This window comes from Phytobacter sp. SCO41 (assembly GCF_003073275.1).
GTDB lineage: Bacteria > Pseudomonadota > Gammaproteobacteria > Enterobacterales > Enterobacteriaceae > Phytobacter > Phytobacter diazotrophicus.
The window spans coordinates 4,887,868-4,945,538 of sequence record NZ_CP027225.1 but is presented as its reverse complement, the minus strand read 5'-3'; the positions used below and the strand labels follow the sequence as shown (position 1 = coordinate 4,945,538).

51 protein-coding genes and 2 pseudogenes (2 of these 53 only partly in view) are annotated in these 57,671 nt (G+C 55.3%); 31 read left to right on the top strand and 22 right to left on the bottom strand.

The features are described from left to right. The 3 genes from C5523_RS24035 to C5523_RS24025 form a co-directional block, all read left to right on the top strand. A protein-coding gene (locus C5523_RS24035) for a YjhG/YagF family D-xylonate dehydratase (protein ID WP_108702103.1) crosses the window boundary here: on the top strand, window positions 1-937 show its end. The gene continues 1,031 nt to the left of window position 1, outside the view; 937 of the gene's 1,968 nt are visible here — the last part of the coding sequence; its start codon lies beyond the left edge, outside the window; it ends in the stop codon at window positions 935-937. A gap of 321 nt (window positions 938-1,258) precedes the next feature. Beyond that, window positions 1,259-2,638 carry a glycoside-pentoside-hexuronide (GPH):cation symporter gene (locus C5523_RS24030; protein WP_039076889.1) on the top strand — a complete coding sequence of 460 codons (1,380 nt, stop codon included), beginning with the start codon at window positions 1,259-1,261 and terminating at the stop codon, window positions 2,636-2,638. 10 nt (window positions 2,639-2,648) lie between these two features. Further along, entirely contained in the window at window positions 2,649-4,265 is a 1,617-nt protein-coding gene (locus tag C5523_RS24025) for a glycoside hydrolase family 43 protein (RefSeq protein WP_108702102.1), read from the top strand. A 12-nt stretch (window positions 4,266-4,277) separates the two neighbouring features. Here C5523_RS24025 and C5523_RS24020 read toward each other — a convergent pair whose 3' ends face one another. Together C5523_RS24020 and C5523_RS24015 are read right to left on the bottom strand one after the other, a co-directional pair. Further along, window positions 4,278-5,039, bottom strand: a complete 762-nt coding sequence (locus C5523_RS24020) for an IclR family transcriptional regulator (protein ID WP_071193690.1) — start codon at window positions 5,037-5,039, stop codon at window positions 4,278-4,280. Window positions 5,040-5,266: 227 nt separating this feature from the next. Beyond that, on the bottom strand, window positions 5,267-5,524 hold the full coding sequence (locus C5523_RS24015; RefSeq protein ID WP_039076906.1) for a YjhX family toxin: 258 nt from the start codon (window positions 5,522-5,524) through the stop codon (window positions 5,267-5,269). 398 nt (window positions 5,525-5,922) lie between these two features. On the opposite strand from C5523_RS24015, the gene glgS reads away from it, so the two are divergent. Then, a complete protein-coding gene (glgS, locus tag C5523_RS24010) occupies window positions 5,923-6,129 on the top strand; it encodes a cell surface composition regulator GlgS (protein ID WP_369943835.1) in 207 nt (68 codons plus the stop codon). A 119-nt stretch (window positions 6,130-6,248) separates the two neighbouring features. Here glgS and C5523_RS24005 read toward each other — a convergent pair whose 3' ends face one another. After that, entirely contained in the window at window positions 6,249-6,821 is a 573-nt protein-coding gene (locus C5523_RS24005) for a DUF1349 domain-containing protein (protein ID WP_039076886.1), read from the bottom strand. Window positions 6,822-6,847: 26 nt separating this feature from the next. After that, window positions 6,848-7,105: a zinc ribbon domain-containing protein gene (locus tag C5523_RS24000; RefSeq protein WP_039076885.1), complete on the bottom strand. Its 258-nt coding sequence runs from the start codon at window positions 7,103-7,105 to the stop codon at window positions 6,848-6,850. Between the two features lie 211 nt (window positions 7,106-7,316). Between C5523_RS24000 and C5523_RS23995 the strand changes: the two genes are divergently transcribed. Beyond that, window positions 7,317-8,438: a cupin domain-containing protein gene (locus tag C5523_RS23995; RefSeq protein ID WP_108702101.1), complete on the top strand. Its 1,122-nt coding sequence runs from the start codon at window positions 7,317-7,319 to the stop codon at window positions 8,436-8,438. 82 nt (window positions 8,439-8,520) lie between these two features. Here C5523_RS23995 and mtr read toward each other — a convergent pair whose 3' ends face one another. From mtr to tnaC, 3 genes are all read right to left on the bottom strand, one after another. After that, window positions 8,521-9,765 (bottom strand): tryptophan permease, encoded by a 1,245-nt coding sequence (mtr, locus tag C5523_RS23990; protein WP_071193542.1) that lies wholly within the window; start codon window positions 9,763-9,765, stop codon window positions 8,521-8,523. A 220-nt stretch (window positions 9,766-9,985) separates the two neighbouring features. After that, window positions 9,986-11,374 carry a tryptophanase gene (tnaA, locus tag C5523_RS23985; RefSeq protein ID WP_039076882.1) on the bottom strand — a complete coding sequence of 463 codons (1,389 nt, stop codon included), beginning with the start codon at window positions 11,372-11,374 and terminating at the stop codon, window positions 9,986-9,988. Window positions 11,375-11,498: 124 nt separating this feature from the next. Beyond that, complete coding sequence (tnaC, locus tag C5523_RS23980; RefSeq protein WP_072039686.1) at window positions 11,499-11,594, bottom strand: tryptophanase leader peptide; 96 nt, start codon at window positions 11,592-11,594, stop codon at window positions 11,499-11,501. A 271-nt stretch (window positions 11,595-11,865) separates the two neighbouring features. On the opposite strand from tnaC, the gene C5523_RS23975 reads away from it, so the two are divergent. Further along, entirely contained in the window at window positions 11,866-13,491 is a 1,626-nt protein-coding gene (locus C5523_RS23975; RefSeq protein ID WP_108702100.1) for an N-6 DNA methylase, read from the top strand. 686 nt (window positions 13,492-14,177) lie between these two features. Here C5523_RS23975 and C5523_RS23970 read toward each other — a convergent pair. Next, window positions 14,178-17,174, bottom strand: coding sequence for an N-6 DNA methylase (locus tag C5523_RS23970; protein ID WP_108702099.1), 2,997 nt, complete (start codon window positions 17,172-17,174; stop codon window positions 14,178-14,180). Window positions 17,175-17,338: 164 nt separating this feature from the next. Beyond that, complete coding sequence (locus tag C5523_RS23965; protein ID WP_108702376.1) at window positions 17,339-19,498, bottom strand: TonB-dependent siderophore receptor; 2,160 nt, start codon at window positions 19,496-19,498, stop codon at window positions 17,339-17,341. Window positions 19,499-19,934: 436 nt separating this feature from the next. Here C5523_RS23965 and C5523_RS23960 point away from each other — a divergent pair, with 436 nt between their 5' ends. The 5 genes from C5523_RS23960 to C5523_RS23940 are packed head-to-tail and all read left to right on the top strand — an operon-like array spanning window position 19,935 to window position 24,678. Continuing rightward, complete coding sequence (locus tag C5523_RS23960) at window positions 19,935-20,762, top strand: ABC transporter ATP-binding protein (RefSeq protein ID WP_108702098.1); 828 nt, start codon at window positions 19,935-19,937, stop codon at window positions 20,760-20,762. Next, a complete protein-coding gene (locus C5523_RS23955) occupies window positions 20,759-21,775 on the top strand; it encodes an iron ABC transporter permease (protein ID WP_108702097.1) in 1,017 nt (338 codons plus the stop codon). The genes C5523_RS23960 and C5523_RS23955 overlap by 4 nt, the downstream gene beginning before the upstream one ends. Continuing rightward, a complete protein-coding gene (locus tag C5523_RS23950) occupies window positions 21,772-22,824 on the top strand; it encodes an iron ABC transporter permease (RefSeq protein WP_108702096.1) in 1,053 nt (350 codons plus the stop codon). Before C5523_RS23955 ends, C5523_RS23950 begins: the two co-directional genes overlap by 4 nt. A 13-nt stretch (window positions 22,825-22,837) precedes the next feature. Continuing rightward, a complete protein-coding gene (locus tag C5523_RS23945) occupies window positions 22,838-23,788 on the top strand; it encodes an ABC transporter substrate-binding protein (RefSeq protein WP_108702095.1) in 951 nt (316 codons plus the stop codon). Continuing rightward, window positions 23,785-24,678, top strand: coding sequence for a MurR/RpiR family transcriptional regulator (locus C5523_RS23940; protein ID WP_108702094.1), 894 nt, complete (start codon window positions 23,785-23,787; stop codon window positions 24,676-24,678). Before C5523_RS23945 ends, C5523_RS23940 begins: the two co-directional genes overlap by 4 nt. A gap of 91 nt (window positions 24,679-24,769) precedes the next feature. On the opposite strand, the gene C5523_RS23935 is transcribed toward C5523_RS23940, so the two are convergent. The 4 genes from C5523_RS23935 to C5523_RS23920 form a co-directional block, all read right to left on the bottom strand. Further along, complete coding sequence (locus C5523_RS23935; protein WP_108702093.1) at window positions 24,770-26,134, bottom strand: efflux transporter outer membrane subunit; 1,365 nt, start codon at window positions 26,132-26,134, stop codon at window positions 24,770-24,772. A gap of 2 nt (window positions 26,135-26,136) precedes the next feature. Further along, window positions 26,137-29,244, bottom strand: a complete 3,108-nt coding sequence (locus tag C5523_RS23930) for an efflux RND transporter permease subunit (protein ID WP_108702092.1) — start codon at window positions 29,242-29,244, stop codon at window positions 26,137-26,139. Beyond that, window positions 29,244-30,365, bottom strand: a complete 1,122-nt coding sequence (locus C5523_RS23925) for an efflux RND transporter periplasmic adaptor subunit (RefSeq protein ID WP_108702091.1) — start codon at window positions 30,363-30,365, stop codon at window positions 29,244-29,246. The genes C5523_RS23930 and C5523_RS23925 overlap by 1 nt, the downstream gene beginning before the upstream one ends. A gap of 155 nt (window positions 30,366-30,520) precedes the next feature. Then, window positions 30,521-31,096: a TetR/AcrR family transcriptional regulator gene (locus C5523_RS23920; protein WP_039076871.1), complete on the bottom strand. Its 576-nt coding sequence runs from the start codon at window positions 31,094-31,096 to the stop codon at window positions 30,521-30,523. 509 nt (window positions 31,097-31,605) lie between these two features. On the opposite strand from C5523_RS23920, the gene C5523_RS27525 reads away from it, so the two are divergent. The 4 genes from C5523_RS27525 (at window position 31,606) to foxA (ending at window position 36,065) form a co-directional block, all read left to right on the top strand. Beyond that, window positions 31,606-31,755, top strand: coding sequence for a hypothetical protein (locus C5523_RS27525; protein ID WP_172600686.1), 150 nt, complete (start codon window positions 31,606-31,608; stop codon window positions 31,753-31,755). A gap of 80 nt (window positions 31,756-31,835) precedes the next feature. Further along, entirely contained in the window at window positions 31,836-32,291 is a 456-nt protein-coding gene (locus C5523_RS23915) for a lysozyme inhibitor LprI family protein (RefSeq protein ID WP_223878742.1), read from the top strand. A gap of 559 nt (window positions 32,292-32,850) precedes the next feature. Continuing rightward, window positions 32,851-33,804, top strand: coding sequence for an AraC family transcriptional regulator (locus C5523_RS23910; protein ID WP_108702090.1), 954 nt, complete (start codon window positions 32,851-32,853; stop codon window positions 33,802-33,804). 164 nt (window positions 33,805-33,968) lie between these two features. Then, a complete protein-coding gene (foxA, locus tag C5523_RS23905) occupies window positions 33,969-36,065 on the top strand; it encodes a ferrioxamine B receptor FoxA (RefSeq protein ID WP_108702089.1) in 2,097 nt (698 codons plus the stop codon). Window positions 36,066-36,195: 130 nt separating this feature from the next. Here foxA and C5523_RS23900 read toward each other — a convergent pair whose 3' ends face one another. Further along, window positions 36,196-37,614 (bottom strand): PLP-dependent aminotransferase family protein, encoded by a 1,419-nt coding sequence (locus C5523_RS23900; RefSeq protein ID WP_039076868.1) that lies wholly within the window; start codon window positions 37,612-37,614, stop codon window positions 36,196-36,198. A 176-nt stretch (window positions 37,615-37,790) separates the two neighbouring features. On the opposite strand from C5523_RS23900, the gene C5523_RS23895 reads away from it, so the two are divergent. From C5523_RS23895 to C5523_RS23885, 3 genes are all read left to right on the top strand, one after another. Next, window positions 37,791-37,958: a DUF1127 domain-containing protein gene (locus C5523_RS23895; protein ID WP_064572393.1), complete on the top strand. Its 168-nt coding sequence runs from the start codon at window positions 37,791-37,793 to the stop codon at window positions 37,956-37,958. A gap of 92 nt (window positions 37,959-38,050) precedes the next feature. After that, window positions 38,051-38,656: an ATP-dependent Clp protease proteolytic subunit gene (locus tag C5523_RS23890; RefSeq protein ID WP_039076867.1), complete on the top strand. Its 606-nt coding sequence runs from the start codon at window positions 38,051-38,053 to the stop codon at window positions 38,654-38,656. Window positions 38,657-38,793: 137 nt separating this feature from the next. Continuing rightward, a complete protein-coding gene (locus C5523_RS23885; protein WP_107223759.1) occupies window positions 38,794-39,843 on the top strand; it encodes a DUF1176 domain-containing protein in 1,050 nt (349 codons plus the stop codon). Between the two features lie 107 nt (window positions 39,844-39,950). Here the strand turns inward: C5523_RS23885 and C5523_RS23880 are convergent, their stop codons facing one another. After that, on the bottom strand, window positions 39,951-40,727 hold the full coding sequence (locus C5523_RS23880; protein ID WP_079497336.1) for an NAD(P)H-dependent oxidoreductase: 777 nt from the start codon (window positions 40,725-40,727) through the stop codon (window positions 39,951-39,953). A gap of 88 nt (window positions 40,728-40,815) precedes the next feature. Here C5523_RS23880 and C5523_RS23875 point away from each other — a divergent pair, with 88 nt between their 5' ends. Both C5523_RS23875 and C5523_RS23870 read left to right on the top strand, forming a co-directional pair. Further along, entirely contained in the window at window positions 40,816-41,709 is an 894-nt protein-coding gene (locus C5523_RS23875; protein ID WP_172960911.1) for a LysR family transcriptional regulator, read from the top strand. Between the two features lie 19 nt (window positions 41,710-41,728). After that, on the top strand, window positions 41,729-42,148 hold the full coding sequence (locus C5523_RS23870) for a FosA family fosfomycin resistance glutathione transferase (RefSeq protein ID WP_108702087.1): 420 nt from the start codon (window positions 41,729-41,731) through the stop codon (window positions 42,146-42,148). Window positions 42,149-42,261: 113 nt separating this feature from the next. On the opposite strand, the gene C5523_RS23865 is transcribed toward C5523_RS23870, so the two are convergent. Beyond that, window positions 42,262-42,918: an O-methyltransferase gene (locus C5523_RS23865; protein WP_108702374.1), complete on the bottom strand. Its 657-nt coding sequence runs from the start codon at window positions 42,916-42,918 to the stop codon at window positions 42,262-42,264. Between the two features lie 105 nt (window positions 42,919-43,023). Between C5523_RS23865 and C5523_RS23860 the strand changes: the two genes are divergently transcribed. The 9 genes and pseudogenes from C5523_RS23860 (at window position 43,024) to C5523_RS23815 (ending at window position 49,455) form a co-directional block, all read left to right on the top strand. Further along, window positions 43,024-43,671: a TetR family transcriptional regulator gene (locus tag C5523_RS23860; protein ID WP_103244962.1), complete on the top strand. Its 648-nt coding sequence runs from the start codon at window positions 43,024-43,026 to the stop codon at window positions 43,669-43,671. A 53-nt stretch (window positions 43,672-43,724) separates the two neighbouring features. Next, complete coding sequence (locus C5523_RS23855) at window positions 43,725-44,249, top strand: hypothetical protein (RefSeq protein ID WP_039078200.1); 525 nt, start codon at window positions 43,725-43,727, stop codon at window positions 44,247-44,249. Continuing rightward, window positions 44,240-44,674 carry a putative T6SS immunity periplasmic lipoprotein gene (locus tag C5523_RS23850; RefSeq protein WP_064572398.1) on the top strand — a complete coding sequence of 145 codons (435 nt, stop codon included), beginning with the start codon at window positions 44,240-44,242 and terminating at the stop codon, window positions 44,672-44,674. Before C5523_RS23855 ends, C5523_RS23850 begins: the two co-directional genes overlap by 10 nt. Before the next feature lie 38 nt (window positions 44,675-44,712). Beyond that, window positions 44,713-45,672 carry an ankyrin repeat domain-containing protein gene (locus tag C5523_RS27825; RefSeq protein WP_223878741.1) on the top strand — a complete coding sequence of 320 codons (960 nt, stop codon included), beginning with the start codon at window positions 44,713-44,715 and terminating at the stop codon, window positions 45,670-45,672. Window positions 45,673-45,863: 191 nt separating this feature from the next. Then, window positions 45,864-46,174, top strand: a pseudogene (locus C5523_RS23840) (type II toxin-antitoxin system HigB family toxin). Further along, window positions 46,141-46,296: pseudogene (locus C5523_RS23835) on the top strand (type II toxin-antitoxin system HigA family antitoxin); the annotation flags it as partial. The pseudogenes C5523_RS23840 and C5523_RS23835, both read left to right, overlap by 34 nt. Before the next feature lie 563 nt (window positions 46,297-46,859). Then, window positions 46,860-47,327 (top strand): MarR family transcriptional regulator, encoded by a 468-nt coding sequence (locus C5523_RS23825; protein WP_039078208.1) that lies wholly within the window; start codon window positions 46,860-46,862, stop codon window positions 47,325-47,327. A 3-nt stretch (window positions 47,328-47,330) separates the two neighbouring features. Further along, window positions 47,331-48,398 carry an HlyD family secretion protein gene (locus C5523_RS23820; protein WP_108702086.1) on the top strand — a complete coding sequence of 356 codons (1,068 nt, stop codon included), beginning with the start codon at window positions 47,331-47,333 and terminating at the stop codon, window positions 48,396-48,398. After that, the gene (locus C5523_RS23815) at window positions 48,388-49,455 is read left to right on the top strand and encodes a DUF2955 domain-containing protein (protein ID WP_039078210.1); all 1,068 of its coding nucleotides are present in this window, start codon (window positions 48,388-48,390) and stop codon (window positions 49,453-49,455) included. Before C5523_RS23820 ends, C5523_RS23815 begins: the two co-directional genes overlap by 11 nt. Here the strand turns inward: C5523_RS23815 and C5523_RS23810 are convergent. The 5 genes from C5523_RS23810 to mdtM form a co-directional block, all read right to left on the bottom strand. Next, a complete protein-coding gene (locus C5523_RS23810; protein WP_039078211.1) occupies window positions 49,449-49,688 on the bottom strand; it encodes a DUF2164 domain-containing protein in 240 nt (79 codons plus the stop codon). The two genes, C5523_RS23815 and C5523_RS23810, sit on opposite strands and share 7 nt — an antisense overlap. A 78-nt stretch (window positions 49,689-49,766) precedes the next feature. Beyond that, window positions 49,767-50,024 carry a DUF3343 domain-containing protein gene (locus C5523_RS23805; RefSeq protein WP_108702085.1) on the bottom strand — a complete coding sequence of 86 codons (258 nt, stop codon included), beginning with the start codon at window positions 50,022-50,024 and terminating at the stop codon, window positions 49,767-49,769. Then, window positions 50,024-50,788, bottom strand: a complete 765-nt coding sequence (gene yjiL / locus C5523_RS23800) for a putative 2-hydroxyacyl-CoA dehydratase activator YjiL (RefSeq protein ID WP_108702084.1) — start codon at window positions 50,786-50,788, stop codon at window positions 50,024-50,026. Before yjiL ends, C5523_RS23805 begins: the two co-directional genes overlap by 1 nt. A 9-nt stretch (window positions 50,789-50,797) precedes the next feature. Continuing rightward, window positions 50,798-51,949: a double-cubane-cluster-containing anaerobic reductase gene (locus tag C5523_RS23795; protein WP_108702083.1), complete on the bottom strand. Its 1,152-nt coding sequence runs from the start codon at window positions 51,947-51,949 to the stop codon at window positions 50,798-50,800. Between the two features lie 112 nt (window positions 51,950-52,061). After that, the gene (gene mdtM / locus C5523_RS23790; RefSeq protein WP_108702082.1) at window positions 52,062-53,297 is read right to left on the bottom strand and encodes a multidrug efflux MFS transporter MdtM; all 1,236 of its coding nucleotides are present in this window, start codon (window positions 53,295-53,297) and stop codon (window positions 52,062-52,064) included. A gap of 338 nt (window positions 53,298-53,635) precedes the next feature. Here mdtM and C5523_RS23785 point away from each other — a divergent pair, with 338 nt between their 5' ends. Next, window positions 53,636-54,742 (top strand): glycosyltransferase family 9 protein, encoded by a 1,107-nt coding sequence (locus C5523_RS23785; RefSeq protein WP_108702081.1) that lies wholly within the window; start codon window positions 53,636-53,638, stop codon window positions 54,740-54,742. Window positions 54,743-54,795: 53 nt separating this feature from the next. On the opposite strand, the gene C5523_RS23780 is transcribed toward C5523_RS23785, so the two are convergent. Then, a complete protein-coding gene (locus tag C5523_RS23780) occupies window positions 54,796-56,076 on the bottom strand; it encodes a DUF445 domain-containing protein (RefSeq protein WP_108702080.1) in 1,281 nt (426 codons plus the stop codon). A 189-nt stretch (window positions 56,077-56,265) separates the two neighbouring features. Here C5523_RS23780 and rmuC point away from each other — a divergent pair, with 189 nt between their 5' ends. Further along, window positions 56,266-57,671: the 5' portion of a DNA recombination protein RmuC gene (gene rmuC, locus C5523_RS23775; RefSeq protein ID WP_223878740.1), read on the top strand. It continues 133 nt past the right edge of the window; only the first 1,406 of its 1,539 coding nucleotides appear in the window; the start codon lies at window positions 56,266-56,268; its stop codon lies beyond the right edge, outside the window.

Genomic DNA, 57,671 nt, shown 5'->3' with positions numbered 1-57,671 from the left:
GAGTGTGCTGCCCAACGGACCGGACTACCACCCGACGGTGCGCGCGTTCCTTGCGGGCGGCGTACCGGAAGTGATGCTCCACCTGCGTCGGCTGGGGCTGCTGCATGAAGATGTGATGACGGTAACCGGGCAGACGCTGGGCGAAAACCTCGACTGGTGGGAGCACTCCGAGCGCCGCGCGAAGTTCCGCCAGTGCCTGCGCGAACAGGATGGCGTGGAGCCGGATGAGGTGATCCTCTCGCCGGAAGGGGCGAAAGCCAAAGGGATGACCTCCACGGTGGCCTTCCCGGTGGGCAACATAGCGCCGGATGGCTCGGTCATTAAAGCCACGGCCATCGATCCGTCAGTGGTGGACGACGACGGCGTCTATCGCCATACCGGCGAGGCGCGGGTCTTTGTCTCGGAAGAGGCGGCCATCAAAGCCATCAAGCAGGGGCAGATCAAGCAGGGTGATATCATGGTCATTATCGGTGGCGGGCCATCCGGCACCGGCATGGAAGAGACCTACCAGCTTACCTCGGCGCTGAAACATATCTCGTGGGGGAAAACCGTGTCGCTGATTACCGATGCGCGTTTCTCCGGTGTCTCGACCGGGGCCTGCCTGGGGCACGTTGCGCCGGAAGCACTGGCGGGCGGGCCGATTGGCAAGCTTCGCAGCGGCGATGTGATCGAGATTATTGTCGATCGCCTGTCACTGGCAGGAAGCGTGAACTTTATCGGCACAGCGGAGGCGCGCCTGACGCCGGAAGAGGGCGCAGTGGTACTGGCACAGCGCGAACTGCACCCGGAACTGAAAGCGCATGACTTCCTGCCTGACGACACCCGCCTGTGGGCGGCGCTACAGGCGGTGAGCGGTGGCACCTGGAAAGGGTGCGTGTACGACACGGATAAAATTATTGAGGTGATCAATGCCGGTAAAAAAGCGCTGGGTCTTTAAATAATTAAACGAATTTGCCGGGCCGCCGAATAAATGTTTCGGCGGCTAAAAATATTACGAAATAAAGTATCCCTTACGGGAGAAATAACTGTTTCTGTCACCAGGTAAAATGTATCGCTATCACAGAAGCTAAAATACATAATTGCGAAAGCAAAATTGATAATTGTTGCTGCATATATTCCTTCCTAGAATCAAATCCGCACTGAACATCTAATAAGCGTACGAATAAAGGGTGTATTCCTCGCAAAATGCACGCACGCATTTTATTTTGTAGGTCCCGGCCGTTCGCAATCCATCCCTCTCATATGACTGGAGGTAGACATGCAGTTAACGATGAAAGATAAAATCGGCTACGGGCTGGGGGATACCGCTTGCGGTTTTGTCTGGCAGGCCACCATGTTTTTGCTGGCGTACTTTTATACCGACGTCTTTGGCCTGTCCGCGGGCGTCATGGGCACGCTGTTTTTGATTTCGCGCGTGCTGGATGCGGTAACCGACCCGCTGATGGGGCTGGTGGTTGACCGTACACGTACCCGCTACGGCCAGTTCCGCCCGTATCTGCTGTGGGGCGCGATCCCGTTTGGTATCGTCTGCGTATTAACGTTCTATACGCCGGATTTCTCCGCACAGGGGAAAATTATCTACGCCTCGATTACCTATATTTTACTGACGCTGGTATATACCTTCGTTAACGTTCCCTATTGCGCCATGCCTGGCGTTATTACTTCTGATCCTAAAGAGCGCCACGCGTTACAATCCTGGCGCTTTTTCCTCGCCGCCGCCGGTTCATTAGCTATCAGCGGTATTGCCCTGCCGCTGGTAAATATTATTGGCAAAGGCAATGAGCAGGTGGGCTATTTTGGCGCGATGTGCGTGCTGGGTATTTGCGGTGTTATCTTATTGTTTGTCTGCTTCTTTACCACCAAAGAACGTTATACCTTTGACGTTCAGCCGGGTGCTTCCGTTAAGAAAGACCTGAAACTCTTAATGGGTAATAGTCAGTGGCGAATTATGTGCGCCTTTAAAATGATGGCGACCGGCTCCAACGTGGTGCGCGGTGGCGCGACGCTCTATTTTGTGAAATACGTAATGGACCATCCGGAGCTGGCAACGCAGTTCCTGCTGTACGGTAGCCTGGCGACCATGTTCGGCTCCCTGTGCTCATCTCGCCTGCTCGGGCGCTTCGACCGTGTGACCTCGTTCAAGTGGATCATTGGCATTTATTCCCTGATCAGTCTGAGCATTTTCTTTATTCCCTCAGACAATATCGCGCTGATTTTCGCGCTCAATATTCTGTTCCTGTTTGTCTTTAACACCACCACGCCGCTGCAATGGCTGATGGCCTCCGATGTGGTCGATTATGAAGAGAGCCGCAGCGGGCGCCGCCTCGACGGGCTGGTCTTCTCCACCTACCTGTTCAGCCTGAAAATCGGCCTGGCGATTGGCGGCGCGCTGGTGGGCTGGATCCTCGCGTTCTCCAGCTACTCGGCAAGCAACGCCGTACAGCCGGATAACGTCCTGACCACCATTAAAATCCTCTTCTGCATTGTGCCGGTGGTGCTCTACGTCGGCATGTTTACGCTGCTGTCGTTCTACAAACTGAGCAGCAAACGGGTGGAAGAGATCAGCCAGCAACTGCAACGTCAACGCGCTGCGCACCCTGCAACGCAGCCTGCCGATGCCGCGGCGGCGGTGAACTGAGGAGAAAACCATGTACCAGATTGAAAACCCGATCCTGACCGGCTTCAACCCGGACCCGTCACTGTGCCGCGTGGGCGAGGATTACTACATCGCCACCTCCACGTTTGAGTGGTTCCCCGGCGTACGTGTTTACCACTCTCGCGACCTGAAAAACTGGTCGCTGGTGGGTACGCCGCTCGACAGCGTGGCGCTGCTGGATATGAAAGGCAACCCGGACTCCGGCGGCATCTGGGCACCCTGCCTGAGCTACGCCGACGGCAAGTTCTGGCTGCTCTACACCGATGTGAAAATTGTCGATTCGCCGTGGAAAAATGGCCGCAACTTCCTGTTGACCGCCCCCTCGGTGGAGGGGCCGTGGAGCGATCCCATTCCCATGGGCAACGGCGGGTTCGACCCGTCGCTGTTCCACGATACGGACGGGCGCAAATATTACATCTATCGGCCGTGGGGGCCGCGCCATCACAGCAACCCCCATAACACCATTGTGATGCAGGAATTTTTTGCCGACACACACACCCTCTCGCCGCAGCGATCCACGCTCTTCACTGGTACGCCGCTGGGTTATACCGAAGGGGCGCATATTTATCGCCGCGATGGCTACCACTATCTGCTGGTGGCGGAAGGGGGCACCAGCTACGAACATGCGGTGGTGGTGTTACGGGCGAAGGACATTACCGGGCCTTATGAGCTGCACCCGGATGTGACGATGATGACGAGCTGGCACCTGCCGGAAAATCCGCTACAAAAAAGTGGCCACGGCTCACTGCTGGAGACCCATACCGGCGAATGGTATATGGCGTATCTGACCAGCCGGCCGCTGCATCTGCCGGGCATTCCACGGCTGGCGGCTGGCGGGCGCGGATACTGCCCGCTCGGGCGCGAGACGGGGATAACCCGCATCGAATGGCGTGATGGCTGGCCTTACGTTGAGGGGGGCAAACATGCGGCGCTGACGGTGCCGGGGCCACGGATGACGGAGCAGCCTGGCGCAGGCACAGGCGCATGGCGCACAGACTTCGACAGCGAACGGCTCGACCCGGAGCTGCAAACGTTGCGCATTCCGTTTGATGAGCAGTTAGGTTCGCTCACTGCCCGTCCCGGCTTTTTGCGCCTCTACGGCAATGACTCGCTCAACTCCACCTTTACCCAGTCAACGGTGGCCCGCCGCTGGCAGCATTTCCGTTTTCGCGCCGAAACGCAGATGGCCTTTTCGCCGCGCCACTTCCAGCAGAGTGCCGGGCTGACCTGCTATTACAACAGCAAAAACTGGTCGTACTGCTTTATGGACTATGAAGAGGGGCGCGGGCGGACGCTGAAAATTATCCGGCTCGACCATAACGTGGCCCATTGGCACCTGTACGATAACCCGATTGAAGTGCCCCAGAGCGCGGAGTACGTCTGGCTGCGGGTGGATGTCGATCAGCTTGAGTACCGTTACAGCTACTCATTTGATGGGGAAAAATGGCAGGCCATTCCGCTGACCTTTGAGGCGTGGAAGCTGTCGGATGACTATATTGGCGGCCGGGGCTTCTTTACCGGGGCGTTTGTTGGCCTGCACTGCGAGGATATCAGCGGCGACGGTTGCCATGCTGATTTCGCCTCGTTTACCTATCAGCCCGAGGCGTAGCAGGACGGTGGGCTAGCGTTCGCGGTAGCCCAGCGTTTTTGACAGCCCCAGCCCGGCCTCCATCAGCTTCTGGCGGCAGGCGGCCAGTTGGTCGTCGTTAACCCGCGAGGTGAGGGTGGAGAGGCTGAGCGCGGCGATAACCCGCGATTCGTGGTTCCATACCGGCACCGCGATGCAGCGCACGCCCGGCTCGTTCTCTTCGTTATCGAGTGCGTAATGGTTGTGGCGAGTTTGTGCCAGCGCGGCCAGCAGCGCGTCGCGATCGGTCAGGGTGGCTGGCGTAAAGCGCGTGAACGCATACCCGTCCAGTATGGCGTTAAGCTCCTCGTCTCCCAGCCAGGCCAGCAGTACTTTGCCAATGGCCGTGGCGTGTACCGGCAGGCGGCGGCCAATGCGTGAATAGGCGATGGCCGCCTGCTTACCTTCGATTTTTTCTATGTAAACGCCTTCGTTGCCGTCCAGAATCCCCAGGTGGGTCGTCTGCCCCGTCTCCTGGGAAAGGGCGGAAAGCCAGCTTTTTGCTTTCTGGCGAATGTCCATGGTGCCCACGACAAAGTGGCCGCGCTCCACCAGTTTCATCCCCAGACAATATTTGTCGTTATCCGGGTTTTGATCGATATAGCCATGAAGTTGAAGCGTTTTGAGCAGCGAGTGAAGGGTGCTTTTGCTTAATCCCATCTGTTTGCTTATCTCGGTGATTTTGAGTTCCGTCGCCTGATCGTTAAACAGGTCGAGGATCTGCAAAGCACGTTCAACAGACTGAATTATCGGCATAATTTTTACCATTCACGAGGAATTCTCTGCGTGTGACCGTACTATTTTCACCGGGGAAAAGCAATGGCGGGGGCTAGTGTTATCAAAACGGCTACAGCGTGCTGTTCCTCCCTTGCTGCCAGTGGGCGGGCGGGTACTATCAGCGCACGGCGATAGCCCAGGGTTTTAACCTGGTCGCCGACTTGCCAGGTAATCCCCACCTGCGGGTGGGGATTGCTTAACACCAATTATTGGTTGTCCAACTGCGCGCGGACATTGCTCAGACCGGTACGGTTAATGCGATAGGGCTGGCCATTTACCGAGCGGATGAGTTTTTTGCTTCTCAGTTTCCTGAAGACGGCGAGCGTGCAGTCGCTGAGCAATAGCCCTTCACGGGTATAGCACTCAACGGCGGTGACGCGCCCGGAGGTGTCGCGGGTATGAACGATACGTCCGCCTTTGGCAAGGACGTGCAGGGTACGTTGTTCCTGACGGGAAATATTCATGCTGAAAATGCCTGTAATCATCTTGTGCAAAACCTGCCAACACCCTGGGGTGTTAGCGCGAGTGTTTAGCGCAGTGATAACCAGCCCGGCCGCACGGGTCGGAAAGCTGATTATCAGATGGTTGCATTCTCCAGCATCGAAGCCTCGGTATTCGCTAAGAAATATTTATCCAGTCAATGTTAACACGCAACATCTATAAGGGAATTATTTTGCTTAAGGAGTGTGATCTGTGTGGGTACTCAGTGGCACGCTTTTTTTCACTCTGTGCGCAAGGCGACGTTATGGACAATCGGGTCGTTGCGAAGGCACGCAATGCTTATGAAATGTTCATTTATAAGACAATACTTAAGACAGAGATGCATATGGCCTTACACAGTACATCGGCGGACTGAAGGAGTATGCGAATGAAAAGACAAGACCTGAACGCAGTGAAGAATTTTGATTTTTTGGCCCGCAGTTTTGCCCGTATGTATGCGATGGGCCAGCCAGTTGATATTGATGCCGTTACCGGCAATATGACCGAAGAGCAGAAACAGTGGTTCCAGGAACATTACGACCATTATTGCAAACAGGCGCAGCGCGCCAGAGTGAAGGAACTGCAATAGCGATATCCACAACGGGCCTGGCGGCCCGTTGCGTTTTCTGGCTTAAGGGGGTCTTGCGGTCTGTTGCCACTTCTCCTCTCTGCCTGTCACATTTCTTTGAAAACCAGATGCCGTGATTATCAACTGAGATCATGCAAGGACTTATTGAGTGGCGGTGTTAACGTCATGTCGCTGAATTTCACCGCTAATCCTTGCCGCTCCGGCGTGCAGCACATTACCCCGACCTTCACCTTTCCGGCGGGAAAAGGGCACAAACGCAGCAACGGCCAGCTCAGACCATCCGTCGAATATTGCAGACGCAGGGCGTCATCTTTACGCGTCAGACGCAGCCAGAATTCGCGCGGGTTGCCCGGAAAAATCCCCGTCGCCCAGTCGGAATAGTCCAGTGTCAGCACGCTGCCGATAGCGGGGGCGCCATCGTTGAATTCAATCCCCGCCTTCAGCCAGTGGCGGTTATCGGTCATCAACATAATGCCCGCCTGATCATAAAGGGTGGTGAATTCCGCACAGATTTTGACCTGAAAGGTAAAATCCTCAGCGACTTCTTTGGCGAACAGATGACCGGAGAAGCGTTCGAAACCGTACCAGGTTTTGTGCCAGAAATCGGTGTGATCATCGGTGACAACCGACAGAACACCCTCTTCACATTGCCATTGGGCAGGTTCGTTAACCCATTGAAACTCCTCGTGCATGACGCTTCTCCTTTGTCTTTTGCGTGTTATACCGGCCCCTGCGCTTTGTCTGCCCAGGCCGGCATGGCCGTCAGATAGCGCACCGCGCGCTTGCGTGACTCTTCCGGCCCGACGTGTTGCCATGAATCAAGATAGCCTGCAAGTCCGGCTACCGCCTCCTCCCAGGATTTAAGATTGCCTTCGCTGTCGGTGCAATACTTGCAGTATTTGTCGCTCGGCCCCTGGGCGTCGGGGGCGGAAAGCGGCATTCCGCAGGAATGGCAGCACGCTTCATGTTGGGACATAGGACACTCCTTGTTTGATGAGATGAACAATAAATGTACATGTTTCCGCCAGGGCAGAAGTGCCGCACGATCATATAACCACAAATAAAAAGTGGATTTTCAGTTGTGCTAGCGTGATCCTGCTTACGTCTAACCCTTGACCACCGACAAAGTAAATCCCGCCGATCCCTCACATAATCACGGCCGCTTATCATTCCACAGGTGTGACCCCATGGCTTACCAACTAAACCTTAACTGGCCTGAATTTTTAGAGAAATACTGGCAGAAAAAGCCGGTTGTATTGAAAAACGCATTTGCGAACTTTGTTGATCCGATCACCCCAGATGAGCTGGCAGGCCTGGCGATGGAAGTGGAAGTCGACAGCCGCCTCGTCAGCCATTTCAACGGTGAATGGCAAGCCAGTAACGGCCCGTTCGAACATTTCGATGGCCTCGGGGAAACCGGTTGGTCGCTGCTGGCGCAAGCGGTAAACCACTGGCACGCGCCGTCTGCCGAGCTGGTTAAACCGTTCCGTGCGATCCCGGAGTGGCGCTTTGACGATCTGATGATCTCTTTTTCCGTACCGGGCGGCGGCGTTGGCCCGCATATCGACTGGTACGATGTTTTCATTATCCAGGGGATGGGTAGCCGCCGCTGGCGTGTAGGGGATAAATTGCCCCTGAAAGAGTTCTGTCCGCATCCGGCGCTGCTCCACGTTGAGCCGTTTGATCCGATTATTGATGAAGACCTGGCGCCGGGCGATATTCTCTATATTCCGCCGGGATTCCCGCACGACGGTATTACCCACGAGACCGCGTTTAACTATTCCATCGGTTTTCGTGGGCCGAATGGCCGCGATCTGATCAGCAGCTTTGCTGATTATGCGGTTGATAAAGATCTGGGCGGCGATCACTACACCGATCCGGATTTAACCTGCCGTGAAAATCCGGGTCGGGTTGAAGAGTACGAGTTGGAGCGTCTGCGCGGCATGATGATCGAGATGATCAATCAGCCGGAGGATTTCAAGCAGTGGTTTGGCCGTTTTATCACTACACCGCGCCATGAGCTGGATATCGCCCCGGCTGAACCGCCGTATGAGCCGCAGGAAGTGCTGGAAGCGTTGCAGGAAGGCCAGGTGCTGACGCGTCTGGGCGGGCTGCGCGTGTTCCAGGTTAGCGACTGTTTCTTCGTGAATAGCGAGCGTTTCGATACCGTTGCGCCGAAAGCCGCAGAAGCGCTGTGCCGCCATTTGTTGATCGGTAAAGAGGAACTGGGGGAAGCGTTGAATAACCCAGCCTTTATTGCCGAGCTGACCGGGCTGGTGAACCAGGGCTACTGGTATTTCGACGAATAATCGCCATCCCGGATGCGGTCTCATATCCGGGCCTCGGTCCTGATACCCTCTCCCGGTGGGAGAGGGTCAGGGTGAGGGCAAACTAGCGGTAGACCGGCAACAGATGAAAGCTGGAAAGCACGTGAATAATGGCGTTACCTGCGCCGAAACAGAGAATCAATATAATCATCGCTTTACCGCCCCACACGCGATAATGCGGGCTGCCGAAGCGTTTACGCGATGCGCTGGCCAGCAGCGCTGGCACAATCGCCGCCCAGACAGTCGCGGCTAATCCGGCAAAGCCAATCGCATAAATAAACCCGTTCGGCCACAGCACGCCCCCAATAATTGGCGGCAGGAATGTGACCAGCGCGGTCTTAAAACGCCCCTGCGGGCTGTCGTCAAACTTAAACAGATCCGCCAGATAGTCGAACAGCCCCAGCGTCACGCCGAGGAACGAACTGGCGACGGCAAAGTTTGAGAACACCGTCAGCAGCAAATCCAGCCCGCGACTGTTCAGCACACCGCTCAGCGCCTGTACCAGCACATCGATGTTGCCGCCTTTCCCGGCGATATCAATAAATGCCGGGCGCGGAATATTACCCATCGTACCGACCAGCCAGAAAACGTAGAGAACCAGCGCCATCAGCGTACCGAGCAGCAGGCAGCGGCGGATAGTCAGCGGGTCTTTGCCGTAGTATTTCATCAGGCTGGGCACATTGCCGTGATACCCAAACGAGGCCAGGCAGAACGGCAGAGTCATCACGAGATAGGGCAGGTAGCTGGGGTTCACTTCGGCGGTGTTAAACAGTACCGCTGGCTGCACGTGCCAGATTAACCCACCAAAGCTCATAAAGAAGGTGAGGATCTTGGCGCCCAGCACAATGGTGGTCATGCGGCTGACGGCCCGTGTGCTCAGCCAGACAATAAAGGCCACGACCAGCGCGAATAACAACCCGCCCAGCCGTGCCGGGAAGTCGATATTCATTTGTGAAAAGGTATGGTGAATAACGGAGCCGCTGGCGGAAATATAAGCGTACGTCAGAATATATAAAACAAACGCGACGGTAAGGCCGTTAATAATATTCCAGCGATTACCGAGAAGGTCTTTGGTAATAGTGTCGAAGCTGGCGCCAATATGATAATTCAGGTTAGCTTCAAGAATCATTAATCCTGAATGCAACATACAAAACCAGGTGAAAACTAATGCGAGCAGTGACCAAAAAAACCATGAGCCAGACATGACAACCGGTAAAGAAAACATGCCCGCGCCAATAATGGTGCCACCAATAATCATTGCGCCACCAACGAGCGATGGCGCTTTATTTGTTACTGATAGAGTAGCCATAGTACGTTTCCATAGACGTCATATTCCGCATCGCCCGAGTGGGCGACGTATATACCCGTCATCTTTCACGTTGCATATGCGTTGGCGTGCACTCTCCCTTCTGTAAGCTCCTGGAGGTTTACGCTCTTGCTAACTTTCTGCAACTCGAATTATTTGGGGTAGAGCTATTCAGGCGTAACATCGGAAAGACGCGCCCGTTGCAGGCGCGTCCGGGTGAGTTTTATTCCACCGGTTTTAAACGGGCCACGAAGTGGCGCAATACCGGCGGTTCATAGGTGAAGGTCAGGCCTTTGATGGACGATGCGCGTTTTTTCACGGCAATCAGCGAATCAGCGATGTAGTCCATATGGTCGTTAGTGTAGACGCGGCGCGGAATAGTCAGGCGCAGCAGCTCCATCGGAGACGGTTTTTGCAGGCCGGTGGCCGGGTCGCGCCCTAACAGCAGCGAGCCAATTTCCACGCTACGAATACCCGCTTCCAGATACAGCTCGTTATTCAGTGCATGTGCCGGGAACTGTTCCGCCGGGATATGCGGCAGCAGCAGTTTGGCATCGACAAACACCGCGTGGCCGCCGGTCGGGTACTGGATCGGAATACCGCCTTCGCGCAGACGTTCGCCCAGATACTCCACCTGTGCAATACGGTAGGTGAGGTAATCTTCGTTGGTGCCTTCTTCCAGGCCGATAGCCATCGCTTCCATATCGCGTCCGGCCAGGCCGCCGTAAGTGACGAAGCCTTCCATCGGCACGCAGCGGATGCGTACTTCGTTAAACAGATCTTCGTCTTCGCGGAAGCAGCACATGCCGCCGATATTCACCAGCGGATCCTTTTTCGCGGACATGGTCAGCATGTCGCCATAGGTATACATCTCGCGGATGATCTCTTTAATCGATTTATCCGCGCAGCCCTCTTCGCGCTGCTTAATAAACCAGGCGTTTTCGCAGAAGCGCGCGGAGTCAATGACCACCGGGATCTTATGACTTTTCGCGATTTGGTAGACTTCACGCATATTGGCCAGCGAAATCGGCTGGCCGCCGGAGCTGTTACAGGTCACGGTGGTGACGATCGCCGCCACGTTTTCCGCACCCTGCTCGGCGATGGTCGCTTTCAGTTGAGCGATATCGAAGTTGCCTTTCCAGTCGTACCAGGAGGTGGTATCGAACGCTTTCGGCGTCACTACGTTGATGGCTTTCGCACCGTTCAGTTCCACATGTGCGGCGGTAGTGTCGAAGTGGAAGTTGGAAATAAAGACCGGTTTTTTCGATTTGCAGCGCGCAATCAGCGACGGGAAGAGGATTTGTTCAGCACCGCGCCCCTGGTGGGTTGGGATGGTGAAAGGATAGCCGATGATCTCTTTTACTTTTGCGCATAAATTCTGGTAGTTACGTGAGCCTGCATAGGCTTCGTCGCCCATCATCAGCCCGGCCCACTGGCGATCACTCATGGCCCCTGTGCCAGAGTCAGTCAGCAGGTCAATATACACATCCTCGCTATTAAGCAGGAAAGGGTTATATCCGGCTTCGGCCAGCGCTTTGACGCGGTCGTCGTAAGTGGTCATGCGGATATTCTCAACCATTTTAATGCGGAAAGGTTCTGGGATGCGTTTCATAATATTTCTCCAATAGCGTGCCTTGCGACGTCACGATATTTTCGGCGGTATAAAGCGCGCATAAAAATATCGCTCAACGTCGTGTTGAGTTTGATTTTTTTAATGAATAATGGGCAGCGGAGAATTAACGAGGGAAGTCGTTGGTAATGCGCGGATCGAGATTGTACCAGGCGTTCAGACCGCCCTGAGCAATGAGGCGGTAACTCAATCGGTATTTCATTACAGCGTCCTCTGACGTTACGGGAGTACTAAAAATAGATAAATATGAAAAAATATCCGCGATTAAACTCACAAATAGTTTATTGAGAGAACTATTCACTGTGAAATATGATGGCAGACACATTTTGCGTTCACTTTTTTAATCGCAATAACCCTGTGGATTTAAGGGGCTTGCTACCGTTTTCCTCATCCTTTGAGAATCGCAGCAAAGGCTGTACCCTATGTCGCGCAGAAACGGCGCACTGACCGCGCGGGCTTTTCAAAGGTAACGAATGAAATTCAAAGCAGACCAGACCAGCCAGAAACTCCGGGGTGGTTACTATACGCCGCAAAACTTAGCCGATTACGTGACCCGCTGGGTGTTGAGCATACATCCGGCCAGCGTGCTGGAACCGAGTTGCGGTGATGGTGCATTTATTCAGGCTATTCATAACAACAATGGCGATAAAGCGGTCAACCTGGAATGCTTTGAGCTTTTTGATATCGAGGCGCAAAAAGCCGTGCAGCGCTGCGAGACCCTGGGGTTTTCCAACGCGACGGTGACCGAAGGCGACTACCTGGTGTGGGCCAATAAGCAACTCGCTGAAAACCATACGCTTTATGATGGCGTGGTAGGCAACCCGCCGTTTATCCGCTACCAGTTCCTCGAAAATGAATTTCAGGTGCAGGCGGAGCTGGTGTTTAAACAGCTCAAGCAGAAATTCACCAAACATACCAATGCCTGGGTCCCGTTTTTGCTCTCTTCGCTGGCGCTGCTTAAAGAGGGCGGGCGGCTTGGCATGGTGATCCCATCGGAAATCATTCACGTGATGCATGCGCAGTCGCTGCGCAGTTATGCGGGGCAGGTGTGCTCGAAGATCGTGATTATCGATCCGAAAGAGATCTGGTTTGAAGACACCCTGCAGGGGGCGGTGATCATCCTGGCTGAGAAGAAAACCGATCCACAGCAGGAAACCGAAGGTGTGGGGATCGTCAGCGTTAACGGCTTTGATTTCCTTGCCGAAGATCCCAACGTGCTCTTTGCGCGTACGCCGGGAATCAACGGGGAAACCGTCGCCGGGAAATGGACCAAAGCGGTGCTGGAGCGCGATGAGCTGGCGTTGATTCAGTCGCTTATCAATCATGCGTCGGTGCATCAGTTTAATGATATTGCCACCGTGGACGTGGGGATCGTCACCGGGGCGAATGAGTTTTTCCTCGTGGATAATCAGACCGTTGAGCAGTATCAACTGGCCGATTATGCCCATCCGATGTTTGGCCGCAGCCAGCATTGTCCGGGGATTTTGTACGATGCAAACCAACATGCGGAAAACCAGCGTGACGGTCTGCCGACTAATTTTCTGTATATCGCCGACGAATTCGAGGCTCTGCCGTTAAAAGTGAAGGAGTACGTCCTTTTCGGCCAGTCGCAGGAGTTGCACACGCGCTATAAATGCCGCATTCGCAAGCCGTGGTACAAGGTCCCTTCGGTTTACAGCACCAGTATCGGCATGCTGAAACGCTGCCATGAAGCGCCGCGTTTAATCCTCAATCAGGCGGAAGCCTACACCACCGATACCGCCTATCGTGTGCGTTCGACCTTTACCAGCAGTGAAAATCTGGTGTGCAGCTTTTTAAATCCGCTGACGACCATTACCGCTGAGCTGGAAGGGCGCTATTACGGTGGCGGCGTGCTGGAGCTGGTGCCATCGGAGATTGAACAACTGTATATCCCGGTTATCGAGGGGATGGAACACGATCTGGCGGGTATCAACCAGCAGGTGAAAGCCGGTGAGATCGCCGCCGTGATCCGCAGCCAGGGCGAGAAGATCCTCGCGGCGTTAGGTTTTAGCAAAAGTGATAACGATAGGCTGATGGCGATCTGGGAAAAGTTAAAGGATCGCCGGTTACGGAAATAACCCTCCCCCGGTGGCGCTTCGCTAACCGGGGCTACGACTGGTTTTCTCCCTCTCCCCAAAGAGGAGAGGGGACCGTTCGTGCTCGCATTTTTGTGGGGATTCCTCACCCCACAGGGAGAGGGGACTATTTCGTGCGACCTGAACGTCTTCAACCTTTTTAGCCATGGCTGACTCGTTTTCCCGCATGACAACCACAGCGACATCTTTGTGCTCCCTGGCGCAGAGCGTGCAGCGAGGGGGTTGAGTCCCCGCTGAAATCGGTGAGACGAAGACCCGATGACAAGGTCAGGCCGCCAGGGATGGCGGACTGAGGTTTGTCGGGACAGGACAAAATCGTCTGGAACGATTTTGAACAACGCAACGCGTTGGCCCGAAGGGCGAGCCCCAGGGATGGGGCGAGTAACTCGAGTCAAACCGACCGCAGGCAGCGGGGCGGGAGGCGAACGCAGTGCGAAGCACCGATTTTTTGCGGGGCCGCGGGGATTGTAAAGGGGAACGCGGTGTTCCCCTTTACCCGTTCACGTGTTCGGGTGGTCCATTTCGCCATGAACATACGGTGAACGGAACCCTCCTCCTGAGCCGCAGATTCCCCTCACCCTAACCCTCTCCCCAAAGAGGAGAGGGGACCGATCGTGCTCGCATTTTTGTGGGGATTCCTCAGCCCTGAGGGAGAGGGAGAAAACCACTCACAGCCCCTTATACAACACCTCTACCGACGGGATTTTCTCGTCCAGCTCACCCAAATCAAACAGCGCCGCAATCAACGCATCCATCCGCGCCTGCTGGGTGTCAAATTGGCGCTGATAAACGATTTTTTCCCGTGCGGATGCCTGCGTAATCTGCGCGTACAGGTGGTTGAGCTGTCTTTGCAGAGTGGCGATATCATCATGGCGCGCCGCGTCCGCTCTGTCGGCAAAGCGGATGGTCGGAATCGGCATCCGGGTCTGGATTTTGGTGCCCCTGGCGATAAAGCCGCCGCGGAAAATCTCCCCATAAATCGATGCGAACCACTCCAGATGGCGGGAAGTCAACAGCGCCTGAATATAGTAAATGGAGTAGGGGCAGTCGTCGGGAACGTTAATAATGCTGTAGCCCGCGGTGCCGCCGGAAGAGACAAACGTCCGGTGGTTATCAATCGCGTATTTGTAGCCATTCGACAGTACGCCGACGATAATTTTTTGCGGCACATCGCAGTTCTCCAGCGCCTGACTGCGCCCATAGCGATACCACTCATGCGGCGTTGTCGGGTCTGGTTTTATCGACCGCTTGCCATTATCAAGATGCGGTTTGACCACCTGCAGAAAAGCGAACGTCTGCGGATAAAGGGCACGTAAATCGTCGTACTCAATAAACTGAATGCGGCCATCCACCTTATGATAGGGGTAAATGACGAAGGCGTTCGGCTCCACATCTTTATAGCTGTAGAAGTTATCCTGACCCGAGCGTGGCGTTTCAAAATAGGGGCGGGTTAAGGCCTCTTCAACGGAATATTCCACGCCGTCGTAAACGAACCAGACATAGCCATTTTCCGTTTTCAGGCTCTTATGGACGTAATATTCATTGGCGCTGGTCTGGATACCGTTGGCAATGGCTCCTTTGCCCAGAATCTCCCCCAGTTCGGCAGACTTGCTGAACATTCGCTGCAAAATATCGTTCGTTTCTTTCTCCAGCACCCAGGTGTCGGAGTCCAGCTTATCGGGCGAATGGAGACTTAACAGCGACGATTTATCTTCACGGGTCAGCCACTTTTTAAAGTCTTTCACTTCATAAAAAGCGAATTCATTCTGCGGCGATTTTTGCAGGCACAGCAGGCAGGTATAGGTGGTTTTATTGAGAAAGACCTGATGCGAACCAAACGAAATCAGTTTGCTCAGATAGCGGTTATCCGCCAGCAGCTTACGCAGGTTTTTCCCCGCGCCGATTTTGGTGAATTTGGACGGAAGAATATAGCCCAGATAGCCACCCTCTTTTAGCAACTGCATGGCGCGTTCAACAAACAGGAAGTATTTATCGAACTGTTTGTAAGCCGACTGGTATTTCTTTTTGTAGACAGGCAATTCGGCCGGGGTGAACTGCTTCATATGCTCCGTTGCCATATACGGAGGGTTGCCGACAATCACATCGAAGCTGTTTTCATCAATATGCAGCGGGTTCACGCTATAGCTGTCCGCCGCCGCAACCCCGTCATTTGCATCCACCAGACTATTGCCGAAAATAATGTTGCGCTGAATTTTCGGCAGGATGGGTTTGTCATCGCCAATCGTCTCTTTCGATTCCCCTTCCAGCAACTTGAGCAGCAGACCAAAAGCACAGGCTTTTACCGCGTTGTAATCTTTATCGATACCGTAAATACAGCGGCTGAGCAGCTCTTTTTTCACCGACAATTTCAGTTTGAAGCTGTGCGGCGAAAGCTGTTGAAGCTTCGTGCGATCGTGCCTGATGTAATAGTCGACCAGCGTATCCTGGAGATACTGAAAGACCTCCAGAAGAAAGGCACCCGAGCCGCAGGCGATATCGGCGAATTTAGCATTAAGGATCTGCTCATCGTTTTTGCCCCGGCAAAATTCGCTTACCGTGTTGCGGATAATCTCTTTGATGATGTGTACCGGTGTGGTCACCACATCGCGATCGAGATGTTCCTCTTTAGGGCGAATTTCGGGCGTGCCGTTGGGGCCAATTTTGATTTTTTCGCTCAGGAAGATCTCGTAAATACTGCCGAGAATATCGGAAGAAAAGACCGCAAAGGAGTAAGTGCTTTGTGGGAAATAGAGCTGATTGATGATCTCCCAAATCGCAGAATTATCATTACTGATCAGCTCCGCAATATGGTCGAGGGCGAACAGGCCGGAGTCATATTTGCGATCCGAGGCCTGCAACGTCTGCACCAGCGCCTGGTAATCCTGTTTCTGCGCTAAAGACCAGAGTGTCTCATAAGCTTCTAAGTCACGATCTTCACAGACGCGCAAAAAGACAATGCAGTTAATGTAGTTCTGCGTCAGATCGTTGATCTCTTCTTCATTCAGACCGGGCTTGAGGGAGATAAACTCCCTGGCGAGCAATAAACGCCATTGATTGATTTGCCGGAGGAACAGATCGTCGACGCTAAAGCGCAGGATCTTGCTTTCAATGGCGGACCATTCGTTATCAAATTGCCCGGAATAGACGCTATCACGGCCAATTAGCGCCATAATTTCATCGAAATGGGCCGCCAGTTCGCTGTAGTGATACAGCTTGATACGTGAGTGGCTGGTCTGGTCGCTCTGTTCTACCGGATTGGAGCAGTCATAAATGGCGGTATATTCGAAATTAGTCAGCACCGAGATTTTTAATTTGCCGGTAAAGCCGTAGCGTCGCACCTGTTTTGCCGGTTCCGGGTCGAGGGTAATATCCACGCTCGGCTTTTTGGCTTCGACAAAGAATTTACGCTCAGAGAACAGACGGAAGGTGTAATCCGGTTTCTTCGCGTTTTCCCCCATCCGCGCTTTTAATCCCTCTTCGACCAGCACTTCACGCTCGTTGGTTGGTTTACCCTGGGCGTTGATAATGTCCCAACCCAGAAGGGTAAACAGCGGATCGAGAAAATCAGTTCGTAGCTGCGTTTCGTTATATTTTCTGGAGTGGTAGTAGGCCAAATCATTCTGATATTTCGCCACCAGTTGCTCAAGCTGCTCAATTTTTGTCATCTGATTTCCCGATCCTGACGTGCGGTATTTTCCCTGTGGGCGTTATGCTAAGCGGATCATCATAGGCAATACGCGCAACGATGTCTTTCCCTGGAAAACGGAGCGGCTTGCGACAGGCAAAAAAAAGCCCCGCAAACGCGGGGCAATGCTCACAAACATTAACCTTAAAAATCCATTTTCACCGTGAACTGCACTTCACGCGGATCGCCAGGCTGGTTACCCAGGTTGTTAGTAGCGATGGACGAGGTGTAATAGGACTTGTCGAACAGGTTTTTCACGTTCAATTGCAGCGTGACCGGGTATTGCAGCTTCATCTTGTAAGCGGCGAAGGCGTCAGCCACAAAATAGCCCGGCAGGTAATAATCCGCGCCGTTGGTAGCCGAGCGACGATTCACCCCGTGACCGCCGCCGCCGAGCGTCAGCGTATTGCCGCCTGGCATATTGCGGATGTCATACGTCAGGAACACAGAACCGGTATGGCGCGGCACGTTTGGCAGCGGTTTCCCGGCATATTCCGGATCTTCGAGTACTTTGGCGTCGGTATAGCTGTAGCTGGCGATAACATTCATATTGCTGGTCAGCGCGCCGGCGATATCCATTTCCACGCCCTGCGAACGCACGCGACCTGCGGTTTTCGCCACGGTCTCGTCACCGACAATCTCGCTGTACATCACGTTGCGTTTGTGAATATCAAACAGGGAAATATTGGCGGTGACGCCGTCAAAGAGGTCGAACTTCGCCCCCACTTCCCACGCGGTGGAGGTTTCGGGCGGCAGATCGCCAATATAGCTGGCGATGGAGTACTGCGGCATAAACGACTGCGCCACGTTGCCGAACAGGGAGATGGACGGCGTCAGTTTGTAGACAAGGCCGAATTTCGGCGTCCACTGTTCGTCGGTGCTGTCGGTGTTCACATTGAACGGACGGCCTTTGCCTGCGTACTCGGTGTAGTACTGGTAACGCACACCGGCGACGGCGATCCATTTGTCCGTCAGGTACAGCGCATCCTGAACATAGGCAGAGTAGCTCTCCTGCTTGATGGTCTGGTCGCTGTCCGATGCTGACACCGACGTACATTTGCTGGCATTGCCGTAGGTCGGGTTATAGATATTGAAATCTTTGACGTTTTTACAGCGGATCATATCGGTACGCAGCAGATCGTAATTTTCATACGACACGCCGGTCAGGATCTCGTTATAAAACCCGGCGATATCCACGTTGCCCTGCAGATCGGCGCGGGTGCTGTGCATCCGCTGGGTCGATCCCTGCGTGGCATCCACTCGGCGCGTTAGATTCCCGGTGGCGGCGTCATAGGCCATCACGCGCGACTGGTTATCGGTGTATTTGTCCTGGCTAAAGCTGTAGTCAAACTTCGCCGTCCATGCGCTGTTGAGACGGTATTCGGCATTCAGTTGCGCCAGATCAGATGCACCATCGGTAATGTTGAACGGCTCATCGAAGCGGGTTTCACGGCTGACATTCACCGGCTGTTTGGTCTTGAGATCGAAAATCGTGCCGCGATCAAACGGGGTGTTGTAGTCACGGTGCGAGTACAGCACACTCACCGTGGCGTCATCGCCAAACCAGGTCAGCGACGGGGAGATAAAAGTGCTTTTCTCTTTACCGAAGTTGCGCCAGTAATCTTCATTCTGATATTCGCCAGTCAAACGATACGCCAGGCGAGTGCCTTCAATCGGCCCGGTAACATCGAGATCCCCGGTGCCGCCGCCAAAGCTTGAAGAGGTGGCAGAGACGGAGCCACCAAAAGTGGTTTGCGGGCGTTTCGTTACAACATTGATAAGCCCACCGGGATCCAGAATACCGTACAGCGTGGAGGCCGGGCCTTTCAGTACTTCGACGCGCGAGGTCGCAGCATTAAAGCTGCGCGGCAGCACCGTTCTCAGACCATTGGTCATGATTGACCCGTCGCGGTTCGCGCCAAAGCCACGGCGCACAAAGGCATCCTGCGTGCCGCCTAATGTGTTGGTCTGCACCACGTTACTGACGTTATACAGCGCTTCATCCAACGTTGTCGCATGCTGATCTTCCAGCACTTTATCGCTCACGGTGTTAACCACCTGCGGAATATCCAGCAGCGGCATGGTGGTGAGCGTTGCCGCCGAGGTGTTCAGCGGTTGATAGCCCGCCGTCGCAGCCTGATCTGCCGATGACGCGCCTGCCAGTACGGTCAGCGTGTCACTGTCTTTATCCTGCGCAGCGTTTGTTGCTGCCTGTGCCAGAGGTGAAAAGGTTGCCCCCAGGAACAACGCAGAAAACAGTGCGTGCCCTTTTTTCCCGGAGATCGAAGAAGTTAACTCAGCCATGTTGTCCGTTTTTCCAAAATGCCCTCTGCCAGTCATGCATAAGGGAAGATTTTTATTCATTGCCCGCGACTGTAAATCTATCCTTCGGCGTGAAATATTCATGCTGGATATGTAATTGAGAATCATTCAATCATGGCAAAATGTAGTAGTAAATGGAAAAGTGAGAAAAATGACTACACCGCATTTTGCGGATGAAAATGCGCCTGAAAATATCCCCTTTATCCATTTAGTTTATTGAAAATAAACAGATTAAAAATAAGGCTCAGCCAATGAAGTGGCTGTAGTCACCCTAAAATAACCGGTGAAGTTATGGGTATTTGAATCTCTTGACTACTACATTGCCTGGCGGCAAAATCTAAAAGAGAATGATATTTATTTTTATTTGTTAAGCTGGCGCGCGCGGAGTGTACCACGTGGTTGCGGCGCAGGAGTATACATGCCACAGCAGGTGGACAACGCGGCCAGTCGGCCCGGAATTGTGCTGGATAATCTCTCGGCAGGTTATCAACAAAAGGTGATTGTTGATGGCATCAGCCTTGCCATCCCCTCCGGCAAAATGACCGTGCTAGTCGGTGCGAACGGCAGCGGCAAATCCACGCTCCTCAGTACCATTGCGCGCCTGCTCAAACCGCTGGGCGGCAGCGTCCAGCTTGACGGCAAAGCCATTCACCAACAGCCGACCAAAGCGGTCTCGCGCCAGTTGGGGATCTTGCCTCAGTCACCGTTAGTCCCCGAAGGGCTCACCGTGTTTGAACTGGTCTCCCGTGGACGCTTCCCCTGGCAAACCTTTATGCGCCAATGGTCTGACGACGACCAGCAGGCGGTTGAAGAGGCGCTGGCGGTAACCGGCACCACAGCGTTCGCGCATCTTCCGGTCGACAGCCTCTCCGGTGGTCAGCGTCAACGCTGTTGGATTGCGATGGCGCTGGCCCAGCAAACCCCGGTGATTTTACTCGACGAACCCACCACTTTCCTCGACCTGCGTTATCAGGTGGAGATCCTTGAACTGCTGCACTCGCTGACCCGCCAACACGGGCGCACCGTAGTGGTGGTATTACACGATCTGAACTTCGCGGTGAATTACGGCGATACGCTGGTCTTTCTGCGTCAGGGCAAAGTGGAAGGCGTGTTGCACGAAGGCGATCCCTGCCCGGCGGAGCTTATCAAATCGGTCTTTGAGGTTGATGTGCATGTCTCCATTAACCCGATGACCGGGAAACCCTTCTTTATGCCATTCCGCCGTCAGCACGAGCCGCACGCATGACCACACAACCCCTTCTTGTACGCCGCCGTAGCGGGCGAAGCGGGCTGGCACTCCTGCTGGTGCTGGTGTTACTCGTGCTGGCCTCGGTGGCCCATCTGGGGCTGGGGGCGCGCACGATTGGCCCGCAAACCGTTGTCCGTGCGTTTCTGGCCTTCGACCCGCGTAACTTCGACCATCAGATAATTATCAGCCTGCGTCTGCTGCGCCTTGTGGCGGCGCTGGTGGTGGGGGCGGCGCTCGGCGTCGCCGGGGCGCTGTTACAGACGGTGATCCGTAATCCGCTCGGTGAGCCGCATATCCTTGGGCTGAATGCAGGGGCGGCGCTGGCGGTGGTTGCGACCACCGCGCTTGGGCTTGCTTTCGGGCCTGGGCAACCGCTGATCGCCGCCTGCGGTGCCGGGGCGCTGTTTGCGCTGGTGATGGGTATTGCCAGCGCCGGGAAAAGCGGGCTGACGCCGATGAAGGTCACCCTGTGTGGCGTGGCACTCACCGCGTTTACCTCCTCTCTCACCGCCGCCATTCTGATCCTTGATGAACAAACCCTGCTGGCAATGCGCACCTGGCTTGCCGGGGATCTGGCAGGGCTACGCTGGGAGGCGGTCCGCACTGCGGCGCTGGTGGCAGCGATGGGGCTGGTTCTGTCACTGTGGGTGGCCCCGGCGCTCAATATGCTGGCGCTGGGGGATCAGGTGGCTATCGGGCTGGGGATTTCGCTGGCGCGTACCCGTGGCCTTGGGCTTGTTGCCATTGCCTTGTTGTGCGGGGCGGCGGTATCACTGGCCGGGCCGATCGGTTTTATCGGCTTGATCGTCCCGCATCTGGTGCGCCGTTTTGCTACCGATGACCTGCGCCTGGGCGTGCCGCTTTGTGCGCTCACGGGGGCATTACTGTTGCTGCTGGCGGATATCGCCGCCCGTACGCTGGTCGCCCCTCATGAGCTGGCAACCGGGGTGATGACCGCGCTCGTGGGAGCACCGCTGTTTATCCTGCTGGCATCGAGGTTATTCAAATGAGTTCGCTGCTATCGCGCGCAGGCTTTCGTTCGTTTCGTCTGGGGCGTTTTTCCCGTTTATGGCGGCCAAAGACGGCTGTGTGGGGCGCCGTGCTGCTGGTGCTCGCGCTGGGGTTATTACTTACCGGCCTGATGCAAGGCTCGCTGCCGGTTCCCGTATCGGCGATCGGGCGTGCGCTCTTTTTCCCACAGGCGCTTAATGCCGAACAGTTGTACATCGTGTGGGATATCCGTTTGCCGCGCCTGCTGATGGCGCTGCTGTGCGGCGCCATGCTGGGTATGGCCGGGGCGGCGATGCAGTCGATCACCCGCAATGGTCTGGCGGACCCTGGGCTGCTGGGGGTGAAAGAGGGCAGTAGTGTGGCGGTGCTGGCGTTAATCCTCCTCTTCCCGGCGCTGGGGCTGGCCTGGCGGCCCGTAGCGGGCATGGCGGGCGGCCTGCTGGCGGCGTTGATCGTGCTGCTGCTGGCGCGGGATTTTTCGCGTCCGCGTTTTATTTTGCTTGGCATTGGCGTCTCCTGGACGTTTGCGGCAGGCATTGGGGTGTTTATGACCACCGCCGATGTGCGCGATGTACAGACCGCGCTGGTGTGGCTGGCGGGCAGCCTGCATACCGCCACCTGGCCGCTGCTGGTGGTGGCGACCTGCTGGGCGCTGCCTGCCGCGCTGATTTTGTTTGTTACCGCGCGGGCCTCAGATGTGGCGCTGCTCGGCCATCAGGCCGCCGCCGGGCTGGGCGTGCGGATGGCGTGGCTGATGCGCATTCGTTTTTTTGCTCCGGTGTTACTGACCGCCGCCTGTGTCTCTTGTGCGGGTAGCATCGGTTTTGTCGGGCTGATTGCGCCGCATATGGCGCGTTTTCTGCTGCGCGGCGGCCAGGTGGCGCTGTTGTCCGGCAGTGCGTTGCTCGGTGCGCTGCTGGTGCTGGTGGCCGATTCGCTGGGGCGGCTGGCATTTGCGCCGCTGCAAATCCCGGCGGGCATTGTGATTTCATTGACGGGCGGACCATTTTTCCTGCTGTTGCTCTGGCAGCGGCGGGACCGGTTATAACTCAGGGAGCCGTATGCGTTTACTTTTCGCTTTCTTATTACTGGCGGTGACGGCGGTGCATGCCGAACCCGCGACCCGCACCTTTACCGATGATCTGGGGCGGACGGTGACCGTGCCGCTGCATCCGCAGCGTATTGTCTCGTTGCACGATCTCGATATCACCATTCCGCTGATTGAGCTGGGCGTGCCGCCGGTCGCCAGCCATGGCCGCACCCGGCCCGACGGCAGCCATACGCTGCGCTCCAGTGCGATGTTGACCGGGGTGGATTTTGATAACAGCCAGATCGCGTTTATCGGCACCGCAACCATTGATATTGAAGCCGTGGCGGCGGCAAAACCGGATCTGATCATTACCGAGCCAAGTCGCAATACGCCGGTGGAGCAACTGGAAAAAATCGCCCCGACCGTCAGTATCGATCACCTTGACGGTGGCGCGCCGCGTATCTACAGCAAACTGGCGGAGTTGACCGGCAGCCAGGCGCGACTTACCATTCTTGATCGTCGCTATCAGGCGCAAATCGCGGCGCTAAAAGCGACGGTGGATACCCGCAAAATCCGCGTGTCGGTGATTCAGGCCAACCAGGGGAAAATCAACGCCCTGCATACCTATCATTCGCTGGGACGTGTGCTGCGTGATGCCGGGTTCACCTTCCCGCCGTTGATTGAGCGCATCCCGGAGGGCGGACGTATTGATGTCAGCGCGGAGCGGTTGCCGGAGCTGGATGCCGATTTTGTCTTCGCTACCTGGCGTGGGGATACCGGCGGTAAGCCGCAGGATGAGATGGCGGCGATGGATGCGGTAATGCCGGGCTGGTGTAATTTTCTGTCGGCCTGCCGTACCGGGCATTATGTGTTGATTTCACGGGAAGAGGCCATTTCCAACTCCTATGCGGCGCTGGGGCTGATGGCTGCGCAGGTGCAATCGCAGATTGCCGGGCGTCCGTTGCCGGGTGCAACGCCATGATGCGCGCAACGAAAAGCAAAGGGCGGGTGGATGTCTATGGCGAGCGCTACCGGGCGCGGGCGCATACGCTGTCGCCGCGCTTATTGTCGGTGGCGCGCTACATCCACGAAAACCGGGACGTGGTGCTGGAGCATACGGCCATTGAAATTGCGGCGGCCACGCAAACCTCGGACGCCACGGTGGTGCGCGCGATTCAGGCGCTCGGCTTTGCCGGATTACGCGACCTGAAACAGACGATGGAGCACTGGTTTGGGCCGACGGTGACCTCGGCGGAAAAGATGAGTACCACGGTCGGGGCGCTGTCGTGCGATGTCAATTCCGGCATCGATTTTGTGCTCGAAGGGCACCAGTACACCTGCGAGGTGTTGTCTGCGCCGGATAACCGTTATGCCATCGCGCAGGCCGTCGCCCTGCTGGTGGAGGCGCGTCAGGCGGCCATTTTTGGGATTGGCGCTTCGGGGATTCTGGCCGATTACACCGCCCGCCTGTTCAGCCGTGTCGGGCTGCCCGCGGTGGCGCTCAACCGTACCGGTATCGGGCTGGCAGAGCAGTTGATTAGCCTGCAACGCGGCGATGTGCTGGTGATGATGGCGCAGAAATCGGCCCATCGGGAGGGGCTGACGACCCTGAAAGAGACCAAACGGCTGGGTATTCCGACGATTTTGCTGACCAATGCGCTGGATTCGCGTTTTAGCAAAGAGGCGGACGTGGTGATCCATGTGCCGCGCGGCGGTGAGAAGGGCAAAATCCCGCTGCATGGCACGGTGTTGCTGTGTCTGGAGATGATTGTGTTGTCCGTGGCGTCGGCTACCTCTCAGCGTGCCATCAAAACGGTGAAGCGCATCAATGAGTTTCACCGTGGCCTGAAGCCCGGCGGCAAAAAGGTGTAATTCCGCCGGTGGGCAAGGGGGGCATTCCCGGATGGCGGCAGTCGAACGGTCCCCTCGCCCCTTTGGGCAGACGGTTAGGGTGCGAGGAAAATCACCCCACGCCACCCCCCAGGGATTGCCACAACGTTACCCGGTTCTCAAGATCTGTCTGCTGCAGCGAAATCAACCCCTCCTGCGCCGACCACAGCGAACGCTGTGCGGTCAGCACCGATAAATAATCCCCGGTCCCGGCCTGATATTGACGCTGAGCGATATCCAGCGTTTTTTGTTCGGCAGCCACATATTCACGCTGGGCGTCGAGCTGTTCATCCAGCGTCTGGCGGCGGGCGAGGGCATCGGCAACATCTTTAAACGCGCTCTGAATCGTTTTCTCATAGGTGGCGATCAACCCTTTCTTCTCTGCTTCCGCGTAGCGCAACTGCGCCAGGTTGCTGCCCCCGGTAAACAGCGGCAGCGAAATCGACGGGGCAAACGACCAGACCTTCATACCGTTATTAAACAACGACGACAGGGCTGAACTGCCCACCCCTGCGCTGGCGGTTAACGAAATCGACGGGAAGAAATTCGCCCGTGCCGCACCAATGTTGGCATTGGCGCTTTTCAGGTTGTGCTCCGCTTCCTGAATATCCGGACGGCGCAACAATACCGAAGACGATACCCCCGCAGGCGTCAGCTTGATGCTGTCCTGCGCCAGGCTTTCGAGCGTACCGGGCAGCAGACTTTGCGCCACGCTCGTTCCCGCCAGCAGATTGAGCGCATTGATATCCTGCGCCACCTGGGTTTTGTAACTGGCGACGCTCGCTCGTGCCTGCTGATAGACCGCCATGGCTTCGCTTACATCCGTCGCCGCCGCCGTCCCCACCTGCTGTTGACGCTTCACAATCGTGAGCGAATTTTGCGCACTCGCCATTGTCTGCTGCGCCAGCGCCAGGTTGCTGTTATCCGCCGCAAGCGTAATCCACGCGGTGGTGATTTCTCCCACCAGCGTCAGGCGGGCGTTTTGCGCGGTATATTCGCTGGCAAGCCAGGTCTCCCGCTGGGCCCGCGCGAGGCTCTGGTTACGGCCAAACAGATCCAGTTCAAAGCTCGACACCGCGCCATTGGCCTCTGCACTGGACGTCACGCCGGTGGCCGCAGTACGGCTGCGGGTGTTGCTCAACTCCGCATTGACGGTGGGGAAGAGCGCGGCCCGGTCTTCGGCATAGAGCGCGCGTGCCGCATCGATATCGGCAATCGCTTTTTGCACATCGCGGTTTTGGGTGAGCGACAGGCTCACCACCTGCTGCAGGCGGCTGTCATTGACCACCTGCTTCCAGTCGGTGGCGACCGCCTTCGCCTCGCCGCTGCTACCCGGCAAAGTGGCAGGAACCGGGGCTGCCGGGCGTTGATAGGTCGGGTCGAGCGACACACAGCCCGCGCTCAGGAGAGCCAAAACAAGCACACTAATTCGAAACATAATTACTCCTGGCGTTGACGTTTACCGGCGAACAGACGTTTCACCAGCACAAAGAACAGCGGAACAAAGAAGATGGCGAGCAGCGTGGCGGCCAGCGTACCGCCGATGATGCCGGTCCCGATGGCGACACGGCTGTTGGCTCCGGCCCCGGTCGCCACTGCCAGCGGCAGCACCCCGGCGATAAACGCCAGCGAAGTCATCATAATCGGGCGCAAGCGGGTTCGTGCCGCACGCAGCGCTGCCCGGCTCAGGGAATAGCCTTCCTGCACCGCCGCTTCGGCAAACTCGACAATCAAAATGGCGTTTTTCGACGACAGACCGATGGTGGTCAGTAGCGCGACCTGGAAGTAGACGTCATTGTTCAGACCACGCATCCAGGCCGCCAGCGCCGCCCCAAGCAGGCCGAGCGGGATAACCAGGATGACCGAAATCGGCACGGACCAACTCTCGTAGAGCGCTGCCAGACAGAGGAACACCACCATGATCGAGATGGCATAAAGGCTCATGGCCTGGCCGCTGGCGAGTTTCTCCTGCAATGACAGGCCGCTCCAGGCCCAGGTAGAACCGGCGGGCAGATTATTAGCGAGGGTCTCCATTTTGGTCATCGCGACGCCGGAACTGAACCCGCTGGCATTCTCCCCCTGAATTTCATAGGCCGCCGAGCCGTTGTAGCGCACCAGACTTTCCGGGCCATATTCCCAGTGGGTGGTGGCAAAGGCGGAGAACGGCGTCATGCTGTCATCGCTGCCGCGTACGTACCATTTTTTCAGGTCAGACGGCGCGGCGCGAAACGCGCTATCCCCCTGGATATAGACCTTCTTCACGCGTCCGCGATCGATAAAGTCATTCACATAGGTCCCGCCCCAGGCGCTGGAGAGCGTATTGCTGACATCGCTGAGCGACAGACCCAGCGCGACGGCTTTGTTGCTGTCGATATCCACCTGCAACTGCGGCATTTGTGGCAGATCGTTGGCGCGAACGGCTTGCAGCTCCTGGCTTTTGCTGGCCTCGCCAATCAACTGGTTACGCATTTTCAGCAGTTCGTCGCGATCGGTACTGCCACTGGCCAGCAGCTCAAAGGTAAAGCCGTTACTCTGCCCCAGACCGTCCACTGACGGTGGGATCATGGCGAAAATGCTGGCATCGCGGAGAGTGCTTAACTGCTGGGTGGCCCGCAGGGCGATTGCCTGGGCGGTATTTTCCGCCCCCTTACGCTCTGACCAGTTTTTCAGCGAGACGAAGGCCATCCCGGCGTTCTGGCCGTTACCGCTAAAGCTAAAGCCAGTGACCGTGAAGATGGCGTTGGTATTGGCTTTCTCTTTGGTGAGGAACCAGTCGGTCACTTTGCTGGCGACCGCATTGGTGCGCGGGGCGGTGGCCCCGGCGGGCAGGGTGAACTGCACCATGACAGAGCCCTGGTCTTCGGTCGGCAGGAAGCTGCCGGGCAGACGCCACATGACAAACGCCATCGCCGCACAGAGCACGCCATAGGTGGCGATCACGGTCACGGAGCGGCGCAAGACGCGCAGGACACGGTGCTCGTATTTATTTTCGGTGCGGGCATAGAAGCGATTGAACGCGCCGAAGAAGCCTTTCTTATGGGGCTTACTGTGCTGCATCACCGTGCCGCACAACGCCGGGGTCAGGGTGAGCGCAACAATCACCGACAGGGTCATAGCCGAGATGATGGTGACCGAGAACTGACGGTAAATCACCCCGGTAGAGCCACCAAAGAAGGCCATTGGCAGGAATACGGCGGAGAGTACCAGCGCAATCGCCACCAGTGCACCGGAGATTTCGCCCATCGATTTTTCAGTGGCTTTGCGGGCGGGCAGCCCTTCGTCGCGCATAATACGCTCGACGTTTTCCACCACCACGATGGCGTCATCCACCAGCAAGCCAATCGCCAGCACCATCGCAAACAGCGTCAGGGTGTTAATCGAGTAGCCAAAGAGCGCCAGTACCCCAAAGGTCCCCAATAGCACGACGGGCACCGCCATTGCCGGAATCAGGGTGGCGCGGACGTTTTGCAGGAACAGATACATCACGCAGACCACCAGTACGATGGCTTCGATCAGCGTCTGCACCACATCTTCAATGGAGATTTTGATAAAGTCGGTGCTGTCTTTCGGGTAGGCGACGTCATAACCCTGCGGCATGCTATGACGGAACTCGGCAATTTTATCTTTCACCAGGGTGGCGGTATCCAGGGCGTTCGCGCCAGGGGCCAGCATCACCGCCAGGCCCGCCGCCGGGTGGCCGTTTAGTTTCGCTGTCGCCGAATAGTCTTCGCTGCCCATCTCTACGCGGGCAACGTCGCCGACGCGGACCACCGCACCGTTGGTTTCACTTTTGATGATGATATTGCGGAACTGCTCCACGGTTTGCAGGCGAGACTGCGCACGCACGGTGGCCGTCAGTTGCTGACTGTTTGAGGCCGGCAGCGCACCGATCTTCCCGGCGGAAACCTGCACGTTTTGCGCTTCAATGGCGGTCTGCACATCAGACGGCATCAGCGCATAAGAGGCCAGTTTGTCCGGGTCCATCCAGATACGCATGGCATATTCCGCACCGAACACCTGCAGGCTCCCCACGCCGTTAACGCGCGCGAGCGGGTCCTGCACATTACTCACCAGCCAGTCGGCGATATCGGAGCTGGAAGCACGGTCGGTTTTGTCATACATCGCCATGATGAGCAGGAAGCTGCTCTGGGATTTCACCACCGTCACGCCAGATTGGGTGACTTCGGTTGGCAGGCGGGATTCGGCCTGTTGCACCTTGTTCTGTACCTGCACCTGAGCGGTGTCCGGGTCGGTACCCTGTTCGAACGTCACGGTGATGGTCACCTGGCCATCGGAACTGCTGGTGGAGGTGAAATAGAGCAGGTTATCGAGCCCGGTAAGCTGTTGTTCGATAACCTGAGTCACGCTGTTTTCCAGGGTTTGCGCCGATGCGCCGGTGTAGGTGGCGGTGATTTTTATCGAGGGGGGCGCCACGTCCGGGTATTGCGCGATGGGCAGCGTGCGGATAGCCAGCACCCCGGCCATCATGATCAGTATGGCGATCACCCAGGCAAAGACCGGGCGACGCACGAAGAAGCTGGAGAACATCAGGCTTTGCCTCCGTTGTTTTGCACTTCAACGGCTTTCGCCTCTGAACCGGCGGTGACTTTATCGGTACCTTCAACAATCAGCTTGTCGCCGCTTTGCAGCCCTTTCAGGACCAGCCATTTATCGCCGTAGGTGTCACCCGTTTCGACGCTGCGCTGCTCGACCTTGTTTTGAGCGTTGACTACCAGCGCCGTGGCATTGCCTTTGCTGTCGCGGGTGATGCCCTGTTGTGGGGCGAGAATGGCGTTTTCCATCACGCCTTCATTGACTCTGGCGCGGACAAACATGCCGGGCAGCAGTTGCTGATGCGGGTTAGGGAAGATAGCGCGCAGGGTGACAGAACCGGTGGCTTCATCCACCGCCACTTCGGTCAGCGCCAGTTTGCCGGTTTCGCTGTAGGTGCTGCCATCTTCCAGAATCAGCGATACATTCAGCGTGCTGTCGTTACTGGCGAGCGCCTGCTTACGTAAACGCAGCAGGTCGGCACTGGAGCGGGTGAGATCGACATACATGGTGTCCAGCCCGCGCACGGTGGCCAGTGCCGTGGTTTGTTCGGCAGTGACCAGCGCACCGGGAGTAACAGACGAGATGCCAATCCGCCCGCTAATCGGCGACGTGATGGTGGTCCAGTTCAGGTTGATACGCGCGCTTTCCAGCGCCGCCTGTTTGGCGCTGACGCTGGCGCGATCCTGCGCACAGGTAGATTTCGCGTCGTCGGCATCCTGCTGTGATACGCCGTTGTCTTTTACCAGCAGCGCATAGCGGCGCGCTTTCTGACAGTCGGATTCCACCAGCGATTGCGCCTGTTTGAGTGAGGCATCGGCTTCATTGAAGGTGGCACGATAGCTGGACGGGTCAATCTGATACAGCGGCTGGCCGGCTTTCACGGTGTCACCTTCGGTGAAGAGGCGCTTCTGAATGATGCCGCCAACTTGCGGGCGGACTTCCGCGCTTAGCGAGGCCGAGGTGCGCCCGGTCAGGGTGCTGAATACGGCAAGCGGTTGGCTCTGGAGCGTGACGACCCCGACTTCCTGGACCGCGTTGTGTTGTGCAGGTGGTGTGGCATTGTCGCAGCCAGTTAATGCGAATAATGCCACGACGGTGGTTTTTATTAACTTCATTATATTTTCCCGGCGTGTAAAAGGCCTGCCCATTGATAATCAAAGGGCGGCTGGTTGACCATATTTTGGCGATGGCAATACGCCACTTCCGCTATTAGCGGAAATGATGACGGGCGATGTCGTTATACATCGCCTGAAATTCGTTTAATCCCGGATTATTTTTCAGTAAATAACATATGTATTATGTCCTGATATATTTTCTGTAATTGCGCCGGGTCGCATTTTTGTGGCGTCAGGTTTCTAAAAATGGTGCCTTCTATCAGCGACGCCATAATCTCCACGCAGCAGCGGACACGGCTATCTTCAAGATGCGGGTGCGCCTTTTTCAGGTGGGCGCAGGCGGTTTCATACATGCGCGCATCGGCCTGCGCCATCATTGCTGCAACGCGTGGATTGCGGGTTGCCTCGGCCGCCACTTCCAGCATCAGCGCATCATCGTCGTGGCTGAGCGTTTGCCGCCAGGCCAGCACCTGCGGGATATGCTGAGTCTGGGCGTTGCTTTCCATTTCCGCGATACGGTAATCGATGATGCGGCGGATCATCTCTTCGATAATGGCGTCTTTACTGGCGAAATAGCGATAAATCTGCCCGACGCTCAACTGAGCCTCCAGCGCGATTTGCGACATGCTGGCCGCGTGAAAACCGCTGGCACGAAAGCAGCGCCGCGCCGCGACAATGATTTCGTCCTGGCGCATCTGATGGCGTTCTTGCTGCGAGACTTTTTGTGTCATGCCGGGCTCCGGGTAGTAGTTTTGAGAATGATCGTTCTCATTTGTCGTAAGAATATATGAATTTTGCGCCAGGCGTTAAGCATTTTCTGGGGAGATAATATGGATTTACAAAAGTCCATATTGTGGAGAAATAATGAAGAAGATAATGGGGGAATTAAGGAGAAAGGTGTCGATAAGCCATTGGGAATATTAATGGGGGGTAATATCCATAATATTTGTGTGTATCATTAATTAGCGTTGCGCTAATGAAGTAAGAATATGGTTCAACTTTCACCTTTGAGAGCAGACCAGGACACGGCTTACGTTCTCAGATATCGAAGGGAAACGCAGTATGTCTGTTTGACCTGGAGGTTTTTTTGTAAGCATGAAGATGAGAGTGGATAAGTGGCATCCATGCGTTATGCTTTTCACGCGTCCTGGATAGGTCATCTATACCGAGACCAGGTGATCAGTGGGGGTAATGGTGCCGAAGCCCACTGGTTGGTAGCAATCTTAAAGGGAATATCATTATGGCTGACAATACCTCACAGTTTTCTGGCGTATCAGGTTCCGTGGGGACGTCCGGAATGAACAATCCGAATGACGTGAAAGCGTTGCAAAAGATGATTATTGATGCCGGATATAATCACATCCGTGGAAATAATATCTGCTTAAGATGAAAAATAATCTCATTAATTACCGTAAAGCTGATTGAATATATGAGCAATGAGTTAACTTGCCAAAGAATAAGGTATTTGCAATGAAATATTTACGTGCAACGCTGGCGCTCCTGTTTCTGATGCCTGCAGTTTCATATGCGGCTCTTTATGAAGGGATGGAGAGAGATGTTTGCTTTAAAAATCAGAGCAATATACATATTGCTTATGATTGTCTGTCAAAAAAAACGGCGGAATCTTCGCATGCTCTGGATAATATTATTGCTGAGACGAATAAGCAAATAAAAATTAACAATCCAGGTCCGGTCTTCCGCAGCGAAGATCCGAAATTGACGATAGGGGATATCTACAGTAAATCATTTCTGGCTGCACAAGTGGACTGGAAAGCATATAGAGAAAATTTATGCCTGGCTGTCGCGTCACAAATAGGTGAGGATGCAAATGACTACCAGTCATATATTGATCAATGTGTGATTAATTTGAATAAGCGGCATGTTGAAGAAATAAAGATGATGGATATTAAATCTGGGCATAACTGAAATGGCTGGGCTGAAAAGTTACGGTAAGGTCTGTTGTTATTTTGGGATAAACGGCTCCTGAATTCTTAACATGAGGCGTGGTGATTGAGAGATCCCCCGGCGGCGCTGCACTTGCCGGGGCTACGTGGTAGATACTGTGAATGTCTGCAACCTTTTTAGCCAGGCTGACCCGTTTCCCAGCATGACAACCACAGCGACATCTTTGTGTCCCCCTGGCACGTTCACGGGTTCTGTCGCGACAGAAAAGCAAGGAACATAAGGGGAACGGAACCCTCCACCTGAGCCGCATATCCCCCTCACCCTGACCCTCTCCCCAAAGAGGAGAGGGGACCGTTCGTGCTCGCATTTTTGTGGGGAATCCTCTGCCCCTGTACGGTCCGAATAAGGCGTTTACGCCGCATCCAGGGTTGACCTAAAGGTGAGAACAATTCTCAATATTATTGCCGCCTGGCGGGGGCAATGGTAATCTGTAGGCGTTTTTCAGGGCGTCGACCCGGAAATTTTCGCGCATCCCCGGTGGAATGTTGAACATTGGACAGGATCACAATGGCTGCCCGCTATGCAAAAAAGACACTTTTCCGTTGAAGATTTTATCGGGTTTGGCGAACGCTACGGCATTGATTATCGCTTCCCGTCACTCTCTGCCTGCCGCGACGTCAGTAAAGAAAAACACATTGTGATTCAGGGCGATGTCGAAGAGATGACGTTCTCATCTGGTCTCAACCTCACCAGCTCAGATATCCGCGTCCTGCAACCCTATGAAACCACCTCCTTGCATAGCTGCCCGCTCTATATGCTGGTGGTGCTGGAAGGTAGCGTGATGCTGCGCGTCAACGGTCAGGAATTTGTGGTGCGCTCCGGTATGGCCTTTACCTCGCGCCTTGGCGAGCAGCAGGTGATGAACGCCGTACACCTTGCCGACTACCACTTACGCACGCTTTCGCTGGGCGTAGACCCGGCGCGCTGCTGGCAATCGCCGCTGCTCTCTGCGTTGCTTCAGCAGTGGGAAAACGGCGGTGCGCCAACCTTTTTATGGCAGGTGCCGGGCTTTTTGCTCTCTGGCCTGCAATACATCCAGCAGTCCAGCCAACCGGGGCTGTCGCGCCAGTTAATGCTCGAAGGCGTCATGCTACAACTGCTAGGTCACGGCCTGTCACAGCGCCTGCAAAATCACACATCCCGCCATGCCCCCAGCGGCGAACAACATCGGCTCGAAACCGTGCGTCGCTTGCTGGAGCAACAGCCGGAGAAAGAGTACACCCTCACGGAACTGGCCCAACTGGCCGCCATGAGCAGCAGCAGCCTGCGGACCAAGTTTCGCCAGGCCTATGGTCACTCGGTGTTTGATTATCTTCGCGATTGCCGTCTGGACCTGGCCCGCCGCTACCTGGCACAGGGGTACAGCGTGCAGCAGGCTGCATGGATGTCGGGCTATCAGCATGCCACCAATTTTTCTACCGCCTTTCGCCGTCGCTATGGCATTACCCCCGGAGAGGCGCGCCACGCCTGTTAATCCCCGTTATTCATCCGGTCATCCACGGGCCTGTAGACCAAAGTTCCACAGTGGTGATGCGTTTTGTCACCGCGCATACGTCTCTTGTCATTGCGCATAGCTGCCGCCGTCGGCAAAAAGGTAATAATTCTTATTTACAATAAAAACGGCTTCTGGAGATTTTCATGTTCGCAAAAACGCGACTGGCGCTGATGATTGGCTGCATGACGGGTGGATTGAGCGCGACGGCCCTGGCACAGGACACCTCGTCGACAAAAGAAGAGACGGTGGTGGTGACCTCACAAATGCAAAGTGGCGCAACCAAGCTGGAAACGCCGGATATCGAAACCCCGCAGTCGGTCTCTATTGTGACGCGCCAGCAGTATGAAGAGCAGGGGGCCACCAGCGTGCGCCAGGCGGTGGGCTACACGCCGGGTGTCTATGCCAACCAGATTGGTGCCTCCAACCGCTTTGATTACATCGTCTTGCGCGGCTTTTCCGATGGGAGTCTGGATAATATCTATCTCGACGGCCTGAAAATGATGGGTGACACCAACTCGCACAGTTCGTTGGTGGTGGACCCGTGGTTCCTCGACAGTATCGAAGTGGTGCGCGGCCCGGCCTCCGTACTGTATGGTCGCTCTTCGCCTGGCGGGATTGTGGCGCTGAATTCCCGTAAACCGTCGTTTGATCCGGGGGGCGAAATCAAAGTGTTTGCCGGGAATAACAACCAGCGCGGTGCGGCCTTTGATGTGACCGGCCCGGTGGATGATAACGACCGCGTTGCCGTACGTTTAACCGGCATGACCCGCTATGCGGATTCCCAGTTCGATCCCTTAAAAGAAGAGCGCTACGCCCTGATGCCGAGCCTCACCTGGCGCATCACCGATAGCACACGCCTGGATCTGATGGCCTATCTGCATCGCGATCCGGAAGGGGGTAGTCACTCGGGCTTACCGTATGAAGGCACCGTTGTCCCTCACGCCGGGCAGAAAATTTCTAATACCTTTTATGAAGGGGAAGACGATTACGACAAATACGACCGCCGCGAAAATATGGTCGGCTACAACTTCGAACACGCCTTTGATAGCGGCTGGTCAGTACGCCAGAAATTGCGCTATCTGCACACTAAAGTGAACCTGAATCAGGTGTATGCGGCAGGCTGGCTCAACGATACCGAACTGAACCGTGGCTATTCTGGTTCTGATGAAAAGATGAATGCCATCACGCTGGACAACCAACTGGATGGCAGCGTGGAGACCGGCCCGGTTAACCATCGCCTGTTGATGGGGGTGGATTACCAGCGCCGCAGCAATAATGTGGCCGGTTACTACGGTGCTTTCCCGGCGATCGACGCGTTTAACCCGGTATATGGCGCAGATCCGGATTACATCACGCAGTACAGCAGCGAGAAGCATAAGCTGGAGCAGACCGGGATCTACGTCCAGGATCAGATGTCACTCAATAAGTGGCGACTGACGCTGGGCGGTCGCCACGATCAGGTGAAAGTCACAAACGTTAATAAGCTCAATGACACCAGCGATACCCTGGATCAAGGCCATTACAGCAGCCGTGCGGCATTGCTGTATCTGTTCGATAACGGGATTGCGCCTTACGTTAGCTACTCAACCGCGTTCACGCCGACCAGCTTTACCGATGAAAACGGCAAGATCCTGGAGCCGATGAAGGGGAAACAGTGGGAAGCCGGGTTGAAATTCGAGCCGGAAGGGACGCAGACGATGTACAGCGCCTCGGTGTTCCGCATTAACCAGAAGAATATCGCCACCAAAGAAGAGCCGACCGATCCGTACCGCTCTATCGGCGAGATCGAATCCGAAGGGGTGGAACTGGAAGCGGTGGGGCAGTTAACGGATAGCCTGCGTCTACAGGCGGCCTATACCTACACCGATATTCGCTACAAGAAGAGCAGCCCGGAAGAGCAGGGCAAGCGCGCCGTCTACGCACCGCGTAATCAGGCCAGCACCTGGCTGAGCTACGATGTGAAGAGCGGGCCGCTGGACGGGCTGACCGTCGGTTCCGGCGTGCGCTATGTGAATGGCATTACCTCGGATCGCCAGAACACGCATACGCTACCGTCCTATACACTGGTGGATCTGGCGGTCGGCTATGACCTGTCGAAGGTGGGTTTGAAAGGGCTGAGCGCGCAGGTTAACGTCAATAACCTGACGGACAAGAGCTATATTGCCTCCTGTAACTCGCTCTCTTACTGCTACTTTGGTGCCGAGCGCAGCATTGTGGGCAGCCTGTCGTATAAGTTCTGAATGTCTTGAGAACTCCCGGGGGCGGCGCGCACGCGCCTTACCCGGGATACGATTTTACCGGGGCCGCGGTGCGGTGGTTTGGTAGCCCCGGTAAGCGAAGCGCCACCGGGGAAGGAAAACGAAGGGGAGATTAACTCTCTTCCATCGCGAAATGAATAGCTTCGCCCAGCTTCGAAATGGCCTCGCGATACCGTTCAGTCAGCGGCAGGGCGCAGTTAATGCGCAGGCAGTTGCGGTATTTCCCCGAGGCGGAAAAAAGCGAGCCTGGCGCAATCTGGATTTTCAGCCGACAAAGCTGGCGCGAGACACAGAGCATATCCACCCCTTCCGGTAGCTCCACCCACAGCATATAGCCACCTTTTGGCCGCGTAACGCAGATTCCGCAAGGGAAATACTGGCGGATCCAACAGGTATAGGTTTCCAGATGCTGCTGATAAAACTGGCGCATCCGGCGAATATGGCGATGGTAGTGGCCGTCGCGAATAAACGCCGCCATCGCCAACTGATTAGTGGGCACTGTGCTGCCGATAGCGGCATATTTCATATGCAGCACCCGATCGCGATAGCGCCCCGGTACAATCCAGCCCACACGCAGCCCCGGCGCGACCGATTTGGTAAACGAGCTGCACAGCAACACGCGGCCATCGATATCAAAAGATTTAATGGTGCGCGGGCGGGGATAATCGGTGACGAGTTCGCCATAGATATCGTCTTCGAAAATGACAATGTCATGGCGCTGCGCCAGCGCCAGTATCGCTTTTTTGCGCGCATCCGGCATGATCGAGCCCTGCGGGTTGCTGCAACTTGGTACGAGGATCACCCCTTTGATCGGCCACTGTTCCAGCGCAAGTTCCAGTGCCTCAATGCTGATCCCGGTTTCCGGATCGGTTGGGATCTCCATCGCTTTAATGCCAAAACCGCGCAGTAACTGCATGGTGCCATAGTAGGAAGGGGACTCCACGGCCACGATATCACCCGGTTTACACACCGAAAGCAGGGCGATGCTCAGCGCGCCGTGGCAGCCGTTGGTGATCACGATATCTTCCGGGTCCACCACCGTGCCGCCATCAACCATCAGGCGGGAGATCTGCTCGCGCAGTTCGCGGCGTCCTTGCAGGGCGTCGTAGCTCAGAATGTCGCACTGATTGTGCTGCACCAGACGCGCCATTTCGCGCCACAGCGGTTTGAGCGTCGGTTGCGAAATGTCCGGCGCCCCGCCGCCAAAATTGAGCATCTCTTTGTCCGAACGGGCATCGAGCAGTGTGAGCACTTCATCCCACTGCGTCACTTCTACCGGGCGCTGAACCGGGCGCGATATGGCAGGCACCGGCGGTTTAGCTTTGCGCGGGGCGACAAAATAGCCCGAGCGCGGCTGCGGGGTGATCAACTGTAGGTTTTCCAGCACCTGATACGCCTGCTGTACGGTGCTGATGCTCACGCCGTGCTCCTGGCTCAGATTCCTGACGGATGGCAGTTTCTCGCCATGGCGGTAGAGCCCTTGTTCAATGCGCTCCGCCAGTAAGGTGGCCAGGTTTTCATAACGTGTCATGCTGTATCCTTTGTTGTCACCATACAGATTGTAAAACCAGTACAGATGGCGGAGAAAAATGCCGTTCAGATACAGTTGTAGGCGATCTGTATGTTAAAGAAAAGTAATTTCTGCGTCTGTATTGCATACAGGGATTCCAGAGAAAATAGAGCTCTGTTCAGGTGAGGAGAGACGCGATGGAATTCTTTGAAAATAGACCGCAACGACCATTTTTCGGGTTAGTACAACTGTGGCATTGGGTGAAAAGAAAATGGGAACGGCGCAAGACGCGGATAATTTTGAGCAATCTTAGCGATGAGCAACTGAAAGACCTGGGATTGCGTCGTGACGATCTGGGTTATTGATCCCCCAAAAGTGCGGAGATAACATCTTGTTATTTTCCGCCTTTTATGGCGTAGACTATGCTTAATGCCATTATCACTACGGGGGATTCACCATGCATTATATGGGCAGTAAAGACGACGATAAAAAAGAGAACGAAGGCGGTAACGTCACTCAGATGATGCAGCAGAAGTTGCTGGATTCGCGCTCGATCATTATCTCCGGTGAGATTAACCAGACGCTGACCGAAAAAGTGGTGACCCAACTGCTGCTGTTGCAGGGGATCAGCGATGCGCCGATCAAAATCTACCTGAACAGCCAGGGCGGCCATGTTGAAGCTGCGGATACCATTCACGACATCATTAAATTCATCAAGCCGGAAGTGCATATCATTGGTACTGGCTGGGTGGCGAGCGCCGGGATCACCATTTTCCTGGCGGCGAAAAAAGAGCATCGCTACGCGCTGCCAAACACTCGCTTTATGATCCATCAGCCGCTGGGCGGCGTGCGTGGCCAGGCCAGCGACATTGAGATTGAAGCGAAAGAGATCATCCGCATGCTGGATCGCGTTAACCGTCTTATCGCCGATGCGACCGGGCAACCGGTTGAGAAAGTGAAACAAGACACTGACCGCAACTACTGGATGAACCCGCAAGAAGCGATTGATTACGGCATTGTCTCCCGCGTAGTAAACAGCTACGGGGACCTGAAGCTGGATTAATTTCCCCTCTCCCGATCCCCTTCCTGTGCGAGGGGGATCAAATCCACGTTATTTCCTTTCACCGTAGAAAAAATTTCACTTCTCCGAATGCACTAAATTCTTCACACTGTCGGCGATGGTGAATACGGAGAAACGGCATGAATAAAAGTTATAAAGCCGCACTGGTGATGATAGCGACGCTCAGTGCGCCGGCAATGGCAGAAAACAATAGCACCACGTTTAACCACAAAGATTGGGAAGTCGTTTGTGACAACACGCTGACCTGTCGCGCTGCGGGTTATAGCAAGGAAGAAGAAGCCAGTGGGTCGGTACTGCTGGTGCGTAAAGCCGGTGCGGATGCTCCGCTTGTTGTTGATGTTGTGCTCGCGGAAATGGAATCCGATGAGACTGCACCGCAGCCCAAATTGGTTCTGTGGATTGATGACAAAGAGATCGGTGAAGTTGAGCCGGAGGACACCGATACCTGGCGGTTGTCTCCCGCGCAAACTCAGGCGCTGATCGAGGCAGTAAAAGGCAGCGGCAAAGTCGAATTTAAAGGCGGTGCGAAGCCGTTCGAGCTGTCTGGCGATGGCGCGACAGCGGTGCTGCTGAAAATGGATGATGTGCAGGGGCGTCTGGACACCCCCGGCGCGCTGGTGAAGAAAGGCGATAAACCGGAAAGTAGCGTACCGGCGGCGAAAGAGCCCCCGGTGATTCAGGCGGCCAAAGTGAGTGATGCGCAGGAGCGCGTGCTCAATGAAACGGAAGTCGCCGCGCTTAAGCCTAAATTGATTGCTTCGTTACCGAAAGACACCAATTGCGAGCGTTTGAAATCACCGGACCCGCAGGCGGATGAGGGCGATAACGATATCAGTCTGACGCCGCTTGACGATACCCATGCGCTGATTTCCACGCTCTGCTGGCGCGCGGCGTATAACGAAGGCTATGGCTTCTGGGTTATCGACAGCAAGCTCGCGGGCGAACCCGTGCTGGTGACCGATTCCGCTTCGGATTACAGCGATGGCCTGATTTCGCTGGGTCAGCGTGGCCGCGGGATAGGCGACTGCTGGGCATCCGCGGAGTGGGTGTGGGACGGTAAAGCGTTCACCCAGAGCAGCGAATCCACCACCGGTATGTGCCGCTACATTCGCGCGGGCGGCACCTGGGATCTCCCGTCATTTGTTGCGCAGGTCAAAGAGCCGGAATAAGGCATTTATCGTTGAATGGCATCCCGGTTTACCCTTTTGGTATTTTTGGGTAAGCAGGGTGCCATTGTATTCCTATACGGGTAACGTATTTCATACCTGAATGGATGTCACTTCACATGCACACCAAACCCGCTCTCGCCTGGTGCGATATCCGGGCGCAGGGTCAGTGCGGGAATGGTGTAATCCCCGGCATTCTGCCGCCTGAAGGGCAGCGGTTCTGCCTGCCAAAGCGTGTCCAGACGCTGTGCCAGTTGCTGGCAATACGCTGCATATTTCTCATCATCTGTCTTGCTGGTGCGATAAATCACCAGCGGCGGCAACACTTCGAAGCCCGGATAAAACAGCATCCCGTGCTGGATGGGGAACAGAATATCGTCGATTGGGCCGTTGATCCCACGGGGGCTATAGTGTGATTCCCAGCCGCCTGTCGTCACCAGCAACATCGCCCGCTTGCCTGACAGACTCCCCTCGCCATAGCGATCGCCCCAGTGAGTGTCGCTGTGTTCGCCCACACCATAGGCAAATCCATAGGCGTAAACCCTGTCGAACCACCCCTTCATAATGGCAGGCATCGAAAACCACCACAGCGGAAACTGGAAAATGACCGCGTCTGCCCAGCGTAATTTCGCCTGTTCGCCAGCGATATCCGCACTTTGCAAACCCTGCTCAAAGGCCTTTTTTGAATCCAGTGACGGGTGGAAATGGTCACCAGCCAGCGGGGCCAGCGTGTCGCTGGCATCCAGTTGTGATTTCCAGTTCATGGCGTAGAGATCGGATACCTGCACGTGGTGTCCGCTATTTTCCAGATGCGAAATGGCAAAGGCATTCAGCGCACCGTTCAAAGAGTGGGCTTCGGGATGGGCGTAAACAATCAAAACATTCATTGTGTGTACCTGGTGTTGGGAAAGTCACCCCACGGTAATGAATGGGAAGGTATAGTAGAAATTAATTACTGATATTGCAGGTATAGCCATGGTTAATTTCCGTCGTATCGATTTGAATCTGCTGGCGACGCTGGATGTCCTGTTGACCGAACTTAACGTGACGCGGGCGGCGCAACGGCTCAATTTGTCGCAGCCCTCGGTCAGCGTGCAGCTTGCCCGCCTGCGGGAGATCTTTGGTGACCCGCTGTTGCTGCCGGGGCCGCGTGGCATGCATCCGACCGCCCGTGCCGATGAACTGCGTCTACCGCTGAGACAGGCGCTTGATGCGCTGGAAAGCGCCGTTTCGTCCGGTAGCCCTTTTGATCCGGCGAGTGCCGATCTCACCTGGCGGATCGTGGCGACGGATTACACCGAGTCGGCCGTGGTGTTGCCTGCGCTCAACAGCCTGCGGGCGGCCGCACCGGGTACCCGTCTGGCGCTCTTCGAGCTCAATCCCCCGCAGATTTTGCGCCAGGCGGAGCAGGGCGATGTCGATCTGATCTTTCATACCCGTGAAGGAGCGCCGCCTGCATTGCATCAGCGACTGCTGTTTACCGAACGCTATGTGCTGGCCGGGCGGCTGAATCACCCGGCCTTAAAACGTCGCCCGACGCTGGCGCAATTCTGCAGGCTGGAGCATGTGATTGTCTCGCCGGAAGGCGGGGGCTTTAGCGCGATAACCGATGAGGTGCTGGCAAAAAGTGGGCTTTCGCGGCGCGTCGTGCTCTCTGTGCCACATTTCTTGTTTATGCTGGAGGCGCTGGCCACCAGCGACCTGGTAGCCGTGCTGCCGGAACGTCTGGTGAAAAAGGCAGGAGCCTTGCAGGTGGTGGAGCCGCCCGTGCCGCTGCCGGGGTTCGATATGCTGATGCTCTGGCATGAACGTCTGCACCGTGACCCGGCACACCAGTGGCTGCGACAGCACTTACTCGACTGCCTTTAATTTCTGCTGAGATGACAACATGTTAAAAGGTCTGAATCACCTGACGCTGGCGGTCAGCGATATTGCCAGCAGCATCGGTTTTTACCATCATCTGCTGGGGTTGCCCCTGCATGCACGCTGGGATAACGGCGCGTATCTGCGCTGTGGCGATCTGTGGCTCTGCCTGTCGCTGGACGCGCAGCGGCGGTACATCGCCCCGCAGGAGAGCGACTACACCCACTATGCCTTTAGTATCGATGAAAATGATTTTGCTACGTTTGTGGCACGCCTTACGCAAGCGGGGGTAACGTCGTGGAAAGAGAACAGAAGCGAAGGGGAGTCGTTTTATTTTCTCGACCCGGACGGGCACAAGCTGGAAGCCCACGTGGGTAGCCTCGCGCAACGGCTGGCCGCCTGCCGCGCGAAGCCATACAAGGGGATGGTGTTTTTTGACGAGTAGCCCCGGTAAGCGCAGCGCCACCGGGGAAATCCCGGATGGCGGCGTAAACGCCTTATCCGGGCTACGAGTTGTAGCCCCGGTAAGCGCAGCGCCACCGGGGGATTAGTGGCCTTTCACCCCAGCCAAACCGACAGCTCCACATCCTCGCTAAACGGCGTCGACAAATAACCATTTTCTGGCGAGCGGACTTTTTCCAGATACGGCGGGTAATAATCGGCGTTATCGGCGACGATCAGCGCGCCTTTTCTCAGGTGTGGCTCCAGTAACGCCAGAATTTCTGGGTAGAGCGATTTCGCGCCGTCGAGCAGCACCAGATCAATCGATTCAGGCAGATCCTGACGCAGGGTTTCCAGCGCATCGCCTTCGCGGATCTCAATCAGATCGCTCACGCCACCCAGGTTAAAATGCTGCCGGGCGCGCGCCGCTTTGGAGGGCTCGAACTCGCAGGTAATCAACCTGCCGCCACCGTTATCACGCAGTGCCGCCGCCAGATGGAGCGCGGAGATCCCAAACGAGGTGCCGTACTCGACAATAGTGCTCGCATTACTGCTGCGCGCCAGCATATACAGCAGTGTGCCGGTCTCTTTTGACACCGGCAGCCACAGATCTTTCAGGCGTCCGTAGAGATCCCGGTAGTCGGTTTTGCTCTGTAACAGGCGCATCTGTTCCTCTTCGGAAACATCATCGAGTACGGGGCTGGTGGTTGCCTCGGCCTCGGCAAACAGACGTTCCAGCAACAGGGCCAGCGGTGCGGTGGTGAGGGTGGTCATGGTCATGCAGGACTCCAGTATAAAATATGACGAATTATTCGCATTTAGAATATGATGGATTCGTCACATTCACTATTCGCATTCCTTTCGCTGGAGACTCACCCGATGACATCCCGTTCAACCCCGCGTATTTCCTCACGAAAACAGCCGCGTCAGGCACGTTCTACCGCGCTGGTGACGGCAATCCTGGAAGCCGCTATTCAGGTTTTAGCCGAGGAAGGAGCGCCGCGTTTTACCACCGCGCGGGTGGCCGAACGTGCGGGCGTCAGCGTTGGTTCGGTGTATCAGTACTTTCCCAATAAAGCTTCGATTCTTTTCCAGCTCCAGCTTGAAGAGTGGCAGCGTACGTCCGCACTGATGCGGGAGATTTTGCAGGACACCCATTATCCGCCACTCCAGCGAATGCGCACGTTGGTGCTGGCTTTTGTGCGCTCGGAGTGTGAAGAGGCTGCGATGCGCACCGCGCTGGATGATGCTGCGCCGTTGTATCGCGATGCGCCGGAGGTGATGGCAGCAAAAGCCGCGGGGGAGGGTATCTTTCAGGCCTTTGTTCAGGAGGTGTTACCGAGTGAGACGCCCGCCAGACAGGCGCAGGTCTGCGAACTGGTGACCACCACCATTGGCGCGGTGGGCAAGGCGTTCTCTTCTGTGCCGCGTAGCGAGGCGGAGATCACCGCGTTTGCGGCAGAACTGGGGGAAATGGTGTGCGGATATCTGCAGTTGAAAGACGAAATGTCACGCCGCGGCGATTGAAAAATCATTCGTAAGGTTTATATATATGAGGTCGCCATAATCAGAGGGTGTCTATGGACGGGGAAGGGAGTCAGCGGTTATTGCAGCCGGGCGAGATCCGTCTGGCCAGAAGTGTCTTCGGTAATAGTATTGAATACCATAAAGTCTGGGTGCATCACGAAAGCTATTTCCCGTTTGGCTTACAGCCGCAAAGTGCGGGAATGGCCCCCGATGGCGAGCTCTATTTTCGCGAATGGTACCGGAACGATTTTTCGCGAGAGTCGCATCCTTTTCAGCATATTTTCATTCATGAACTCAGCCATATCTGGCAGCGTAACCGCGGCATGAATGTGCGTGTAAATGGCTTAGTCAGTGGGCTGGTGAGTTATCGCTACCATTTAAATGGGCGACCTTTACGACGTTATTCGATGGAACAGCAGGCACAAATCATTGCCGATTATTTCATTCTTAAAACTTACGGCTATGCTTCCTGGATGGCATTAAGAGCGAGAGGCGATGTGACGCTTGACGGGGATCTCCGTGAGTCCCGCATGTTGCCTGAATATCAAAAAACGTTGCAGGGGTTTCCATGGTGCTAAGAAAGGGGATAACACGCGGTATGTTATTACTGGCGTCCCTGCTGGCACTGACTGGCTGTCCGGGCTCAGGCGACAGGCTAAGGCCCGATGAAACCACCTCGGTGAGGCGTACAGCGAATAATGAAGTCTGTTTTGCCGTTCATCATGCGGGAGATTACCAGCCGGTATTTATCTCTATTAATCCGCGCAATATTCCGCCCCCGAAACATAAATATACTTTGATGCCGCCCTTAAAGGTGAAAGATGCGCAACTGTGTATTCCGCCCTCTTTCTATACTTTCGCCAGCGACGGGCAATTTATCGTTAAGTACATCCTCAAATCGAGAACCCAAAGCCCGCCGACACGCAGCGTAGTGGTAGGGGTTGACGTTTCAAAAGGGGAAATAAGTGTCTTCCCCTTAGCAAACAGTGAAATCACTCGCTAAAGGATGAAAGTAAGACGGAACAGCAAAAAGGAGGCTCCATGGCCGATTCTCTGGCGCTGGCGGCAGGCCAGCTTTCTCTTAATGCATGGCAGGGGAAGTGGGATGAGGTCCTGGCTGTCCTCGAACAATATCCCTCGCTGATTAATCATGTTTCGCAGAAAAAAGGCTATTCCGCGCTGCATCAGGCCGCGTGGCACGGTGCGGATTTAACGGTCATTGGGCGCTTGTTGCAGTTCGGCGCGGATACCCAGCTCAAGACGCACGATAAACAGCAAACGGCGTATGACATTGCCGTTAAGAAGCACACACAGCGCCAGGATCTGTGGTTTGTGCTTTATCCGGCCCCGCGAACGCTCGCCCAGTTAATGCGTAAGATTTTCGCCCAGGGCATGCCGGAATTGATGAATTATCCCGATAAGTTGCTGATGGACAATCTGGTGATGCTGCTCAGCGATGAAGAGTGTGTTTCGCCAACGGCCAGTGCGAAGGAGCGCTTTTATGGCGCCTTTATGGCGATGACGGGAACATCGCTCTCTACGCCCTTTGTACGCCACGCCTCGATTCCCCCGCACTGGTGGGTGGACACCGACTACTGGCGTGATGAATTTTTACCCCAACTCCTGGCGTTGGAAAAACGCAAATCATGCATTCCGCTGGAACACAGTTGGGCAACGATTGGCGATCTGCTGACACCGGACCACTCTGGTTGGGGACTCAGAGGCGACCCCTGGTTATGGATGGAGATGCGCAAATCGTTATCCCGTGTCCCGCTGCCGGACACGCTAAAAGAGCTGACCGCGCTGCTGCGTAACGTTGTGCTCGCGCGAACCAATTCATCCATGCTTGATGACGATGCGGTCTATATCCCGCGTTTTTGCCGCGGCGGTATGAGCAGCGGCCATATTTCACTGCGTTTCTGGGAACAGAAAGCCATCCCCTCCATTGTGGAGCGCGCCGGGTGGCTAAGGGAGATGTGGGGGGCGGGGGAGCGGGGGTAAGGTGTCGCTTGTTCACGAAATATGTTTGTTCATGCTGCGTGAACAATGGTCATTCGTGAACAAGAAGGTTCAGTTAACGCCTTTCAATGCCGTCAAACGTACTTGCGATTGCACCGGTAAAGGGTGTTTATACCTGTTTCCAGCATACCGAGCGCAGAGGCTATTATGTAAACAGATGGGCAGGATGCCATATGCATGTCATTTCAAAAGAACCTTTTGAGGAAGCGGCAAAGCGAAATCCTAATGACGCCTTAGCCATACGGGCGCTGTACCGCTTAGTGTGTGAGATAGACTTCTCTTCTCCGACTGAGATGAAAGCGCTGATACCGAGCCTGGATAATTTTAAGTACCGGAATAAATGGTGGTTTCTGGATGTTGGAGGCAACAATCTGAGGGTTATCGCCTACATCGATTTTGTGAATAAACGCTTCATGTGAAGCATATTACTACCCGCGCTGAATACGACAAGTTGACCAGCACAAGTTGTCTTATGCTGACCTGAAAGAGGAGATCGGCTCTAAATCACTGGTGAGCCAGATCCTATCCGGCCGTCGTTCTCTGACTATCGCTCACATTAAGGCCTTATCCGCGCGTTTTGGCGTGAAACCAGAATGGTTCTTTTAACCGTCATAAACGAATGAGGCCGCTTTTCTCCCTCTCCCTTTCAGGGAGAGGGCCGGGGTGAGGGTGATAACTCGTTGCTACATCAACAAATTTCCCCTCACCCTAACCCTCTCCCCAGAAGGGCGAGGGAACCGCCCGTGCTATTTTTTAGGTTTGTCAGCAGTCTGAGACCGACCGTGGGCGGCCTGCCATCAACGATCCGATGGTAGTGGCCTACGCGAATAAAGATAGAGGCCGCCAGCCGGGGTTTGGAATTTCGCGATACTCGGGCAAAACAGCTATTTATCGGCTTCGTATCACTGGTGCGGGCAATCAAAAAGTAGTGGCTTCGTGGGATAATCCCCACAATATTGCTGCAAATAAGCGACGAATTGCTAAAAAATGTCAGGGCTAGCCTGGAACAGGGTAATGACAAAGTATTCGCCCGTACTCCGGTAAGCGTGAGTGTGATCGAGGAAAATATACTGACAAAATTTTTCCATTCCATGCTCTTTCCTAACTCCGTTTCTTGATACTTATCATGATAACTATTATCCTCCTCACCGCTTAATGAGGAACCTAACATGACCGAAGACGAACTGTTTGCCCGCAGGCCGCTGGGAATGCGAATGGCGATGATTGTGCGCCAGTGGCGCGCCACCATTGATCATGCGCTTGCCGATACCGGCCTCACCCAGTCGGGCTGGACGGTGCTGATGCAGCTTCGCCAGCTAGGCGATAACGTCTCGGTCAGTGAACTGGCGGAAGTGCAGGGCATCGAACTGCCGCCGCTAATGCGTACCCTCACGCAGCTTGAAAACCAGGGATTGCTTGTGCGCACCACATCCCCCTATGACAAGCGCATCCGCCTGCTGACACTCACGCCAGAAGGTCATGCCATGCTGGAAAAAATCACCCGTGTGATTGAAGCCTGTCAGGAACGTGCGGCGCAAAACATCCCGGCTGAAAATATGGACATTTTCAGCGCGACATTGAATCAGATCGCCTGCAATTTGCGGAATATCCGCGAAGAAGATAACAAGACTAAATAAATCATGATGACGCCAGAACAAAAGTTTGCCCGCTGGGTAAGGGTGAGTATTGCCTCTTTCCTGCTGATGTTTGTCTACTTTATCGTTGCCGATATCTGGATCCCGCTGACGCCGGACTCCACCGTAATGCGTGTGGTGACTCCGGTGTCTTCGCGCGTTTCCGGCTATGTTGCGAAGGTCTACGTGCAAAATAACAGCGTGGTGAAGAAGGGCGACTTGCTCTACGAGCTGGATGCCACGCCGTTTAACAACCAGGTGGAAGCCGCGCAGATCGCGCTGGCGCAGGCGCGTCTTACTAATCAGCAACTGGATGCGCAGATTGCGGCAGCCGAAGCGAACCTGAAAACCGCACAGCTTACCGCGCAAAATGACAAAGTCACCTTTGACCGCTATCAGCGTCTGGGGGCGATGCAAAACGTCTCGCAATCCGACCTGGATAAAGTGCGCACGACCTGGCAGAGTAGCGTGCAGTCGGTCAATAACCTCAATGCGACGATCCACGCCCTGACTATCGAACGTGGTGAGCGCGACGACCGTCGCAACGTGACGCTGCAAAAATATCAAAATAGCCTTGAGCAGGCGCAGCTCAATCTTGGCTGGACGCAGGTGCGTGCCGAGGTCGACGGTAAAGTGAGTAACCTGCAACTAAGTCCCGGCTATTATGCCGCTGCCGGGAGCGCAACTCTGGCGCTGGTGCATGACAGTGCAGATATCGTGGCGGATTTTCGCGAGAAAAGTTTACGTCACACTCACGTCGGTACCGATGCCGCCGTGGTCTTTGATGCATTGCCGGGCCATGTGTTTCGCGGCCATGTCACCAGCAGTGATGCCGGGGTGTTAGCCGGGCAGCAAGCGGTTAACGGTGAGCTGTCGGAACCGGAAACCTCCAACCGCTGGGTGCGTGATGCGCAGCGCATGCGTATTCATGTGGCGCTGGATGACGCCTTGCCCAAATCCCTGCCGACCGGCGCGCGCGCCACCGTGCAGCTATATAACAGCGAAGGGCCGTTTGCCCGCTTCTTCTCGGGGCTGCAAATCCATCTCGTTAGCTGGCTGCACTATGTCTATTAATACCCTCGCGCGCGTCTTTACGCCGCACGGCAACATTGTCTACACGGCGAATGATTTTCGCCAGACGCTGCGCATTGTGTTTGCCGGGATGATCGCGCTGAGTATCTCGAGCTTTTACAACACCAGCTATGGCGTCTTTTATGTCGTCTACCCGGTGATGTTGCTCTCGCTGGTGCCGGTGTTTAACCGCCACGTGGCGAAGCAGTTTATTTTTAGCGCGGTGCTGAACTGCGTCGAAATGGTGCTAATCATCGGCTATTTGTCGAAATGGCCGCTGATGATGACGCTGGTGGTATTCGGCCTGTATGTGATGCGTTTTCGCTTTATGAGTAAGGGGCCGCTGTTCCTGTTTGGTTCCGCCGGGGTGGTGTGTCAGAGCACGATGCTCAACTTTATGAGCTACCCGACCAGTGACTGGCACACGTTGATTTTCTCCAATATTGAAGCCAGTGTGATGGCGGTGGCGCTCAGTGCGCTGATGAATTACCTGATCCCGGATGTGGCGCCGCGCAATCCGCCGCCGCGGATCGAAAAAAACGATGCCCGCGTGCGGCATGAGTCCCTGCTCTCCGGGACCGTGGCGACGATGATCTTTGTCGTGTTCCAGATAAGCGATCTCAGTGATTCGCTGTCTGCGCTGATGGCGGGTATTTTGATCCTGTTCCCGATGCATTATCGCGGTGCGGTGATGAGTTCGTTGTGGCGTGTGGTGGGGGTCATTCTCGCCTGTCTGTATATCCTGCTGGTGCAGTTGATTCTCTACAATCACAGTAGCCATATGTTGTTGATGATGCCGCTGATAGGCCTCGGGCTGGCGTTTAGCGCGCGACTGCACGTGATGGAAAAGGTGGGGGCGGGCGTCGGTTTTTCCAGCGTTACCACCATCGGCATTATGTTCGGGCAGAACCTGCACCCGGATACCGACCTGGTGTTTAGCGATCTTTATCGCATTGTGTCGGTGACGGTCGCTCTGTTGGGCACACTAACGATGGTGTTTCTGGTGCATCTGATCTTAAACCGTTTCGAGGCGACGCGGTTTGTGGTCGAAGATCAGTAGATTTTTTTCAGATCCATCTCTTCCTGAATGCGTTCGCTGTAAGCGGCGTGCGTGCGGATAGCTTCATCGATCCCGGCGTTGAACAGTGTTGGGCCGATATTTTCAATGACGAAATCGACAAAGAATTCGGCGTCGAATTGTTCCAGTTCGAGGTCGAAGTTGTCGGTGCAGTAGCGTTGCAGTTTTTCGCGAAGCATCTCGCGTTCGCTGTGGCTGAGATCGATTTTGCTCATCGGGCTTCCTGGTAAGAGAAAAAGGGCATCATAGCAGAGCTTCGCGATAATGCGGTCCCGGATGGCAGCGCAAGCTCCTTATCCGGGCGACGACTCATACACCGCCACCTGCTCAAACGCTTCTCCCTCGCAGCGGTAAATCGCCTGGGTCGCGCCGGGCAGCACCCACTGCTGTTCGGTACCGTGCGGGCACTGCAGACGAATGCATAACCCGCAGCCGCCGCGCAGGGTGCGCGGGATATCCGCCACGCGAAACGACACGCCGGATGCCTGCAACAGTTTGCGGGTCTGCACGACGCCTACGGTGGAGTGAAATAAAAACAGGAACTCTTCCATCAACGTCCCCTCTGGCGCTGACCAATCAGCGCCGCGCCAATCGCCCCCGCGTATTGAGCATCGTCATGGGTATGCACCGCCATCTTCAGATGCTCGCTCAGCATGGCACGGAAACGGGCGCAATGGCTTACGCCGCCGGTAAACAGCAGCGGTCCCTGAGTGGTGAGCCGCGATATAAAATGGCTGCTGCGTCGTGCCATCGCATTGATCACACCCGCCAGAATCGCCTCGGGAGCAACGCCCGCTGAGCGCAGGCTGATCACTTCTGATTCGGCGAACACGGTGCACATGCTGGTCAGCGGATGCGGCGCGATGCCGTCGGTGATCCCGTCCAACGCCTCCACCGTAGTACCCAGAGTGCGTGAAATGACGTCCAGAAAGCGCCCTGTTCCGGCGGCGCATTTGTCGTTCATCAGAAAATCGGTGAGATTGCCCTGTTCATCAAGCTGGATAACCTTGCTGTCCTGACCGCCGATATCAATGACGGTGCGTGCCTCCGGCAACAGCAGGCGCGCGCCCAGCCCGTGACAGGAAATCTCTGTTACCTGCTTATCGGAAAAATCCACCAGTTGCCGCCCGTAGCCGGTAAGCGTCAGGAAGGGCTTTTCCTCCAGCCCTGCCCGCAGTGTCTCCCAGGCGTCATGAATGCTGTCCGCCGGGCGAAACGACGTCGGGCAGAGGAAACGCCGGACAATGGCGTTCCCTTCCAGCAATATCCCTTTGGTGGTGGTTGAACCGGAATCAATACCTATCGTGAACGTCACCCTGACCCCTTAGAGCATCTCGATAAACGCGGCGACACGGGTGCTGAGCTGCCCGATATCGGCGGTGGAGTAATCCGTCTCAATCGCCATGTAGGGAATGTTGTGCTGCTGGCGCACGTGGCGTTTGATGGCGAGCGATTCCACCGCGTAGGTGTGGCAGGCCTGCAAAATCACGTCCACCACGCCGTCGGCCTGGTACTCTTCGACCATCTGGCTCAGCAAACGCAGGCGTTCGGTATTAGGTGAAATGCAGGAGCAGCCAATCGCCAGATATTTGTCGGTCAGCGCGTCGTAGACATCACCGTCTTCCGCCACATTGCGTTCGGTAGCTTTCGCCCCGGTGCAGTTCTCGTAGCCCACCACCCAACCGCCGTTCTCTTCAATGGCACGCACCACTTTTTCGGCCGCGCCGCCAATCGGGCAGCCGGTGATCAGGATGCGCGGACGGGATTCCAGCCGCTTGCCCTGTTCCCACTCGGCCTTCACGCGGGCGGTCATCTCATTGAGCTCGGCAATCAATGCGTTTTTATCGAAACGGAAGGTCGCGCCGTATACCACTTTCAGGATGTCGGCCCCGCTCAGCGCGGGCGGATTTAACTGCCCCAGACGGTAGAAATCAGCCGTTGCCTGACGTTCACGGTTTTTCAGTACGATGGCCTCGCGCAGGGCGGTTTCGCTGATCGGCTGGCCGAAGCGCTCCTCGATGTGCTGTTGCAGGCGCAGAATTTCCGATTTCCACAGCGCCCGGGAGGCGTCATCCGTCGCGCTGTTTGGTAGTTGCATTACGTGGACGGCTTTGAAATCTGCCATGTATTCGTACATTTTTTTCTTGCCGTCGCAGGTGGTTTCGCCCACCACCAGGTCGGAAAAATAGAAGTACGGACATTTGTCGGTTTTACCGAAACCATAGCTGCTTTTAATCAGCGGGCAGAGATTACGCGGCAGATCTTTTTCCGCTTCTTCAATGGTTTCGTCGTTGGTGGAGCACAATGAGACCACGACTGCTCCCGCGGCCATCGCGATTTCCTGCGGCATAAAAGTACAGTAGGTGCCGACCAGCGGGATCCCCTGTTCTTTCAGTTCCATCACGGTGAGAAAACCTTTCTGGCGGGCGTCGGAGAATTGCTCAAATACTTCCGGAAGTTCTGTAATAAGAGACATGATTTTTCCTTCCCCGTAACACGGGAGACAATGAAAAAAGAGGCGGTCTGCTGCCGCCGAAGGAAGAATTATAACCTTATTGAATATATGGAATTGTTGATCTGCCGCGAGATTAGCGGCATTGAGCGCTTTCGTACTGCTGTACCCGTCGCACCAGACGGTTGAGGCAGAGTATGGCAACGCCGCCTGTAACCAGCGCCAGCAGATGAAATGGAATGCGCCCGCCGCCGGAGAACCACAGCCAGCGTGCGCCCTCAATGGCGATCGCCACGGTGCTCAGCACCACGATATTGAGCGACGCCGACACAGTGCCTTTCGGTAAGTTATTCGTAAACAGCGTAAAACGAAAAAGGGTCGAGAAAATCAGCCCGATACCAAAGCAATAGATACTGGTGCCGGTAACCGACCAGAACCAGAGGTGCGGAAAGAGCAGATTGCCGGCGAGCAATGTCACCAGCCCGATAAGCTGGATGGGCACGGTACGACGGATATAACGCGGATTGGTCGGATCTTCCACAAAGCGCATCACCACGATATTGGCGGCGATCAACGCGCCAAAGACCGGGATCTGCGCCCAGGCGAATTCCGCAGTGGTCATGCCACCTGCATCGATCAGAATCACCGGGGAGACGGCCACCCAGGACATGAGCGGAATGTAATAGAGCGCGAGCGTGGCGGCCCCGTTGAGGAATACGCGGTTGCGAAATACCGCGCAAAAGTCATGGACGACGCTCATTGCCCGTAGCGGCGTCTCCTGCCTTTTAACGGTTTCCGGCATCGCCAGCATCAGCCCAAGCCAGGCCACAAAACCGAGGACGGCGATCGCCGCGAAAATCACCTTCCAGTGGACAAAATGCATTAACGCAGCGCCGCCAAGGGGCCCAATCACCGGGGCCAGCAGTACCGCCGAGGTGATAAGCGACATCAGCTTAATGGCTTTGGTCGGTTCAAAGGCTTCCTGAACGGTGACGTACCCGACCGTGGAGATAAAACAGATGCTGGTGCCCTGAATAAAGCGCGCCGCCAGGAACTGTTCAAAGGTGGTGGTGAACAGCGTGGCGATACAGGCAAGGGTAAAGATAAGCGCCCCGGTCAGCAGCACCGGGCGGCGACCAATTCTGTCGGACAGTGGGCCTAACGCCCATTGCAGCGCCATGCCACCTGCCATATACAGGCTGACTGAGTGCGGGGCGAGGCTGACATCGCCATCAAAATCGCGCACCACCTGAATGATGCCCGGCTGGATCATGTCGGTGGTGAGGTAGGCGGCAAAATCGTACAGCACCAGCGCCATCGGGAAGATAAAGACCCCGGCGTAACGGGCGAAAAATGCGGGCTTCCATGACATAACAGTCTCCTTTTACGGTTTTTCTTACCGCGCTCTTCTATTGTGCGAGCAGACAATTTATATGTCGACGTTAATTTTGCCTGTTTTTTAACCGGCGGGCAGTTGGCACCTTTGCGTTTCACATGTGCGCTGGCGCCGCTGGCTCATACCGGGGCCGTTTTGGGGCTGCGTCATGACCAACCGCAGAAATATTCACGTTTTTTATGATATTTTATGGCGATTCGTCAGGCTTTGTTCTTTACACATCAAGCGAAGCTGACAATGGGTTGGTGGTTATCAATCAGTAAAAATTATTGAAGTGATAAAATAAAACAACGGATTCATCGGGAGAATGTTAGATGGCATCCAAAAAATTTAAAAATGCCTTTATTTCAGCAGCCATTGGTTGCTACCGCTTTTTAACGGGAAATAAGCTTTGTGGTGCAAGTGAATATAATGCAGAGCGCGTAAAAAGCATTGCCATTTTTTCTACAACAGCACTTGGCGATTTGATACTCAATACACCGGCAATCCTCGCTATAAAAGAACGGTATCCTGATGCCGCGCTGACGCTTATATCAAGCCATAAAAATAAGGCACTCGTTGAAAATAGTCCGTGGTTCGAAAATATTATTTATTGGGATCAAAAAGTTAAGAATGTATCGAGTGTCGCCAGGCGCCTTCGTGCCTGCAAACCGGATGTGGCGGTCCTGCTCCATTCCAAGAGTCCGTATGATGTGCTTTGTGCTGCTCTGGCTAAAATCCCTTTTGTGCTAAAAGATGCGTACAACGGAAGCGATCTGGCTATGCGTAAGCAGGTTACGTCGATGCCTGAAAATAATTTTCCTGGCCATTTAATAGAGCGAAAGCTAGCGTTGGTCAATTTAATGGGATGTTCTACAAAAAATATTCAGATGCAGATCCCTTATCCCGTCAAAAATATTTCAACTTCGCCAGATAAAGTGGTCGTTGGTTTCCAGTTGGGCGCTTCTGAAAAATTGCGCCAGTGGCCGGTTGAATATTTCAGAGAGCTTGCAAAATTATTGCTCGCCGCGGGTAATAAATTCGAAATAGCCCTGATCGGTTCTCCAGCCGAAAGGGGACTGGCAGAAGCTTTTCTTGATGGGTTTAGCGATCAGGAACTCGGCAGGATCAACGATTATGTCGGGAAATGCTCGTTGACCAGACTGGTTGAGTGCATTGCCGGGTTCGATGTTCTTGTTACCCCTGATACCGGGCCTCTTCATCTTGCGGTTGCCCTTAAGGTGAAAACGGTCAGCCTCTTTGTAACCGCAAATCCCGCTCATACCGGGCCGCTTCAGGATCCTGAACGTCATATCGTCATTAAGGAATCTCCCAGGCAGGCGATGGAGCTTGCCGAATATCCGGATCAGCCTATGGCAATCATTAAGCCTGAGAGAGTCCTTACCGCTGTGCAACGTGTGGTCAGGGCAGAGGAAATGTAACAACTGAGCGGGGGTGAGTAACTCACCTTCATGTTCATGTTTTTATTTGTTTTTTATCCTGCAGGCAGCGAAAGCAGGGCGGGGATCTGCGAGAGCAGGTAAAGCACCAGGCCAATCGAGCCGCCGACCAGCGTGCCGTTGATGCGGATGAATTGCAGGTCTTTGCCAATATTCAGCTCGATCTGGTGCGACATATCGCGGGCATCCCAACTTTTCACCGTATCGCTGATATGGCGGGTGAGGAACGCGGCAAAATCCGGTGCGACGCTGTGAGCCGCCTGTTCCAGGTGTTCGTTAAGTGATGCACGTAGCGCGCCGTCCGCCAGCAGCGTTTCGCCAAACCACAGCCCGGCTTCGGTGACGCGCTGTTTAATGCGTGAATCGTCGGCCTGCATATCGGCTTTCATCCAGTCGCGCAGATCACCCCACATCTCTCCCAGATAGCGGTTAAACGCGTCATCTTCTTTCAGGTAGCGTTTAATGTTATCGGCCCTGGCGGCCATCTCCGGGTCGGTTTTCAGATTGGCGATCAGTTTCTGCACGGCTTTATCGAAGGCCCGGCGGATCTGGTGTGCGCTATCGTGGGTGACATCATCCAGCAACGTATTCACCGCGCGGGTAACCATTACGGCGCTTTGTTCACCCAGCCACTCGGTGGGCAAAATTTTGGCCTTACGCGGATGCTCCGTTTTCAGCCAGCGCACGACCTGGCTGGCGATAAAGTCCCTACTGCTCTCTTTTTGCAGTAACAGGATCATCTGGCCGATCAGGGCATCCAGCAATACCTGGTGGCGCTGGTTTTTGGTCATGCTCTCCAGCATCAGCGCGCCGGTTTCTGTGAGATCGACTTTATCGATCGCCCGATGTACCGCGCGTTTAAGCAGGTTTTTGATGCGTGTGTCGTCTGCCAGCTCCAGAAATCCGCTCATGACCTGCATCAGGTGCTGGCCGACACGACGGGCGTTATCCGGCTGGCTGAACCAGACACCAATCATCTGCGCTGGCTGATGACGGTGAATGAGTGCCACCAGCGACTGGGTGTCGAGGAATTTTTCCTGCACGAACTGGCCGAGGTTATCGCCAATACGATCTTTATTGCGTGGGATAATGGCCGTGTGGCGGGAGATAAAAGGAATAGGGACACGGCGAAAGAGCGCCACCACGGCGAACCAGTCTGCCAGCGCGCCGACCATTGCCGCCTCGGCAATGGCTTTCACCCCGCTGACCCAGAAGTTGGGTGGCAGAAAAAGGGTAACGATGAAGATCGCAGCCGCGATCAACAGTAATGAGAGCGCCAGGCGTTTGGCTCGTTTGAGTTCTGTGATTTTGTTCATGGTTTAAGCATAGAGCAGAGACGCAGTTTCGCTTGGTTTTCAAAGTGAAACGTGGTGGTGACGGTTCCCCTCATCCCGGCCCTCTTCCCAAAGAGGTGAAGGAGAAAGGCAGGGCGAAAACCAAATATTGCATCTTCGTTTGCCGGGGGTATGGTAGTCGCAGAAAAGATGGATAAAGGATGCTCTGACATGACGCTTACGATGATTGCCGCTGTGATTGCCGCCCTGCTGGGGGGCGCGTTTGGCTGGCTTCTCACCCAACAGACATTTACCCGCAAAATGGCCGCGCTGGAGCATGACCATGAGCTGGCGGAGGACGAGCTGGCGGCAACCAAGAAACTGCTGCGTGAGCAGGAAGCCAAAACCGACGCGGCGCGCGAGGAAAAGCATCAGCGGGATATCGACGTCAGCGCCATGCGCCAGCAAATTAGCGATCTGAAAGGGCGAGCGGATGAGCTCTTGCAGCGTCTGGCCAGAACAGAAGCGCAACTGGAAGAAGAGCGTCGTCTGTCGGGCCAGCTCGACCATGACTATACCGAGCTGAAAACCACGCTTGAACAGCGCGAGCACCATTTCCGCGAACAGTTTGCCAGCCTGGAAGAGACCAAAAAATCCCTGTCGCGCGAGTTTGAAAATATCGCCAATAAGATTTTCGAAGAGAAGGGCAAAACCTTCACCACCACCAGCAAAAACAGCCTGGATGACATGCTTAAGCCATTTCGCGAGCAAATTGAGGGCTTTCAGAAACGGATCAATGAAGTGCACGACGCCTCCATTCGCGGCAATGCCGATTTGAATGCAGAGATTAAAAAGGTGCTCGATGTCGGGCTGAAAATGAGTACCGAGGCGACCAACCTGACCTCAGCGCTGAAAGGCGATTCCCAACAGCGTGGTGCCTGGGGCGAAGCGCAATTACGCCGTACCCTGGAGATGAGCGGGCTGGTGGAGAAAGAGCACTTCGAGGTGCAGAGCGCCTTTACAGATGAAAACGGACGCAGGAAACAGACGGACTACCTGATCCGCTTGCCGGACAATAAGCACATCATTATCGACAGTAAAGTGTCGCTGAATGCCTATGATCGCGCCTGTTCGGCCGAAACGCCACAAGCGCAGCAGCACGCGATGGATGAGCACATCATGGCGGTACGCCGCCACATCGATGATCTGGCGTCGAAGGATTACACCAACCTGGCGGGTATTCGAAGCCCGAGCTTTGTACTGATGTTTATGCCCATCGAAGCGGCTTATATCGAGGCGCTGAAAACGAATAAAGGGTTGTTTGAATACGGCTACCGTAAAGGGATTGTGCTGGTCTCCCATACCACGCTGATTCCGATTCTGCGTACCGTCTCTAATCTGTGGATGATTGAACGCAGCAACAGCGAAGCGCGGGAAATCAGTGAACGTGCCGGGGAAATCTTCAATACCGTTTGCCTGGTGGCAGAGCGCTTAAGCAAGCTTGGCGGCACACTGACCACCGCCAGCAACCAGTACAACGCCACCGTGACCTCGTTGGTGGGTAGTCAGGGGCTGTATGGCAGGGTGGAGCGCTTTGGCAAACTCTCCGAGAAGGTCAACAAGGAGCTACCGAAGCT

Coding starts and splice junctions, on each gene's coding strand:
- C5523_RS23895 (WP_064572393.1), top strand. CDS start 37,791: ATGGAATTCTTTGAAAATAGACCGCAACGACCATTTTTCGGGTTAGTA.
- C5523_RS23780 (WP_108702080.1), bottom strand. CDS start 56,076: ATGAACAAAATCACAGAACTCAAACGAGCCAAACGCCTGGCGCTCTCA.
- C5523_RS23970 (WP_108702099.1), bottom strand. CDS start 17,174: ATGACAAAAATTGAGCAGCTTGAGCAACTGGTGGCGAAATATCAGAAT.
- mdtM (WP_108702082.1), bottom strand. CDS start 53,297: ATGTCATGGAAGCCCGCATTTTTCGCCCGTTACGCCGGGGTCTTTATC.
- C5523_RS24015 (WP_039076906.1), bottom strand. CDS start 5,524: ATGAATATTTCCCGTCAGGAACAACGTACCCTGCACGTCCTTGCCAAA.
- foxA (WP_108702089.1), top strand. CDS start 33,969: ATGTTCGCAAAAACGCGACTGGCGCTGATGATTGGCTGCATGACGGGT.
- C5523_RS23815 (WP_039078210.1), top strand. CDS start 48,388: ATGTCTATTAATACCCTCGCGCGCGTCTTTACGCCGCACGGCAACATT.
- C5523_RS24020 (WP_071193690.1), bottom strand. CDS start 5,039: ATGCCGATAATTCAGTCTGTTGAACGTGCTTTGCAGATCCTCGACCTG.
- C5523_RS23890 (WP_039076867.1), top strand. CDS start 38,051: ATGCATTATATGGGCAGTAAAGACGACGATAAAAAAGAGAACGAAGGC.
- C5523_RS23900 (WP_039076868.1), bottom strand. CDS start 37,614: ATGACACGTTATGAAAACCTGGCCACCTTACTGGCGGAGCGCATTGAA.
- C5523_RS23930 (WP_108702092.1), bottom strand. CDS start 29,244: ATGTTCTCCAGCTTCTTCGTGCGTCGCCCGGTCTTTGCCTGGGTGATC.
- C5523_RS23870 (WP_108702087.1), top strand. CDS start 41,729: ATGTTAAAAGGTCTGAATCACCTGACGCTGGCGGTCAGCGATATTGCC.
- C5523_RS27525 (WP_172600686.1), top strand. CDS start 31,606: ATGGCTGACAATACCTCACAGTTTTCTGGCGTATCAGGTTCCGTGGGG.
- C5523_RS23865 (WP_108702374.1), bottom strand. CDS start 42,918: ATGACCACCCTCACCACCGCACCGCTGGCCCTGTTGCTGGAACGTCTG.
- C5523_RS23925 (WP_108702091.1), bottom strand. CDS start 30,365: ATGAAGTTAATAAAAACCACCGTCGTGGCATTATTCGCATTAACTGGC.
- C5523_RS23975 (WP_108702100.1), top strand. CDS start 11,866: ATGAAATTCAAAGCAGACCAGACCAGCCAGAAACTCCGGGGTGGTTAC.
- C5523_RS23785 (WP_108702081.1), top strand. CDS start 53,636: ATGGCATCCAAAAAATTTAAAAATGCCTTTATTTCAGCAGCCATTGGT.
- C5523_RS24030 (WP_039076889.1), top strand. CDS start 1,259: ATGCAGTTAACGATGAAAGATAAAATCGGCTACGGGCTGGGGGATACC.
- mtr (WP_071193542.1), bottom strand. CDS start 9,765: ATGGCTACTCTATCAGTAACAAATAAAGCGCCATCGCTCGTTGGTGGC.
- tnaA (WP_039076882.1), bottom strand. CDS start 11,374: ATGAAACGCATCCCAGAACCTTTCCGCATTAAAATGGTTGAGAATATC.
- C5523_RS23820 (WP_108702086.1), top strand. CDS start 47,331: ATGATGACGCCAGAACAAAAGTTTGCCCGCTGGGTAAGGGTGAGTATT.
- C5523_RS23805 (WP_108702085.1), bottom strand. CDS start 50,024: ATGGAAGAGTTCCTGTTTTTATTTCACTCCACCGTAGGCGTCGTGCAG.
- C5523_RS23915 (WP_223878742.1), top strand. CDS start 31,836: ATGAAATATTTACGTGCAACGCTGGCGCTCCTGTTTCTGATGCCTGCA.
- C5523_RS24025 (WP_108702102.1), top strand. CDS start 2,649: ATGTACCAGATTGAAAACCCGATCCTGACCGGCTTCAACCCGGACCCG.
- C5523_RS23955 (WP_108702097.1), top strand. CDS start 20,759: ATGACCACACAACCCCTTCTTGTACGCCGCCGTAGCGGGCGAAGCGGG.
- C5523_RS23945 (WP_108702095.1), top strand. CDS start 22,838: ATGCGTTTACTTTTCGCTTTCTTATTACTGGCGGTGACGGCGGTGCAT.
- C5523_RS23875 (WP_172960911.1), top strand. CDS start 40,816: ATGGTTAATTTCCGTCGTATCGATTTGAATCTGCTGGCGACGCTGGAT.
- C5523_RS23810 (WP_039078211.1), bottom strand. CDS start 49,688: ATGAGCAAAATCGATCTCAGCCACAGCGAACGCGAGATGCTTCGCGAA.
- C5523_RS23935 (WP_108702093.1), bottom strand. CDS start 26,134: ATGTTTCGAATTAGTGTGCTTGTTTTGGCTCTCCTGAGCGCGGGCTGT.
- glgS (WP_369943835.1), top strand. CDS start 5,923: ATGCGAATGAAAAGACAAGACCTGAACGCAGTGAAGAATTTTGATTTT.
- C5523_RS23995 (WP_108702101.1), top strand. CDS start 7,317: ATGGCTTACCAACTAAACCTTAACTGGCCTGAATTTTTAGAGAAATAC.
- C5523_RS23795 (WP_108702083.1), bottom strand. CDS start 51,949: ATGTCTCTTATTACAGAACTTCCGGAAGTATTTGAGCAATTCTCCGAC.
- C5523_RS23860 (WP_103244962.1), top strand. CDS start 43,024: ATGACATCCCGTTCAACCCCGCGTATTTCCTCACGAAAACAGCCGCGT.
- C5523_RS24000 (WP_039076885.1), bottom strand. CDS start 7,105: ATGTCCCAACATGAAGCGTGCTGCCATTCCTGCGGAATGCCGCTTTCC.
- C5523_RS23920 (WP_039076871.1), bottom strand. CDS start 31,096: ATGACACAAAAAGTCTCGCAGCAAGAACGCCATCAGATGCGCCAGGAC.
- C5523_RS23960 (WP_108702098.1), top strand. CDS start 19,935: ATGCCACAGCAGGTGGACAACGCGGCCAGTCGGCCCGGAATTGTGCTG.
- C5523_RS27825 (WP_223878741.1), top strand. CDS start 44,713: ATGGCCGATTCTCTGGCGCTGGCGGCAGGCCAGCTTTCTCTTAATGCA.
- tnaC (WP_072039686.1), bottom strand. CDS start 11,594: ATGAAATACCGATTGAGTTACCGCCTCATTGCTCAGGGCGGTCTGAAC.
- C5523_RS23965 (WP_108702376.1), bottom strand. CDS start 19,498: ATGGCTGAGTTAACTTCTTCGATCTCCGGGAAAAAAGGGCACGCACTG.
- C5523_RS23825 (WP_039078208.1), top strand. CDS start 46,860: ATGACCGAAGACGAACTGTTTGCCCGCAGGCCGCTGGGAATGCGAATG.
- C5523_RS23850 (WP_064572398.1), top strand. CDS start 44,240: ATGGTGCTAAGAAAGGGGATAACACGCGGTATGTTATTACTGGCGTCC.
- C5523_RS24005 (WP_039076886.1), bottom strand. CDS start 6,821: ATGCACGAGGAGTTTCAATGGGTTAACGAACCTGCCCAATGGCAATGT.
- C5523_RS23855 (WP_039078200.1), top strand. CDS start 43,725: ATGGACGGGGAAGGGAGTCAGCGGTTATTGCAGCCGGGCGAGATCCGT.
- C5523_RS23885 (WP_107223759.1), top strand. CDS start 38,794: ATGAATAAAAGTTATAAAGCCGCACTGGTGATGATAGCGACGCTCAGT.
- C5523_RS23950 (WP_108702096.1), top strand. CDS start 21,772: ATGAGTTCGCTGCTATCGCGCGCAGGCTTTCGTTCGTTTCGTCTGGGG.
- C5523_RS23880 (WP_079497336.1), bottom strand. CDS start 40,727: ATGAATGTTTTGATTGTTTACGCCCATCCCGAAGCCCACTCTTTGAAC.
- C5523_RS23910 (WP_108702090.1), top strand. CDS start 32,851: ATGCAAAAAAGACACTTTTCCGTTGAAGATTTTATCGGGTTTGGCGAA.
- C5523_RS23940 (WP_108702094.1), top strand. CDS start 23,785: ATGATGCGCGCAACGAAAAGCAAAGGGCGGGTGGATGTCTATGGCGAG.